The sequence below is a fragment of the Massilia sp. MS-15 genome, from assembly GCF_020176695.1.
GTDB lineage: Bacteria > Pseudomonadota > Gammaproteobacteria > Burkholderiales > Burkholderiaceae_D > Telluria > Telluria hydrophila.
In genome coordinates, this window is record NZ_JAIWIA010000007.1 from 115,344 (window position 1) to 171,109 (window position 55,766).

50 protein-coding genes and 1 tRNA gene (2 of these 51 cut by a window edge) are annotated in these 55,766 nt (G+C 70.1%); 26 read left to right on the forward strand and 25 right to left on the reverse strand.

Annotated features, from left to right (window positions below; all coding sequences use genetic code 11):
• The 4 genes from pepN to LCI23_RS04235 form a co-directional block, all read right to left on the reverse strand.
• Positions 1 to 949, reverse strand: partial view of an aminopeptidase N gene (gene pepN / locus LCI23_RS04220; RefSeq protein ID WP_224944574.1) — the start only. The gene continues 1,715 nt to the left of window position 1, outside the view; the window shows 949 of its 2,664 coding nt (coding positions 1–949); its start codon is at positions 947 to 949; its stop codon lies off the left edge, out of view.
• 140 nt (positions 950 to 1,089) lie between these two features.
• Positions 1,090 to 2,145, reverse strand: a complete 1,056-nt coding sequence (locus tag LCI23_RS04225) for an alkene reductase (RefSeq protein WP_224944577.1) — start codon at positions 2,143 to 2,145, stop codon at positions 1,090 to 1,092.
• 11 nt (positions 2,146 to 2,156) lie between these two features.
• Positions 2,157 to 2,453: a helix-turn-helix transcriptional regulator gene (locus LCI23_RS04230; RefSeq protein ID WP_224944581.1), complete on the reverse strand. Its 297-nt coding sequence runs from the start codon at positions 2,451 to 2,453 to the stop codon at positions 2,157 to 2,159.
• A 110-nt stretch (positions 2,454 to 2,563) separates the two neighbouring features.
• Complete coding sequence (locus tag LCI23_RS04235) at positions 2,564 to 3,535, reverse strand: succinylglutamate desuccinylase/aspartoacylase family protein (protein WP_224944585.1); 972 nt, start codon at positions 3,533 to 3,535, stop codon at positions 2,564 to 2,566.
• A 118-nt stretch (positions 3,536 to 3,653) separates the two neighbouring features.
• Between LCI23_RS04235 and LCI23_RS04240 the strand changes: the two genes are divergently transcribed.
• Positions 3,654 to 4,796, forward strand: a complete 1,143-nt coding sequence (locus tag LCI23_RS04240; protein ID WP_224944588.1) for an acyltransferase — start codon at positions 3,654 to 3,656, stop codon at positions 4,794 to 4,796.
• Here LCI23_RS04240 and LCI23_RS04245 read toward each other — a convergent pair.
• From LCI23_RS04245 to LCI23_RS04255, 3 genes are all read right to left on the reverse strand, one after another.
• Positions 4,777 to 5,250 (reverse strand): hypothetical protein, encoded by a 474-nt coding sequence (locus LCI23_RS04245; protein ID WP_224944590.1) that lies wholly within the window; start codon positions 5,248 to 5,250, stop codon positions 4,777 to 4,779. The two genes, LCI23_RS04240 and LCI23_RS04245, sit on opposite strands and share 20 nt — an antisense overlap.
• Before the next feature lie 51 nt (positions 5,251 to 5,301).
• A complete protein-coding gene (locus tag LCI23_RS04250) occupies positions 5,302 to 6,165 on the reverse strand; it encodes a pirin family protein (protein ID WP_224944592.1) in 864 nt (287 codons plus the stop codon).
• A gap of 82 nt (positions 6,166 to 6,247) precedes the next feature.
• Positions 6,248 to 6,844 carry an FMN-dependent NADH-azoreductase gene (locus tag LCI23_RS04255; RefSeq protein ID WP_224944594.1) on the reverse strand — a complete coding sequence of 199 codons (597 nt, stop codon included), beginning with the start codon at positions 6,842 to 6,844 and terminating at the stop codon, positions 6,248 to 6,250.
• Between the two features lie 107 nt (positions 6,845 to 6,951).
• Here LCI23_RS04255 and LCI23_RS04260 point away from each other — a divergent pair, with 107 nt between their 5' ends.
• The gene (locus LCI23_RS04260) at positions 6,952 to 7,941 is read left to right on the forward strand and encodes a LysR family transcriptional regulator (RefSeq protein WP_224944597.1); all 990 of its coding nucleotides are present in this window, start codon (positions 6,952 to 6,954) and stop codon (positions 7,939 to 7,941) included.
• Here LCI23_RS04260 and asd read toward each other — a convergent pair.
• The gene (gene asd / locus LCI23_RS04265; RefSeq protein WP_224944935.1) at positions 7,874 to 8,689 is read right to left on the reverse strand and encodes an archaetidylserine decarboxylase; all 816 of its coding nucleotides are present in this window, start codon (positions 8,687 to 8,689) and stop codon (positions 7,874 to 7,876) included. The two genes, LCI23_RS04260 and asd, sit on opposite strands and share 68 nt — an antisense overlap.
• Before the next feature lie 252 nt (positions 8,690 to 8,941).
• Between asd and LCI23_RS04270 the strand changes: the two genes are divergently transcribed.
• The gene (locus LCI23_RS04270) at positions 8,942 to 11,158 is read left to right on the forward strand and encodes a TonB-dependent siderophore receptor (protein ID WP_224944601.1); all 2,217 of its coding nucleotides are present in this window, start codon (positions 8,942 to 8,944) and stop codon (positions 11,156 to 11,158) included.
• Positions 11,159 to 11,272: 114 nt separating this feature from the next.
• Here the strand turns inward: LCI23_RS04270 and LCI23_RS04275 are convergent, their stop codons facing one another.
• From LCI23_RS04275 to LCI23_RS04290, 4 genes are all read right to left on the reverse strand, one after another.
• A complete protein-coding gene (locus tag LCI23_RS04275; RefSeq protein WP_224944606.1) occupies positions 11,273 to 11,890 on the reverse strand; it encodes a hypothetical protein in 618 nt (205 codons plus the stop codon).
• Positions 11,891 to 12,005: 115 nt separating this feature from the next.
• Entirely contained in the window at positions 12,006 to 13,283 is a 1,278-nt protein-coding gene (locus LCI23_RS04280) for an MFS transporter (protein WP_224944609.1), read from the reverse strand.
• A gap of 89 nt (positions 13,284 to 13,372) precedes the next feature.
• Positions 13,373 to 14,050 carry an HD domain-containing protein gene (locus LCI23_RS04285; RefSeq protein WP_224944611.1) on the reverse strand — a complete coding sequence of 226 codons (678 nt, stop codon included), beginning with the start codon at positions 14,048 to 14,050 and terminating at the stop codon, positions 13,373 to 13,375.
• Complete coding sequence (locus tag LCI23_RS04290; RefSeq protein WP_224944612.1) at positions 14,031 to 14,783, reverse strand: reverse transcriptase-like protein; 753 nt, start codon at positions 14,781 to 14,783, stop codon at positions 14,031 to 14,033. The genes LCI23_RS04285 and LCI23_RS04290 overlap by 20 nt, the downstream gene beginning before the upstream one ends.
• A gap of 34 nt (positions 14,784 to 14,817) precedes the next feature.
• Between LCI23_RS04290 and LCI23_RS04295 the strand changes: the two genes are divergently transcribed.
• The gene (locus LCI23_RS04295; RefSeq protein ID WP_224944614.1) at positions 14,818 to 16,755 is read left to right on the forward strand and encodes a S9 family peptidase; all 1,938 of its coding nucleotides are present in this window, start codon (positions 14,818 to 14,820) and stop codon (positions 16,753 to 16,755) included.
• A gap of 62 nt (positions 16,756 to 16,817) precedes the next feature.
• Here the strand turns inward: LCI23_RS04295 and LCI23_RS04300 are convergent, their stop codons facing one another.
• Entirely contained in the window at positions 16,818 to 17,420 is a 603-nt protein-coding gene (locus LCI23_RS04300) for a YXWGXW repeat-containing protein (RefSeq protein ID WP_224944616.1), read from the reverse strand.
• Positions 17,421 to 17,619: 199 nt separating this feature from the next.
• Positions 17,620 to 17,835 (reverse strand): hypothetical protein, encoded by a 216-nt coding sequence (locus LCI23_RS04305; protein WP_224944618.1) that lies wholly within the window; start codon positions 17,833 to 17,835, stop codon positions 17,620 to 17,622.
• Between the two features lie 216 nt (positions 17,836 to 18,051).
• Here LCI23_RS04305 and LCI23_RS04310 point away from each other — a divergent pair, with 216 nt between their 5' ends.
• The 8 genes from LCI23_RS04310 (at position 18,052) to LCI23_RS04345 (ending at position 30,395) form a co-directional block, all read left to right on the forward strand.
• Positions 18,052 to 21,165, forward strand: a complete 3,114-nt coding sequence (locus tag LCI23_RS04310; RefSeq protein ID WP_224944620.1) for a penicillin-binding transpeptidase domain-containing protein — start codon at positions 18,052 to 18,054, stop codon at positions 21,163 to 21,165.
• 90 nt (positions 21,166 to 21,255) lie between these two features.
• Positions 21,256 to 22,551, forward strand: coding sequence for a hypothetical protein (locus tag LCI23_RS04315; RefSeq protein ID WP_224944623.1), 1,296 nt, complete (start codon positions 21,256 to 21,258; stop codon positions 22,549 to 22,551).
• Complete coding sequence (locus LCI23_RS04320) at positions 22,548 to 23,108, forward strand: hypothetical protein (RefSeq protein ID WP_224944626.1); 561 nt, start codon at positions 22,548 to 22,550, stop codon at positions 23,106 to 23,108. The genes LCI23_RS04315 and LCI23_RS04320 overlap by 4 nt, the downstream gene beginning before the upstream one ends.
• Before the next feature lie 2 nt (positions 23,109 to 23,110).
• A complete protein-coding gene (locus LCI23_RS04325) occupies positions 23,111 to 24,163 on the forward strand; it encodes a hypothetical protein (RefSeq protein ID WP_224944629.1) in 1,053 nt (350 codons plus the stop codon).
• Positions 24,160 to 25,167 (forward strand): hypothetical protein, encoded by a 1,008-nt coding sequence (locus LCI23_RS04330; protein WP_224944631.1) that lies wholly within the window; start codon positions 24,160 to 24,162, stop codon positions 25,165 to 25,167. Before LCI23_RS04325 ends, LCI23_RS04330 begins: the two co-directional genes overlap by 4 nt.
• A gap of 76 nt (positions 25,168 to 25,243) precedes the next feature.
• Positions 25,244 to 27,238 (forward strand): hypothetical protein, encoded by a 1,995-nt coding sequence (locus LCI23_RS04335; RefSeq protein ID WP_224944633.1) that lies wholly within the window; start codon positions 25,244 to 25,246, stop codon positions 27,236 to 27,238.
• Between the two features lie 19 nt (positions 27,239 to 27,257).
• A complete protein-coding gene (locus LCI23_RS04340) occupies positions 27,258 to 29,480 on the forward strand; it encodes a bifunctional serine/threonine-protein kinase/formylglycine-generating enzyme family protein (protein ID WP_224944635.1) in 2,223 nt (740 codons plus the stop codon).
• A gap of 21 nt (positions 29,481 to 29,501) precedes the next feature.
• Positions 29,502 to 30,395, forward strand: coding sequence for a pirin family protein (locus LCI23_RS04345; RefSeq protein ID WP_224944637.1), 894 nt, complete (start codon positions 29,502 to 29,504; stop codon positions 30,393 to 30,395).
• 13 nt (positions 30,396 to 30,408) lie between these two features.
• Here LCI23_RS04345 and LCI23_RS04350 read toward each other — a convergent pair whose 3' ends face one another.
• The 4 genes from LCI23_RS04350 to LCI23_RS04365 form a co-directional block, all read right to left on the reverse strand.
• Positions 30,409 to 31,044, reverse strand: a complete 636-nt coding sequence (locus LCI23_RS04350; RefSeq protein WP_224944640.1) for a metalloregulator ArsR/SmtB family transcription factor — start codon at positions 31,042 to 31,044, stop codon at positions 30,409 to 30,411.
• Positions 31,041 to 32,270: an MFS transporter gene (locus LCI23_RS04355; RefSeq protein WP_224944642.1), complete on the reverse strand. Its 1,230-nt coding sequence runs from the start codon at positions 32,268 to 32,270 to the stop codon at positions 31,041 to 31,043. The genes LCI23_RS04350 and LCI23_RS04355 overlap by 4 nt, the downstream gene beginning before the upstream one ends.
• A 382-nt stretch (positions 32,271 to 32,652) precedes the next feature.
• Positions 32,653 to 34,212: an FHA domain-containing protein gene (locus tag LCI23_RS04360; RefSeq protein WP_224944646.1), complete on the reverse strand. Its 1,560-nt coding sequence runs from the start codon at positions 34,210 to 34,212 to the stop codon at positions 32,653 to 32,655.
• Positions 34,213 to 34,322: 110 nt separating this feature from the next.
• On the reverse strand, positions 34,323 to 35,324 hold the full coding sequence (locus LCI23_RS04365; protein ID WP_224944657.1) for a PP2C family serine/threonine-protein phosphatase: 1,002 nt from the start codon (positions 35,322 to 35,324) through the stop codon (positions 34,323 to 34,325).
• Positions 35,325 to 35,475: 151 nt separating this feature from the next.
• Between LCI23_RS04365 and LCI23_RS04370 the strand changes: the two genes are divergently transcribed.
• The gene (locus LCI23_RS04370; protein WP_224944659.1) at positions 35,476 to 35,943 is read left to right on the forward strand and encodes a GNAT family N-acetyltransferase; all 468 of its coding nucleotides are present in this window, start codon (positions 35,476 to 35,478) and stop codon (positions 35,941 to 35,943) included.
• On the opposite strand, the gene LCI23_RS04375 is transcribed toward LCI23_RS04370, so the two are convergent.
• The 5 genes from LCI23_RS04375 to LCI23_RS04395 all read right to left on the reverse strand — a co-directional run bounded on the left by LCI23_RS04375 (position 35,929) and on the right by LCI23_RS04395 (position 41,801).
• Positions 35,929 to 36,399, reverse strand: coding sequence for an SH3 domain-containing protein (locus LCI23_RS04375; protein WP_224944661.1), 471 nt, complete (start codon positions 36,397 to 36,399; stop codon positions 35,929 to 35,931). The two genes, LCI23_RS04370 and LCI23_RS04375, sit on opposite strands and share 15 nt — an antisense overlap.
• An 8-nt stretch (positions 36,400 to 36,407) precedes the next feature.
• Entirely contained in the window at positions 36,408 to 37,982 is a 1,575-nt protein-coding gene (locus LCI23_RS04380) for a hypothetical protein (RefSeq protein ID WP_224944664.1), read from the reverse strand.
• On the reverse strand, positions 37,943 to 40,300 hold the full coding sequence (locus LCI23_RS04385; protein WP_224944667.1) for an FtsW/RodA/SpoVE family cell cycle protein: 2,358 nt from the start codon (positions 40,298 to 40,300) through the stop codon (positions 37,943 to 37,945). Before LCI23_RS04385 ends, LCI23_RS04380 begins: the two co-directional genes overlap by 40 nt.
• The gene (locus LCI23_RS04390; protein WP_224944669.1) at positions 40,297 to 41,262 is read right to left on the reverse strand and encodes a protein kinase; all 966 of its coding nucleotides are present in this window, start codon (positions 41,260 to 41,262) and stop codon (positions 40,297 to 40,299) included. The genes LCI23_RS04385 and LCI23_RS04390 overlap by 4 nt, the downstream gene beginning before the upstream one ends.
• Positions 41,263 to 41,387: 125 nt before the next feature.
• A complete protein-coding gene (locus LCI23_RS04395) occupies positions 41,388 to 41,801 on the reverse strand; it encodes a glycine zipper domain-containing protein (RefSeq protein ID WP_224944671.1) in 414 nt (137 codons plus the stop codon).
• A gap of 329 nt (positions 41,802 to 42,130) precedes the next feature.
• Here LCI23_RS04395 and LCI23_RS04400 point away from each other — a divergent pair, with 329 nt between their 5' ends.
• Both LCI23_RS04400 and LCI23_RS04405 read left to right on the forward strand, forming a co-directional pair.
• Positions 42,131 to 43,195, forward strand: a complete 1,065-nt coding sequence (locus LCI23_RS04400; RefSeq protein WP_224944936.1) for a metallophosphoesterase — start codon at positions 42,131 to 42,133, stop codon at positions 43,193 to 43,195.
• A gap of 109 nt (positions 43,196 to 43,304) precedes the next feature.
• Positions 43,305 to 44,765: a M20/M25/M40 family metallo-hydrolase gene (locus tag LCI23_RS04405; RefSeq protein WP_374041140.1), complete on the forward strand. Its 1,461-nt coding sequence runs from the start codon at positions 43,305 to 43,307 to the stop codon at positions 44,763 to 44,765.
• A gap of 91 nt (positions 44,766 to 44,856) precedes the next feature.
• Here LCI23_RS04405 and LCI23_RS04410 read toward each other — a convergent pair whose 3' ends face one another.
• Positions 44,857 to 45,228: a DUF1566 domain-containing protein gene (locus tag LCI23_RS04410; protein ID WP_224944673.1), complete on the reverse strand. Its 372-nt coding sequence runs from the start codon at positions 45,226 to 45,228 to the stop codon at positions 44,857 to 44,859.
• 233 nt (positions 45,229 to 45,461) lie between these two features.
• On the opposite strand from LCI23_RS04410, the gene LCI23_RS04415 reads away from it, so the two are divergent.
• A complete protein-coding gene (locus LCI23_RS04415) occupies positions 45,462 to 46,916 on the forward strand; it encodes a right-handed parallel beta-helix repeat-containing protein (protein ID WP_224944675.1) in 1,455 nt (484 codons plus the stop codon).
• A gap of 195 nt (positions 46,917 to 47,111) precedes the next feature.
• Positions 47,112 to 48,506, forward strand: coding sequence for a DUF4214 domain-containing protein (locus tag LCI23_RS04420; RefSeq protein ID WP_224944676.1), 1,395 nt, complete (start codon positions 47,112 to 47,114; stop codon positions 48,504 to 48,506).
• A gap of 105 nt (positions 48,507 to 48,611) precedes the next feature.
• Here the strand turns inward: LCI23_RS04420 and LCI23_RS04425 are convergent, their stop codons facing one another.
• Complete coding sequence (locus LCI23_RS04425) at positions 48,612 to 49,283, reverse strand: SOS response-associated peptidase (protein WP_224944677.1); 672 nt, start codon at positions 49,281 to 49,283, stop codon at positions 48,612 to 48,614.
• Between the two features lie 129 nt (positions 49,284 to 49,412).
• Between LCI23_RS04425 and LCI23_RS04430 the strand changes: the two genes are divergently transcribed.
• The 9 genes from LCI23_RS04430 to LCI23_RS04470 form a co-directional block, all read left to right on the forward strand.
• On the forward strand, positions 49,413 to 49,817 hold the full coding sequence (locus tag LCI23_RS04430) for a hypothetical protein (RefSeq protein ID WP_224944678.1): 405 nt from the start codon (positions 49,413 to 49,415) through the stop codon (positions 49,815 to 49,817).
• A 10-nt stretch (positions 49,818 to 49,827) separates the two neighbouring features.
• On the forward strand, positions 49,828 to 50,028 hold the full coding sequence (locus LCI23_RS04435; protein ID WP_224944679.1) for a hypothetical protein: 201 nt from the start codon (positions 49,828 to 49,830) through the stop codon (positions 50,026 to 50,028).
• Between the two features lie 262 nt (positions 50,029 to 50,290).
• Positions 50,291 to 50,375, forward strand: a tRNA-Leu gene (locus LCI23_RS04440).
• A 123-nt stretch (positions 50,376 to 50,498) separates the two neighbouring features.
• Entirely contained in the window at positions 50,499 to 51,293 is a 795-nt protein-coding gene (locus LCI23_RS04445) for a hypothetical protein (RefSeq protein WP_224944681.1), read from the forward strand.
• 54 nt (positions 51,294 to 51,347) lie between these two features.
• Complete coding sequence (locus tag LCI23_RS04450) at positions 51,348 to 53,621, forward strand: penicillin acylase family protein (RefSeq protein ID WP_224944685.1); 2,274 nt, start codon at positions 51,348 to 51,350, stop codon at positions 53,619 to 53,621.
• A 42-nt stretch (positions 53,622 to 53,663) separates the two neighbouring features.
• Positions 53,664 to 54,218, forward strand: a complete 555-nt coding sequence (locus LCI23_RS04455; protein WP_224944687.1) for a sugar O-acetyltransferase — start codon at positions 53,664 to 53,666, stop codon at positions 54,216 to 54,218.
• Between the two features lie 96 nt (positions 54,219 to 54,314).
• Positions 54,315 to 54,866: a thymidine kinase gene (locus LCI23_RS04460; protein ID WP_224944689.1), complete on the forward strand. Its 552-nt coding sequence runs from the start codon at positions 54,315 to 54,317 to the stop codon at positions 54,864 to 54,866.
• A 39-nt stretch (positions 54,867 to 54,905) separates the two neighbouring features.
• Positions 54,906 to 55,439, forward strand: coding sequence for a hypothetical protein (locus LCI23_RS04465; protein WP_224944691.1), 534 nt, complete (start codon positions 54,906 to 54,908; stop codon positions 55,437 to 55,439).
• A 170-nt stretch (positions 55,440 to 55,609) separates the two neighbouring features.
• Positions 55,610 to 55,766, forward strand: partial view of a carboxy terminal-processing peptidase gene (locus LCI23_RS04470; RefSeq protein WP_224944700.1) — the start only. It continues 2,174 nt past the right edge of the window; the window shows 157 of its 2,331 coding nt (coding positions 1–157); its start codon is at positions 55,610 to 55,612; its stop codon lies off the right edge, out of view.

Consider the following 55,766-nt stretch of genomic DNA (forward strand, 5'->3'; position numbering starts at 1 on the left):
CCGGCGTCATGGCCGACTTGTACAGGAAGCCGCCTTCGGCGAAGGTGATCGCCGCGGCGTTTTCCATCGCGCCGTACAGGAAGTCCGGCACCAGCAGCTGGTCGTATTTCTCGAACTGGTAGGGGATGCCGAAGTAGTCGTCGAAGAAGGCCAGGCCCGCATTGGTGTAGCGGAACCAGTCGGCCGGTGTCACCTGCGCGGCCACCGACTGGCGCGCGAACAGGCGCATCGGATACTTGCCGCTCTTGTCTTCCCACACCTGGTAGGGGCCGGCGTGCAGCGAGAAGTTGTAGGGGCTGAGTTTTTTCGTGCGCGGGAAGGTCCAGCGCTTGCCGCCGGCGGCATCGGCCACGTCCGACTCGCGGGTGGTGGTGATCACGTGCCAGTCGGCGGGCGCGTTGACGGTGACGGTGTAGGTGGCCTTCAGGTCGGGCTGGTCGAACACGGCGAACATCTGGTGCGCGGCGGCCGGCTCGAAGTGCGAATACGTATAGACCCGCTTATCGACCGGGTCGACCATGCGGTGCAGGCCTTCGCCATTGGTGCTGTGCGGGCGCTCGTAGCTGATCGTGACGGTGTTGCGGCCCTTGGCCAGGTCCTGCGGCGCCAGGGTGACGAACCAGTTGTTGTAGACCGGGGTGACGGCCTGGCCGTTCACGCGCATCGACTTGATGGTGGCCTTGTCGAGGTCGATCGTGAGGGCCGTGTCGGTGTCCTTCAGGTCGAAGCTGACGGTGGTGGTGCCGGCGAAGCTTTCCTTGCCGGTGAGGGTGAAGTCGAGCACGTAGTCCACGTTCGACACGCGCGCCGAACGCGCCATGGCGTCGGCCTGCGACAGGTAGGCATGCTCGGCGCGGGCCGGTGCCGGGGCCGCCTGCGCGGTGGTGGCGGCAAGGACGAAGGCGGAAGCGATGGCGCAGGCCATCACGCGGGGGGCGAACTGTTTCACGTGGTCTCCAGGGCGGCGCAGCATCGTGCGCGATAAGAATAATCGCGCAAGAATAGCATGGCCGCGCTGTCATTTACACCACATACATATCAGTTTGTAGAAGATATGTACCTCCCCGCGCGGGGCCGCGACGCGCGGGCCTAGTGCAGTGCCGGATAGTCGGTATAGCCTTCCGCGCCGGCGCCGTAGAACAGTTCCGGCTTCGGCGCATTCAGCGGCGCGCCCTGTTCCAGCCGCTTGGGCAGGTCGGGGTTGGCGATGAACCAGACGCCGAAGGCCACCGCGTCCGCCTCGCCCGAAGCGATCAGCTGCTCGGCGCTTTCCCTGGTCAGCTTTTCGTTGGCGATGTAGACGCCGCCGAACTCCTGCTTCAGGTAGGCGCGCAGGCTGTCGTCGCCGATCGCTTCGCGCGCGCAGATGAAGGCGATGCCGCGCTTGCCCAGTTCGCGCGCCACGTAGCCGAAGGTCTCGCGCGGGTTCGAGTCGCCCATGTCGTGCGAGTCGCCGCGCGGCGCCAGGTGCATGCCGACGCGGTCGGCGCCCCACACGGCGATGCAGGCGTCCGTCACTTCCAGCATCAGGCGCGCGCGGTTCTCGACCGGGCCGCCATACTCGTCGCTGCGCTGGTTGCTGCGGTCCTGCAGGAACTGGTCGAGCAGGTAGCCGTTGGCGCCGTGGATCTCGACGCCGTCGAAGCCCGCCTTCTTCGCATTCTCGGCGCCCTTGCGGTAGGCGGCGACGATGGCCGGGATTTCATCGGTTTCCAGCGCGCGCGGCGTGGCGTAGTCGCGCATCGGGCGCAGCAGGCTGACGTGGCCCTTCGGCTGGATGGCCGACGGCGCCACCGGCGCCTGGCCGTCCAGGAAGTGCGGGTCCGAGATGCGGCCCACGTGCCACAGTTGCAGCACGATGCGTCCGCCCGCCTTGTGCACGGCCTCGGTGACGATCTTCCAGCCTTCCACCTGTTCGTCCGACCAGATGCCCGGGGTATCGGCATAGCCCACGCCCATCGGGGTCACGGCCGTGGCTTCCGACAGGATCAGGCCACTGGATGCGCGCTGCACGTAGTATTCGGCCATCAGCGCATTCGGCACGCGGTTCGGGCCGACGGCGCGCGCGCGGGTCAGCGGCGCCATGATGATGCGGTTCGGCAGCTCGAGGGCGCCTACCTTGATCGGGTCAAACATCGTCGTCATATGGGGTACTCCTAAAGTCCGTGGTTCAGTTGGTCGAGGAAGGCCTGGATGGTTTCCTCGTTACGCTGGAAGAAGATGAACTGGCCGACGCGCCGCGTGCTCACCAGCCCCGCCTTGTGCAGGGTCGCCAGGTGGGCCGAGACCGTCGATTGCGACAGCCCGGCGCGCTGGTCGATCAGCTTGCAGCACACGCCCATGTCGAGCGGGTGTTCCTGGTCGGCGAAGTAGCGCTGCGGCTCCTTCAGCCAGTGCAGGATCTGGCGCCGCACCGGGTTGGCCAGGGCCTTGTGGATCGCGTCGATGTCCATCGCTCTTCCTTCACGTACCGTGTTTATCGGGTTCTTTCGATCCGAATATCGTCATCTTACGATATATGCGGAAATCCTGCTGGCGCCGCGCAAGAACGCGGCGCCCCGCCTTATTCGCGCCCGAACGACAGGTTCGGGCGGGTCAGGTAGTACCACTCGGCGTTGGCCACCGCCTTCACGTCCGGGAACAGGATGCGGCCGCTGAACTCGGCCACCACCTTGCTGCCGTCGGCGCGCACGCCGATCTCCTCGCCTTCGGCCACCGGGTCGAAGCTGGCCCAGGCGCGCGAGAAGCGGTCATCAAGGTGCAGCTTGTCGTGCACCACGACCATCGACAGCGCCTCCATCTCCTCGAAGGGCACGGGCGCCGGGTCGGGGGCATCGATCAGCTTCAGGTGGGCCAGGGTGTTCATGATGGCGCGGTAGGCCGTTTCCGGGGCGGCCGGGTCGAGGTGCTGGCCGCATTCCAGCGTGAGCGCGTAGCCTCCGGTGCTGCGCATGTATTCGGTGGTGCCGACGCCGTAGCGCAGCACGGTTTCCAGTTCGTCGACGCTGCGGCTGCGGCGCCTGACGCCGTCGCCGTAGGCGATCATCCAGCCGTCCACGAAGCGCTTCACACCGAGGCGGCGCGCCCAGGCGCGTTCCTGCCGCGCATGCCTGAAGGGCTGCAGCGCGCCGTCGTTGTCCAGTGGCCCGACCATGACAAACGGCTCGCCGCCCACCGCGTTGAAGGAGTGCAGGTCGAGCAGGACGTCATGCCGGGCCAGCAGCGGGCACAGCCAGTTGGCGATGTGGTCCTCGAAGTCCTGCGGGTCGTCCTTGGGAAACAGGTTGCGGTTCAGGTTGCGGTCGCCGTTGCGGGTGTTCTGTTCATATGCCTTGGGGTTCACCACCGGTACGAAGGTCAGGCTGCCGGCCGCGATGTGCAGCTTGCCACTGTCGATTTCTTCCATCACGCGGCGGATCGCGATCGTGCCGCAGACTTCGTTGCCATGGGTCGCGCCCATGATGATGACGCGCGGGCCCGGCTGCAGGCCGGTGTAGTTGACGGACTTGAACTGGTACTGGCTGGGGGAAGTCATGGCGGTGCTGATCCGGGTAGAAGAATGGGTGGCGGTATTTTATCGGACAATGCGCGCCCGAGGCTGGCGCCGGGAAGGGCGGCGTGGCATGATCCGCCATTTCACGCTTCCTCATCGCATGACCGCTTCCTCCACCCGCATCCACGGCCTCGACACGCTGCGCGCGCTCGCCGTCACGCTGGTCGTGCTGCACCACTACGTGCTGTTCGTCAGCGACGCGCCCACCTTCGGCTGGGTCGGCGAGATCGGCTGGGTCGGGGTGGACCTGTTCTTCGCCCTGTCGGGCTACCTGATCGGCCGGCAGATCTTCGCGGGCTTGCGCCGCCCCGGCGGCTTCTCGCTGCGGCGCTTCTATGCCCGGCGCCTGCTGCGCACGCTGCCGAACTACTGGGTGGTGCTGGTCCTGTACTTCCTGTGGCCGGCCTTCCGCGGTACGGCGCCGCTGCTGCCGCTGTGGGAATACGCGGCATTCGTCCAGAACTTCGCGCTGGAGCCGGGCAGCGCCTTCTCGCACAGCTGGTCGCTGGCGATCGAGGAGCAGTTCTACCTGCTGCTGCCGGCGCTGGCCCTGCTCGGCACGCTTCTGGGCGGTTCGCTGGGCGGCTCGCTGCGCCTCGCCTGGGTCGCGATCGCGCTCGCCTTCCTGGCCGGGATGCTGGTGCGCGCCTGGCTGTGGCGCGAGATGGCGGCGCAAGACCATCAGCTTTACTTCTATTTCAAGTACATTTATTACTCCAGCTTATGCAGGTTCGACGAACTGCTGGCCGGCGTGGCGCTGGCCCTGCTGCGCACCCACCATGCGGGCGTTTGGGCGCGTCTCACCCGGCATGGCAACCTGGTGGGCGTACTCGGCCTGCTGGCCTGCGCGCTGGCGTTCCACTTCTATCTCGACAACCGCTACGGCTTCGGCATCACCGTGTTCGGCTTCCCGCTGATGGCGCTGGGCTTTGCGCTGCTGATCGCCTGCGCCGTGGCGCCGGGTTCGCTGCTGCGCGACCTGCGCGTGCCCGGGGCCGGGCTGCTGGCGCTGTGGTCGTATGCGATCTACCTGCTGCACAAGCCGCTGTGCGTGCTGGCGGCGGGGTGGATGCGGGAGCTGGGCTTCGGCGCCGAGCACCCGCTGACGATCGCCACGCTGCTGGCGCTGTCGGTGCTGGGCGGCTGGCTGCTGTACCGGCTGGTGGAGACGCCCTTCATGCTGCTGCGCGAGCGCTACGTGCCGGGCAACGCGGCGCCCGCGCTCAGCCCCGCGCCTCGATGACCCCGAAAGCGGCCGGCGCGTCCGCCAGGTAGGCCAGGATGGCGTTCGCCTGCACCTGCGGCTCGTAGCCGGCGGTGTCCGCGATCGCCCGGCGCAGTCCCGGCACGGTCTCGGCCGTGTGCGGGCTGCGGTAGGCCGCCACCAGGAGCTGCGCCAGGTCGACCGGCGCGCCCTGGCCGCGGCGCAGGCGCGCCTCGATGATCCCCAGCAGGGTGCGCTGCATGCGCGGGGTCGGGTTCAGGATTTCGCCGAACAGGGAAGGGGTGTTGGCGATGGCCTCGCAGATGCGCTGCTCGATGGCCTCGGGCTTCATGTCCGACGGAATGTCGAAATAGGCCTTGTTCCAGCGCGTGCGCGCGTAGGCATGGCCGGGAGGAAAGGCGTCGGCGGTCTCGAAGCCGAGCGCGCGGCTGGCCCGGGCCAGCAGTTCAAGCGCCGTATCGATCAGGGGCATAAAAAACGGGATGCACGAATGTCATCCCGCCAGTCTATCAGCTACGCAGGCTCAGGCTGCAAAGCGCCCCGCGCGGAAGTCCTCGAAGGCCTGGTACAGCTCGTCGGTGCTGTTCATCACGAACGGCCCGTGCTGGGCGATCGGCTCGTTCAGCGGGCGCCCCGCCAGCAGGATCAGGCGGGTGTCCTGCAGCGCCTTGATGCGCACGCCGTCGGCCCCTGCCGCGTTGTCCAGCAGCGCCATGCGCGCCTGCCCCACGCCCTTACCCTCGACCACCGCCTCGCCCCGGTACACGTAGAAGAAGGCGTTGTGGCCCTGCGGGATCGGCTGCTCGAAGCTGGCGCCGGCCGGGATCGTCAAGTCCAGGTAGAGCGGCTCGGTACGGGGGCGCTGCACCGCGCCGGCCACGCCGTGGGTCTCGCCGGCGATCACCTGCACCGTCACGCCCTGTGCGTCGGTAAAGCGCGGTACCTCCGCCGAGGGGATGTCGCGGTACCAGGGCGCCATCATCTTGTCCTGCGCCGGCAGGTTGAGCCACAGCTGGAAGCCTTCCATCAGGCCTTCGCTCTGTTCCGGCATCTCGGAGTGGATCACGCCACGCCCGGCCGTCATCCACTGCACGCCGCCGTCGCTCACCAGGCCTTCGTTGCCGGCACTGTCGCGATGGCGCATGCGCCCGTGGATCATGTAGGTGACGGTCTCGAAGCCGCGGTGCGGGTGCTCCGGGAAGCCGGCGATGTAGTCGCCCGCCTTGTCGCTGCCGAAGGCATCGAGCATCAGGAAGGGATCGAGGCGGCGCTGCAGGGTGCCGGTCAGCACCCGGTTGATCTTGACGCCGGCGCCGTCCATCACGAACTGGCCCTGGACCAGGCGTTCGACGCCGCGCGACCTGGTGATGGAAACTTGCTTGCTCATGCTGCTCTCCTGGTTGTGTGCTTGTCCGTGCTGCTGCCGGTGTTCGGGTGTTCGCCTCGCCGCGCCGCCCGAGGGTGCGATGTTACGCCAGCGCCGCTTCGACGGCGTCGTTGGCTGCCTGCTGGCCCCTGGCGGCCGCTTCCGGTCCCATGTTCAGGCCGGACGAATAGATGAAGCTGTGGTCGGTCAGGCCCAGGAAGTTCAGCAGCATGCGGATGTGCGGCACCTGCGGGTCGCTCTCGACCGGGTAGACGCCGCCGCGCGCCGCCGCCACGAATACCTTCTTGTCCTTCAGCAGGCCTTCCGGACCGTTCTCCGTATAGCGGAAGGTCACGCCGGAGCGGGCGATGGCATCGAACCAGTTCTTCAGCTGCACCGGCATGCCGAAGTTGTACATCGGCGCGCCGATCACGATCACGTCGGCCGCCTGCGCTTCGGCGATCAGGGCGTCGTCCAGGGCCACGCGTGCCGCCTGTTCCGGGCTGCGCTGCGCGGCCGGGGTGAACAGGGCGCCGACCGCGGCCGCGTCCAGTTCCGGATGCGGCCGGGCGCCGAGGTCGCGCCGCACGACGTGCGCGCCGGGCTGGCTGGCCAGCAGCCTGTCGACGATGCGCTGGGTGACACGGCTCGATTCGGAATCGGCGCCGCGGACGCTGGAGGTGATGTGCAGGATGTTCATGGTGGCTGTCCTTCGCTGTGGGGTTCTCGATGGACCTACTTTAATGGTTCCAAAACCTGTGCGGAAGACAGTAGAATGGATAACATTATCCCACTGGTGGAACAATCATGGATGTCGAACCGAACGACCTGCTGCTCTTTGCCCGTATCGTCGAGGCGGGCAGCTTCAGCCGCGCGGCGCTGCGCGTGCAGCAGCCGAAATCGACCGTCTCGCGCCGCATCGCCCTGCTCGAGCAGAAGCTGGGCGAGCGTCTCCTGCAGCGCACCACGCGCAAGCTGGTCGTGACGGAATTCGGCGAGATCCTGCTGGAACACGCGCGCAAGGTGGCGGAGGAAGTGGAGGCGGCCGGCGCCCTGGCCCAGCACCGCCAGGGCGAGCCGAGCGGCAAGCTGCGCATCTCGGCCCCGGGCGACTTCGCCAACAGCGGCCTGCAGGAGGTGATCGCGCGCTTCATCGCGCGCTATCCGGCGGTGTCGCTGGAACTGGACCTGTCGCCGCGCCGGGTCGACCTGATCGCCGAGAACTTCGACATCGCGATCCGCATGGGCGAGCTGCCCGACGACGCTTCGCTGAACGCGCGGCCGATCATGCTCGAGCAGTTCGGCCTGTACGCTGCGCCCGCCTACCTGGGACGGCGCGGCCTGCCCGAGCATCCGGACGACCTGCTGCGGCACGACCTGCTGTGCATCCTGAGCCGCCATGGCGGGGCCGTGCCCTGGGTGCTCCAGCGGGGCAAGCTGCGCTGGGAGCGCGCACTGCCTGCGCGCCTGAACGCCAATTCGCCCGAGCTGCTGGCGCGCATCGCGGCGCACGGCGCCGGCATCGCGGCCAGCTCGCTGACCTTCGCCGGGCCCTACGTGCACACGGGAGAACTGGTGCGGGTGCTGCCCGAGTGGGATTTGCCCAGCTCGAAAGGCTGGGCGGTATTCCCGGGACGGCGCCTGATGCCGGCCAAGACCCGGGCCTTCCTGGACATGATGGACGAGGCCTGCGTGGCGCGCGGCCACCGGCCCGCCCTCGCCGAAGCGCTCAGCGCGGACGGTTCCCCATCGTCTCGCCCAGGCGCACCGGACGCTCGGGCGCCCAGTCGGCGTTGAAGGCGATCGTCCCTTTGCGGAACAGCATGACGACGGTGGAGCCGAGCAGGAAGCGGCCCATCTCCTCGCCCTTCTTGAGGTGCACCTGCTGGTCGTCGTAGCGCCATTCGCAGATGCGCGCCATGCGCGGCGGGTTGACCACGCCATGCCAGGCGGTGGCCATGCTGCCGACGATGGTGGCGCCCACCAGGGCCATCACGAAGGGGCCGTGTTCCGGGGAGTCGAACACGCACACGACGCGCTCGTTGCGCGCGAACAGGCCTGGCACGCCGCGCGCCGTGGTCGGGTTCACCGAGAACAGCGCGCCGGGCACGTAGATCATGCGGGTCAGGCGTGCGTCACAGGGCATGTGGATGCGGTGGTAGTCCTTCGGGCTCAGGTACAGGTTGGCGAAATGGCCGTGCTGGAAGTGGGCCGCCAGCGCCGCGTCGCCGCCCACCAGTTCGGCACTGGTGAACTTGTGGCCCTTGGCCTGGAAGATGTGGTGGTCGTCGATGTCACCGAACTGGCTGATCGCGCCATCCACCGGGCACACGAAATCGCTCTGGGCCAGCGGGCGCACGCCCTCGCGCAGCGGGCGGGTGAAGAATTCGTTGAAACTGCTGTAGCTGGCGATGTCCGGATTGGCCGCCTCGTCCATGTTGACGCCGTACTTGGCCACGAACCAGCGGATCAGGCGCGTGGTCATGGCGCCGCCCTTGGCGCCGGCCACGCGGCCGGCGAAGTTGGTCAGCGCCGTCTTCGGCATCACATATTGGGGCAGGACTTTAATCCGGGACACTTGACAGGCCTCTTGCTGTGGAATCGATGACGCATTATAGCGACGATCATGTAAATCAAACATGTTTATCGCCCGCCAGCCCGGCGGCGGCCCGGCTGTCGGCGCCGGACGTATGCGGCGCGGATAAGCGCGGCATGCATATTCGATTCTTGCAGACAGTCCACATTGCTTCTGGGACAATCGGCATCCTTTTTTTGCACTCTCACTTTTGAAGTAGCCATGTCTCCAGTCCTCAGCCCGTTCCGCCTGACCGCGCTTGCCGCCGCCATCAGCCTTTCCTTGTCCAGCCATGGCGTGTCCGCGCAGGAGGCCCAGGCGCCGGTCCGCGCCGATCCGCCCAAGGCGGAACAGGGCAAGAAGATCCAGCAGGTGGAAGTGAAGGGCGCGGCCGACAGCTACGATCCGCGCCGCGACGACACCGCGACCAAGGTGGTCATCAACAGCGAGGAACTTACCAAGTACGGCGACACCAGCGTGCTCGACGTGCTCAAGCGCGTGCCGGGCATCACGGTCAACAGCGCGAACGGCCGCGGCGGCGAGATCCGCATGCGCGGCCTGGGCGCCGGCTATACCCAGATCCTGGTGAACGGCGAACGCGCCCCGGCCGGCTTCTCGATGGAGTCGCTGGCCCCGGACTCGATCGAGCGCATCGAAGTGCTGCGCGCGGCCAGCGCCGAGTTCTCGACCCAGTCGGTGGCCGGCACCATCAACGTGATCCTGAAACGTTCGGTGAAGAACCGGATGCGCGAGCTGAAGCTGGCGATGCAGGGCTCGAGCAACGGCTGGGGGCCGAACGCCAACCTGCAGCTGTCCGACCGCGACGGCGGCTTCTCGTACTCGGTCTCGGCGAATGCCGCCCAGGACCGCTTCGAGTTCGAGTCCAGCGGCGTGGAACGGGGCACGGCGCCGGACGGCAGCGTGAACATGCTGCGCACCATGGTCCTGCCACAAAAGGGCAAGTTCAGCTTCCTGAACCTGAGCCCGCGCCTGAACTGGACCCTGGGCCAGGACAACACCCTGACCTCGCAGACCTTCATCAACCTGAACCGCTTCAACAACCGCTTCTTCCAGCCGACCACCACCCTGATCGGCCCGCCGCCGCTGTACCCGAACCTGCTGACCGAGGCGGACAACGAAGGCAACTACCTGCGTTCCGACCTGATGTGGGCGCGCAAGTTCGAGGATGGCGCCAAGCTCGACCTGAAAATCGGCATCTCGGCTGGCGCCAGCGATGCGCTGTCGCACCGCGGCGCCTGGGCCGCAAACAACGCGCCCATCCTCGATACCGACATCGACATCGAGGGCAGGGAACGCGGCCTGAACTCGACCGGCAAGTACGCGCGTACGCTGCAGAAGGGCCATACCCTGGCCTTCGGCTGGGACGGCGGCGTGGACACCCGTGACGACCTGCGCACCGAACGCGACGCGCTGCGCGGCGCGGCCCCGCAGCCGGCCGACGAGCGCTCGGAAGCGCGCGTGAAGCGCTTGGCCATGTTCGCCCAGGACGAGTGGAACATCACGCCGCAATGGTCGATGTACCTGGGCGCGCGCTGGGAAGGCATCCGCACCCATGCCGAGGGCAATACCTTCGGCGTGGCCGACAACAGCTCCAGCGTGTGGAGCCCGATCATGCAGACCCTGTACAAGTTCCCGGCGGCGAAGGGCAAGGGCGGCGACCAGCTACGCCTGGCGCTGACCCGCACCTACAAGGCCCCCGGCCTGCAGTCGCTCAGCCCGCGCCGCGTCACCAACGAGAACAACAGCTCGACCGAGCCGGACTTCCAGGGCAACCCGAACCTCAAGCCGGAACTGGCCTTCGGCATCGACGCCGCCTATGAGCACTACTGGGCCGAAGGCGCCCTGGTGTCGGTGAGCGTGTCCTCGCGCCGCATCAGCGATTTCACCCGCACCCTGGTGTTCTTCGAGAACGGACGCTGGATCGCGATGCCGACCAACCAGGACAGCGCCGTCACGCGCTCGCTGGAAATCGAGACCCGCTTCCCGCTCAAGGCCATCATGGAAAACGCCCCGGCGGTCGACCTGCGCGCCAGCATCAACCGCAACTGGTCGCGCGTCGAATCGGTGCCGGGCCCGGACAACCGCCTGGACCAGCAGACGCCGCTCACCGTCAACCTCAGCGCGGACTACAAGGTGGGCCAGCTGACCACCGGCGGCAGCTTCGTGTTCCGCCAGGGCGGCGAGACGCGCGTCTCGGTCAACCAGCGCGCCTACGCCTGGGCCCGCCGCGACCTCGACCTGTACGCGCTGTGGAAGTTCGATCCCAAGCGCCAGCTGCGTTTTGCCATCAGCAATGCGCTGCGCCAGGACTTCCTGGCCGAGAACACCTACGAGGACGCCCGCTTCGGCACCCAGACCCGCAGCTTCGTGTTCCCGCAGGGGGTGCGCTACCGCGCGACCTATGAGCTGAAGTTCTGAGTTACCAGGATCCGGTGTCGGGGCTGGAGAAACGGCGCTGGATCTATCCGGAAGGGGTGAAGCTGCGTACGACGCTCGAGATGAAGTTCTAGGTCCTTGCGGCTGGCGTCGCTCCTATAGCCGTACTGCGTCCAGCGGAACGATGCCCAAGCGATGCCGCTGCTGCCTGAATCGGTCCGACCAGATTCCCTTCAGCTCGGCACGGGCCTGCGACTCGGCAGTCATCAGCTGCTTCAGGAATTTTTCGTAGCTGGTGTCGGGAACAAGCCGGCGCGCCGGTATCTGGGCTGGATTCCCTAGACGCTGCTGCGCGTCGAGCACATCGACAGACGGTAGCCCCCTGGATGACTGCAAGACCTGGCTGAAATGGGTGCCGTCCAGCATGGCGATGCCGGGATAGACCCCATTCCTGACCAGGACCAGATTGAGCGTGGCCTCGCCGTCCACCGCCCAGACATAGACGATGGGCAATCGCGATCGTTCGCCCAGAATCGATACCGGCACCAGCTTGGCACGCGGGTGTTGGCTTTTCCATTCAGCAATCAGGGCAGCCTCTTCGTCCGGACCGACGCCTGGCGGAAATCCGCGGCCGAACAAAAAATATTCCTGATTGATACCTGGCCGGTAGGCACTGGGCCCCTGGAACAGCAATTCGCTGAAGGGGACGGCTTCCTGCGCAGACGCGGTACTGCATAGCATCGCCAACAAGACACCGATCGCGGATTTGAACATGGCGGGCCAATCCAGGAGGTAAGGAAAGGACTGTCCGCCGCCGGTCGACAGCGGACAATGGGAATGGCGCAGTGTACGGGCTTGTTGCCCTTGGAACAAGCAGCAGCGCTTTTTCTCACGCCTGTACGCTGCGGGCCTCGTCCTGGCTGTCGCGCGTCCGGTGCTGCCGGAAATAGCGCCAGGCCACCAGCACCGCCAGCGCCTGCATGCCCGCGCACAGCAGGAAATGGGTCCCGAGCCGCCAGTCGCCCGCCGGCAGGTGGCTCACCCTGGCCAGGATCGCCGTACCGATGACCGGGCTGACAATCACCCCCAGGCTGTTGATCGATTGCAGCGAGCCCATCAGCTCGCCCTGGGCGCTGGCCGGCGTGCTGCGCGACACGATCGCCTGCAGCGCCGGACCGGCGGCGAAGGCCAGCACATTGGCCAGGATCAGGGCGTACATCATCCAGCCCTGGCTTGCCAGCCCGTAGCCGACATAGGTGAGGGCGCCGGACGCGATGCCCAGCAGGGCCAGGCGGCGCTCGCCGAAGCGCCGGATCAGCAGCGCCAGCAGCCCGGCCTGGACCACGGCCGAGACCAGCCCGATGCAGAACATGGCAAGACCGTTGTCGCGCGGGGTCCAGCCGAAGCGGAAGGTGGTGTACAGCACCCAGGTCGACTGCAGCATCATCTGGCACAGGCTGACCAGGCTGATGGCCAGCACCAGGCCGCGGATGTCCTCGCGCCGCGCCAGGCGCAGCAGGGCGCCGAGCGGGTTCAGGCGCGCCCACGCGAAGGGCGGGCGCTGGCCGGGCGCGAGCGATTCCGGCACCATGAAGTAGCCATAGAGGAGGTTGGCGGCGCCGAGCGCCGCGGCGACATAGAAGGGCAGGCGCAGGTCGCTGTCGCCCAGCAGGCCGCCCAGCGCCGGACCGCAGATGAAGCCGAGGCCGAAGGCGGCGCCGATCTTGCCGAAGCTCTTGGCGCGGTTGTCGGCGGTCGAGATGTCCGAGGCGTAGGCCGAGGCCACCGACATGCTGGCCGAGGACATGCCGCCGATGACGCGCCCCACGAACAGCCAGAGCAGGCTCGGTGCCCAGGCCGTGACCAGGAAGTTGATGCACATGCCGGCCATCGAATACAGCAGCACCGGGCGGCGCCCGACCCGGTCGCTGAGCGCGCCCAGCGCGGGCATGAACAGGAACTGCAGCACGCCGAAGGTCGAGGCCAGCACCCCGAACCACAGGGCCTGGTCGTCGCGTCCGGGCACGAACTGGCCGACCAGCAGCGGCATCACCGGAATGATCAGGCCGATGCCGAGCATGTCGATGAAGATGCAGACCAGGACGAAGTTCAGCTTGCCGCTGCCGGAATGGGCGGGTGCGGACCGGGGAGGGGTCGAACTTGCCATGGCGTGCCTCGAAAGATGACGAAGGTCGATCTTAACATCGTGCAAGCGCCCCGTTCCGGCTCACCGCCACGCGCGGGTGCCGGCAAGCGCTAGCGCGCAACGGAGACACCACTCTCGGCGGCGAATTCCTCGCGGAAGGCAAGCAGGCGCGCCAGCCGTTCGCCGGCCAGCGCGCGGCCGCCGTCGGTCTGCATCATGCCGGGCAGTTTTGCCAGCTTGACCATGATGTGGTCGAGCGCGTAGCGCTGGTCGTCGAAATCGCGCGCCTGGCCCAGGGGATCATCCGGGTGGGCCAGGCCGCTGCCCATCATCCCGGCGATGTAGAACATGCGCGCCAGGCCGATCGCGCCCAGGCCGTCGAGGCGGTCGGCGTCCTGCACGATCTTCGCTTCCAGCGACGCCGCCGGGATCCCGGCCGAGAAGCTGTGCGCCGTGATCGCGTGGGCGACGGCGTCCAGTTTCTCTGCAGGGAACCCCATCCAGGCCAGCTGGTGGCGCGCCAGCCGGGCCGAGCGGGCCGAGGCCTGGGCGCGCTCCGGGTCGTTCTTCGGCAGGTTCACCAGGTCGTGCAGGTAGCAGGCCGCCATCACCACCAGGGCGTCGGCCTCGGGATGGCGCGCCAGCAGGAGCTGGGCGTTGCGCCAGACCCGTTCCAGGTGGGCGCGGTCGTGGGCGCCGTCATGGACGCCGTCGCCGCCGGCAGCGCCTGCCGCCAGGGCCGCCAGGCGCGGGCGCCAGCCGGCGAGATCAGTCGTCGCTTCGTTCATGCATCGTTTCCGTTGGGATTGCTTGTTGTGCGGCGCGCTGCGACAGGGCGTCGGCGCGGCCGTTCCTGTGGCGCGGAATCCAGCGCAGCGTGGCTCCCGGCAGACGGGCAAGCAGGGCGCGCGCCCGTGCGCGCCAGGCCCGCAGCGAAGGCGCGCTGGCGCAGTCCGGGGCCTGGACGTCGTCGATCACCACCTGGCTGTCGCCATGGATGACAGGGGCGCAGGCGCCATGCTCGACGGCGGCTTCGAGCAGCGCGACCAGGGCCGCGTACTCCGCTTCGCTGCTGTTGCCGTAGCCGGCTGCGCGCGACAGCTCGACCTGCAGGCCGTCCGGCCCTTCGAGCACGGCGCCCAGCGTGCAGCGTCCCGGATTCGGATGGGCGGAGCCGTCGAACCATGCGCGCCACACGCTCCCGGACGGTGCGGCGCCACCGCCGCGCCGCGCCTGGGCGGCGCTGGCGAGGGCGCGGCGCACGTCCGCGGCCCGCGCGTCGAGCCGGCGCCGCGCGGCCCGTTCGGCCAGCAGGTGCGCGAGCCCGGCCGCGCCGGCGCGCAGCAGGAGGGTGGCGCGCAGGGCCTCGGATTCGGGGATGCCCTGGCGTTCGGCCAGCTTGCGGCTCGCCGCGCGCTCCCCCTTGGAGGCGGCAAGCACCAGTTCGTCGTACTCGATCATGGCGGCAGCATAACCGCTTTTTTCCGTGTTGACAGGCGTGGTGGCTTTTGCAACACTCATCCAGCAATCTTTCTTGATGCTAACAGGAGAAACCATGCCGTCGATCCGCACCGCTGTCCGCCTCTCCGTGCTGGCCCTGTGCCTGCATGCCGCCCACGCCCAGGCACAAGCGCCCGCTCCTGCCGCCAGGGCCCAGAAAGCCGCGCCGCCAGCCAAGGCGCCGCGGGTCCACAAGCAGTACACCATCGAACAGTTCATGGCGACCACCTCGGTGACCGGCGCCTCCTTCAGCAAGGACGAGCAGCGGATCCTGTTCAGCAGCAACGAGTCCGGCATCTTCAATGTGTACGCGATGCCGGTCACGGGCGGCGCCCCGACCCCGATGACCCGTTCGACCACCGACAGCACCTATGCGATCGGCTACTTCTACAATGACGACCGCATCCTGTTCACGCGCGACAGCGGCGGCAACGAGCGCAACCATCTCTACGTGCGCGAGCTCGACGGCAGCGAGCGCGACCTGACCCCGGGTGACAAGCACCGCGCCATGTTCGCCGGCTGGCGCCCGGACGGCAGCGGCTTCTACGTGGCGACCAACGAGCGCGACCCGAAGTTCTTCGACCTCTACTTCTACGACGCAGGCGACTACAAGCGCAGCGTGGTGTACCGGAACGACAGCGGCATGAACGTGTCCGCCATCAGCCGCGATGGCAAGTGGCTCGCCTTCGACAAGCCCAACACCACCGCCGACAGCGACGTCTACCTGTACAACGTCGCCACCCGCGAGATGAAGCACATCACGCCACACCAGGGCACGGCCAGCTATTCTGCCGCGACCTTCGACCCGGAATCGAAGCGCCTGCTGTTCACCACCAACGACGGCGGCGAATTCGCGCGCATCGCCAGCTACGACCTGGCCAGCGGCCAGGTGGCGCAGGTCGAGAAGGCCGATTGGGACCTGCTGGGAACGAGTTATTCGCGCAACGGCCAGCACCGCGTCAGCGTGGTCAACCGCGACGGCAGCATCGACGTGCGGGTGGTCGACGCGGCCGGCAAGCCGGTGGCGATGCCGAGGCTGCCGGGCGGCGAGATCCGCCAGACCACGTTCTCGCCGAGCGGCAGGCTGGTGGCCTTCTACCTGAACGGCGACCGCTCGCCGAACAACCTGTACGTACACGACTTTCGCGCCAACAAGACCACCCAGCTCACCCGCAGCCTGAACAAGGAAATCGACCTGGCCGACCTGGTCGAGGCCGAGGTGGTGCGCTTCCGTTCCTTCGACGGCATGGTGATCCCGTCGATCTACTACAAGCCGAAAGGCGCCTCGGCCACCAGCAAGGTGCCGGCCATCGTCTATGTGCACGGCGGCCCGGGCGGGCAGACCATGCGCGGCTACAATGCCCAGATCCAGTACCTGGTGAACCACGGCTACGCGGTGCTCGGCATCAACAACCGTGGCAGCTCGGGCTATGGCAAGACCTTCTTTACCGCCGACGACCGCAAGCATGGGCGCGAGCCCCTGTGGGACTGCGTCGAGGCCAAGACCTGGCTCGCCAGCCTGGGCTACGTCGATCCCGAGCGCATCGCCATCATGGGCGGCAGCTATGGCGGCTACATGACGCTGGCGGCCATGGCCTTCCGGCCGGAAGCCTTCAAGGTCGGCATCGACATCTTCGGGGTCAGCAACTGGGTGCGCACGCTGGAGAGCATCCCGCCCTACTGGGAAGCGCAGCGCAAGGCGCTGTACGACGAGATTGGCGACCCGGTGAAGGACAAGGCGTTCCTGGTCGCGACCTCGCCGCTGTTCCACGCATCGAACATCCGCAAGCCGCTGATGGTGATCCAGGGGGCGAACGACCCGCGCGTGATCAAGCCCGAAAGCGACGAGATCGTCGAAAGCGTGCGCAAGAACGGGGTGGAGGTCGAGTACATCGTGTTCCCGGACGAGGGGCACGGCTTCTCGAAGAAGAAGAACCAGATCGAGGCGAGCGCGCGGATCCTGGCCTTCCTCGACAGGCACCTCAAGAAGTGAGGAAGTGAGGAAGTGAAGAAAGGCAGCCGTGGCTGCCTTTCTTCATTCCCGGTCCGCTGCAATCAGCGGCGGTAGGGATTGTCGGGCCGGTGGTCGTAGCGGTTCGGCACGCGGTCGCCGTCACGGTCGCGGTCGCGATCGTTGCGGATGCCGTCGTTGTCGAGGTCGCGGTCGTAGCGGTTCGGAATGCCGTCGCGGTCGGTGTCGCGATAGCGGCCACGGTCGTCGCGCCGGCCGTCGCGGTAGTAGCCGTCGCGATAGCCATGACGGTTGTAGCCGTCACGGTAGGCGTAGCCGCCGCCGGCGTACACCGGCGCGTAGCCGCGCCGCTCGTAGCGGTCGGGGATGCCGTCACGGTCGCGGTCCCAGCGCCCCGGTTCCATGTACCAGCCTCCCTGGCGCTGGTGCCAGCGCGGCGGCGCATACACGTAGCCCGGTCGGGCGGCGATCCAGTAGCCGGGCACCCAGGCGTGGCGGCGGCCGCGCCATTCCCAGTAGCCGGGCGCCCAGACATGGCCGGGGCGCGCGGCCGGCACGTATTCATAGATGGGCGCGGGCGGGGCCGAGCCGATGTACAGCTGGATGTCGGTCTGCGCCATCGAGGGCAGCGGCGCGAGGGCGGCGCCAAGGGCGATCAGGGCAGAGAGGGTGAGGGTCGGTTTCATGTCGGGTCTCCAGATCCGGAAGCGGATGACCCACTATATCGCCGGCCGCCGCTGGAAGGGGGCCCTGAAGCAGATGCTTACAACTGAAACAGATCGGCCTGCGGACTGCGCAGTGGACGGATACATTTGGCGCCGCCGCAGTCGGGGCGCTGTCGCCCGGGTGCGACAGCGCAGGGGCCGGCCACGGTTGTATACATGCTCATCCACGCACCTCGGCCGCCTGTTTTTCCGCGGCCGACAGGCGCTTGGCGGTGACCTTGACGACGGCGATCCGGTCGCCGTTCGCTACCATGGCCGGGTCGGCGCTGTAGCTGCGGGCGCGGGCTTCGGGAATGGCGTCGATCAGGTAGCTGCCGGACACCGCGAGGCCCATCGCGACGACGAAGACGGCTTCCATGTGCTTGATGATGTTCATGGTGTTTCTCCTTGCAGGTGGATGGTCGATGTGTGCACTGTAGGCGCGTGGCCGGCGGTGCGCGAGCGGCGTGCGACGGGCCGCGAAAATCGCGGCATGACTTGTCGAAAACGGCGCGCGAACCCGCGCCGGGCTGGTGCGCCGCGGCCGGGCTTTTCACCCGCCCCCGGCTAGGCCCCGGAGAAGCGGCCGCCCGGCCGCGCTACGCCGCCACCCATGCAGCCACCTACGCATCCGATCAGTGCCACCCTCGCATCCCTGATGGCGTCCCTTGCCGCCGGGCGCACCGCGCGCCGGCGCGCGCGCAACCTGCGCCTGGGCATCGCCGGCGCGCCGCGCCTGCGGCTGGCCGCGCCGCCCGCTGCCTGGACCCTGCTGGGCTGCGCCGCGGCGCTGCTTGGCGCGGTGGTGCTGGCGCAGGCGGCGCGCGGCCTGCCGCCCGGGACCACGGCCGGCACCGCCGACGCCGCGCGGCTGGACCTGCTGCGGCCCCTGCTCGGCGGCGTCACGCTGCGGGTACCGCAGGAAGCGGGCATCACGGTACAGCGCCACGGCCCGACCGCGCTGGTGGTGGGTTCCGGCATGCGCCTCGCGGCGCCGCTGCGGATCGACCTGTGCGCCCAGCTTCCGTATCCGGACGCGAAACGGATCCTGCCGCTGCCGATCGGCCAGCCGTTCGGCGCGGCAAAATCGCCAGCGGCCCCGGTCCGTGCCGTCCTGCTGGCGGCGCCCGGTTCGGCGATGCCGCGCATGGAATTGTCCGGTGCGGTGGAGGGCGCACTGCGCCTGGCCTGGGATGCGGGCGCGGGCAGCGCCGCCTGGGCGGGCGATGCCGGTCCGGGGGGGAGTCCGCACGGCTCGCGCGCCACCGGCCTGCTGGGCCGCGCCGGCTGGCTGGTGTGGGAGGGCGGCGCGCTGCGCTTCTCGCGCCGCGCCACCAGCGCCTGCCCGCGGGCCGGCGAGCTCCTGCTGCAGCGGGCCCTGCCCGATCCGCAAGCCGGCGGTCTGGTGCAGGCATTCGGGCCCGGCCTGGCCTTGCCGCTGCTGCGGCTGGCGCCCGGCAGCTACGGGGTACCGGCGGCCGCACCGCGTGGCCTGGAAGACGCCCGCCTGTTCGCGCAGCTGCAGGAGCGCGGCCTGGTGCGGCTCGGAAAGGACGGCCTGGCCGAGATCGCGCCGCGCGACCTGGCGGCCTGGCAGGCCGCCGCGCCGTCCAGTCGCGCGCCGCTGCCGGGCTGGGAGCATCTGCGCCTGGACGAGCCCGGACGCCGGCTGCTCGAGCGCCTGTACTACCGTGCCGACGGCGCCTTCGTGCGCGAGCAGCTGCGTGTGTTCAACGGCGAACGGCGGCTGCTGGCCTGGCGCGTGCGTGCGGGTGGACAGGACCGCTGGCAGGCCAGCGCCGGGGCCGCGCCGGTACGCGAAGACGGTGGCCTGCCGGTGGCGGCGATGCGCCTGTTCGCGCGCCTGCCGCAAGGCTGGGAACCTTGGCGCCGGATCGGTGCCTGGGAGGGTGGGGCCGCCAGCGCGCGCCTGAGCCTGGACGATCCGCCGGCGCAGCCGGTCGAGCTGCTGGTGGCTGGACGCCTGCTGCACGCGCGCGGCGCGGTTGCCAGCGCCAGCCCGGCCTGCGACGGGCGCGCCTGCCGCGAGCGCGAGGCCGTCCAGCTGCTGCGGCTGGCGCCACTGCCGGGGGCGCGCCGCATCGAGCTCGAGCTGGCGCCGCTCGACCTGGCCGCGCTCACCGGCGGCGCCGACGCCGCCTACCGCCACGTGCGTATCGAGAACGGTCGCCTGGCCTGGCAGGCCTTGCCCGACGCGGGGACGGCGCCGCGCGCGGCCCTGGCCGAGGTCCGGCTGCAGGCGCGCGACGGCGCCGCGCTGTGGCAGGACGGTGCGCCCAGCGCCGCGGCGCAGGCGGCGGGACTGGCACCGCTGCTGGGCCTGCGGCCCGATCACAGCGCCAGCGTGGCCGGCATGCTGGGCCGCTTGCCCGGCCAGGCCCACACCGCCCGCCTCAGCCTGGACCTGGGCCTGCAGGCCGCGGCCCAGTCCGTGCTCGACTGCGTCGGCCTGCGCCAGGGACGCTGGGAGCAGGGGCGCTGCCACGGCGCCCAGGCCGCGCCGGCCGGGCGCCAGGCCGGGCTGGTGCTGCTCGACGCCGCCAGCGGCGAACTGCTGGCCGCGGCCGGCGCCGGGACCGGCGGCGCCTCGGCCGACCCGGCGCGCTGGCCGGAGCTGCGCGATTTCGACCGCGCCGAACCGGCCCGCAGCCCGCTGCGCCTGCCCGCCTTCCAGCACGACGGCGGGGCTGGGCGCGCTCCCGGTTCGACCTTCAAGGTCGTCACCGCGCTCGGGCTGGAGGCGGCCGCGCGCACCGACCGCGCGCTCGATCGCCTGCTGGACGGCCTGCCGCTGGACGAACTCGATGCCCGCGCGCGCGCGGCCGGCTATGGCTTCGCCTCCGGCGCGCCCAGTTATCCGGCGGGCGCGGCGGCGCGCATCACGAATTTCCGCGAGCAGGAAGCGGGCGTGCGCGCCGTTGGCGGGCGTCTCGGCCTGGCCCAGGCCATGACCCATAGCATCAACACCTGGTTCGCCTGGACCGCCGAGCTGGGCGACCGCAGCCTGGGCGGCGGCCCGCAGGGCGGCGTGCCCGGCGTGCGCGAGCTCGAGCCGGGCGCGCTCGACAGCCTGCGCCCGGTGGCGGGGATGGCGCGCCGGCTCGGCTTCGGCAGTCCGCTGCGCCTGGATGGCGGCCTGCTTCCGGCCGACTATTCCTGGTCGACCTGGGACGGCCTACAGGCCAGCCCCGCCCAGCTCGATCCGATCCTGACCCGCCACGAAGTGCGCCAGATGGCGATCGGCCTGCGCATGCAGGCCACCCCGTTGCAGATGGCGCTGGTGGCGGCGGCGGTGGGGCAGGGGCGCACCGTGGCGCCGCGCCTGCTGCTCGAACTGGACGGACGCGTGGCGGCCGCCCCGGCGGGCGAGGACCTGGGCGTGCGCCTGGACCGGATCCGGGCCGGGATGAAAGGCGTGGTCGAGCATGGCACGGCGGCGTCCGCCTTCCGCGGCCCCGGCTTTGATCGGGTGCGCGCCGGACTGTTCGGGAAAACCGGCACCGCGCCCACCAGCAAGGATGGCGAGGCGACGGTCTGGTTCATGGGCTGGCTGGAGCCGGGCAGCCTGCCCGGACAGGACCGGCGCCTGGCCTTCGCCGTCTTCGTGAGCGCCTCGCAGCTGACCGGCGGGGGCCATGCGGCGCCGGTGGTGGCCGCGCTGCTGCACAGCATGCCCTCCCATTCCCCCGAACAGAAGGGGAATTGAGGCTCAGCTGGGCGCCTCCGTTATGTGTTTGTATGGCATCATCTGTTGACAATCCGCTGCTTGCGGATGGCCATCGAGGATGAGGAAGGTATGCGTTTGCCGGGAACCCGGTACCAGGAGCAGGGTTGGGAGCAGGTCCGCAAGTTGCTGGGGCAATGCTCGCTGGCCGCGCTCGCCCGCATCGGCCCGGCCCGCCTGCTGGCGCCCGGCGCGGCGTTGCTGGACGACTACGTGGAGGCGATGGCGCCGGCACTGCAAGCCCATGGCGGCCGCGCCGCGCTACCCGGCAACAGCTATGGCGACACGGTGCTGGCGCTGGCCCAGGGCCTGCTGGCCGAGCTGGCGGCGCGCCCCGCCGATTGGGACGCGCTGTGCGCGGCGGTGGCCGGCGAGTACGCGCGCATGGGCGCCTTCTGGAACCTGCCCGGCGGCGAAGCCCAGCTGCGCAAGAAGTTCAACGACCTGTACGCGGTGTTGCGCGACAAGGTCGACAGCGACAACTACCAGGCCGCCTGCGGCCGCCCCTGCAGCCCGAACCGGATCTACGCCTACCGCATGCTGGACACGGCCCGGGCCGAGGTGGCGCGCCTGTTCGCGGCCTGGCGCGAGCACCGCGAGCAGGTCGGCGCGATCCTCGGCCGCGCGGTGGACGCGGAGCCGATCGAGGCGCGCATGCTGCGCGGGGCGGGCGACTGCCGGCCGGAATGGATCCTGCGCTGGAGCGCCAGCCTGGAACGCTTCGGCGGTGCGCCCGGACCTCTGCACACCCGCTCCAAGCGTTTCGCCAGCCTGAAGGACAGCCCGGACAAGATCGGCGCCATGCTGCGCGAGATCGGCGAATACGAAGCGCTGTCGGCCAACGCCGACCGTGACTGGCGCCAGGACGCGCACGATGCCGGCGCCTGGCTGGACGACTACTGGCGCGTGCTGGGCGAATCGCAGGCCCACGCCACGCCGGGCCCGGACCGGATCCTGGAGGCGCGCCAGGACGAACTGGACCTGGCTGCCGGCCTCCTTGATGAAGAAGACGGCACCGAAGCGGCCGGGCCGGCCCCGGCGCCGCTCGACGAAGCTTTGGCGCGCCAGCTTTCCCTGTCCCCCCGCTACCTGGAGATGGCGGCCGCGGCGCAGGCGTGCGGCAGCTGGGCGCTGCGGGTGATGGAAGGCGATTCGCTGCCGGTGCGGCTGGCGGTCTACTTGAAGCTGCTCGGGCCTGTCGACGACAGCTATCCGGGCGAATGGCTGGTGCCCGCCACCGGCGAGCTGCCGACGATGGCGCAACTTGCCCTGCTGGACGGGATTTCGCTGCCGACCCTGCGCAAACGGCGCGATGCCGCCATCGCCAGCCTGCGCGCGGCGGCGGGAGCACAGGAGGAGATTCGATGAGCATGACGGAACTGGACCGCAGGCTGCAGGCGCGCCTGCTGGAAACGCGGCGCGCCGAGGGTGACTGGCTGCGCCTGGACGACGCGGTGCTGCTGGCGGCGCTCGATGGCAGCCGGCCGCTGAGCGCGAGCGAGCGCGCCGCCTTGCAGGCCTCGCCGCTGACCGCGCGCCGCCTGCGCAGCCTGGCCCTGGCGCGCCGCGCGCAGGCGGGAGCCTGGCGCGGCAGTACCGGCATGCTGCGCGCCGCCGACAGTGGCGCTGCGCCCGGTGCCCTGGTGACCGACGATGGCGCCTGGCGCCTGCATTTCGTGGACGGCCCGCGCTGGCGCATCGTACTGCAGCTCGACCCGCAGTCGCCGCTGGCGCCGGCGCTGCTGCGCGCAGGGGAAGCACTGCGGGTCGTGGACGGTGCCGGCGCTGTTTTGCTGCAGGGGATGCTCGACAGCGACGGCGAGTGCGAGGGCGACTGGCCCTGCGCCGACGCACCGGCGGTTCACCTGCAGCGCTGCGGGGCGCGCTTCAGCGTGGAGCCGGCCGCGGCCGACCAGAGAGACTAGCGATGCTGAAGATGTTCACCAGGCCGTTCCGCCAGCCGCGCCCCGACCTTGCAGGCCTGGGAACGGCGTGGATCGCGCTGCCGCTGCCGGACGGCTGCAGCGTGCCGGCCGGCTGCTTCGCGGTGCTGGCCGGCGCCGATGGCCGCAGCCGGCGCCTGAGCGAAGGCGTGCGTGTCGCCATCCTGCCGGGCGAGCGCGCCTGGTGCGTGCATCCGGGCCCCTACGCCTGCGCGCTGCTGCCGTTCGCAGCCGCCCCCGAGATCGGGCTGCGGGTGGCGTTCGCGATCGACACGCCCGACCCGCGCGCGGCGCAGCAGCGCTTCGACCTGTTCCTGGCCAGCGAAGCCGGCGAACGGGTGGGCCTGGAGGCCATGGTCGCGGCCCTGGAGGCGGCCCTGCAGGACGCCCTGGCCCAGGGCGCGCTGGAGCTGCCGCCGTGTACCGGATTCGACGAATGGAATGCCTTCCGCAGCGGCTTCAACCAGTTGCTGTACACCCGCTTCGGGGTAATGGTCGACGACTGCGTCCCGGCCGACCTGGGCGCCACCCACAGCCTGGCGGGGCAGTTGTCGGCCCGGCTGGCGCAGCAGCAGGAGGCTCAGCCCGGCCTGCGGGCAGCGGCGGGCGTGCCCGCGCAGGAAGCCTTCGACCCGGCGCGTGAAGACGCGCGCGCGCTGCGCCGCCTGTTCCTGGAGCTGCCGGCGGTATTGTGCGGCCTGCGCCTGGCCGTGATGCCGGCCGACTGCGCCATCTTCCGCCGCCACCAGGACCTGCTGCGGCGCCTGGACCTGGTCAGCCTGTCGGTCGGCACCATGCCGGCGCTGGAGCTGGCCGCGCCCGGCCAGCCGCTGGATGGCGCCGGGCAGTTGCGCCGCGCGCGCCACAGCCGGCGCGCGGCCGCCGCGCTGGACGAGGCCTGGGCGCTGCTGGCCCGGCTCGAGCTGGGCGAGGCGGCCCTGCTGCCGGTGCTGCTCGGCGAGGCCGAGCGCATCGTCGCCAACCTCGCATCCGACTGCGCCGCGCGCCGCGCCGTGGACGGTGGGGAGGCGCCATGAACGCCCCGGTGGTGGTACACAGCATCGCGCCCGACGGCAGCCTGCTGGCGGTGACGGCCACCGCCCGCGCGCGCGACGGCCGGGCCGAGGTCAAGTGCAACGTGCCGGACGCGCCGCAGCTGGCCCGGCGGGTGCAGGAAGTGGTGCGCCTGGCGCGCCATACCGAAGCACGCTACGACGCGCGCACCCAGGTGGTGCTGGGCCTGGACCGCGCTCCTCCCGCGGGCTGGCGCGACTGGGAGCTGGCCTGCGTGCTGGCCGACCGCATCGTGCGCGGCGCCTGGCAGCCGGGGCGTTCTCCGGCGCCGCTGGTGGCAAACGGCTCGTCGGACGCCTGGCACCTGGGACGCATCGACGGCCACGCCCTGGGGGCGCCGCCGCCCGGCGTGCTGGTGGGCGGTGCGGACGGGCTGCCCCACCTCGGCGCCCTGAACGGGCATCCGGATCCGGCCGCCGCGGTGTCGTCGGCGCGTGCCTGGTTCCCGCTGCACAGCGGCGGCGCCGGCGACGCCCTGGCCTGGGTCGAGGTCAGCGTGCGCCCGGCCGGGACCGCGGGCATGGAAGACGAGGACAGCGCCATCGCCGCTCCTGGCGTGGACGCGGCGCTGCAGGCGCGGGTGCGCGCCGTGCTGGCCGGCGCCCGCCATTTCGACGGTCGCGGCGGTGGCGAATGGCGCACCACGGTGCGCTTCGGCGAGAGCCGCTTCCAGGGCGCTTCCTTCGAGCTGGCGCTGGTGATGGCGGACCGGATGGCGCGCGGGCGCGAATTCCTGGCGCGCGGGCGCCTGCTCGCCACCGGCCAGTCGTCGGCCTGGCATGCGGGACGGGTCGAGACGGTGGAAGGGCTGGCGCCGAAGTGCGCGCTGCTGCTGCGCGAGGCGGCCCCGGGCGACCGCATCCTGCTGCCGCGCGCCTGGGAAGCCGGCCTAGCGCCCGGCTGGCGCGAGGATATCCGGGCGCGCGGGGCCAGCGTGGCCTGCGTCGAGCGGATCGGAATCATTTGAAGCGTCCCGCTTTGCTAGAATCGGCAGGGCGGAACATGCAGGCGGGGCTGTGCAGACAGCGGAAACGGAGTCGGAAATGTTGCAGATGTTCGGAAAGGGCGGCGCCAGCTGCCCGCGCTGCGCGCGCAAGCATGGCGGCGAGGCGCGCTATTGCGCTGGCTGCGGCCTGGACCTGAATTCGGGCCAGGGCCAGGGGCAGGGCGGCGCGTCCCCAGGAAGCGAGGAGCGCCCGGCACCGGTGCTGCGCGACAACCGCTGGGTGGCCGGGCCGGACGAACTGGCCGTGTTCTTCGGCGTGCGCGCGCTGTCCGGCCTGTTCGTGAAGACCCTGCGCGTGCCGGCCACGGCGCGCGCCTACATCCTGCAGGGCGGCAAGGCGACCGAGGTGCCGCAGGGCGAGTACGAGATCGAAGGCTTCTTCACCCGCCTGAACCACCTGCTGCGCGACCAGCATGCCGAGATCCTGGTCACCCGCACCGGCGCGCTGCCGGTCGAATTCCGTTTCGACGATGTCCTGACCTGCGAACAGCTGGCGGTCAGCGTGCGCTGCACGGTCAGCCTGCGCATCGAGAACGTGCCGGCCTTCGCGCGCCACTTCATGACCGAGCCCGGGACCATCGGCGTGCGCGAATTGCGCGAACTGCTGGCGCGTCCGCTGCGCCAGCTGGCCGAGGAATTCATCGGCGCGCGCTCGATGCGCGAGATGGCCGGGGCCAGCGCCCTGCGCGACGAGTTCGACCAGCGCCTGCAGGGCGGCCTGGCGCTGCTGCTGGCCGAATACGGGCTGGCCGTGGCCAAGGTCGACACCATCGAGCTGCGCCACGACAAGTACGACGCCAACCGGGCCCGCGTCGGCAGCCTGTGGCTGGCGCTCGACGAGCGCCATGTGCAGGTCGAGCACGCGAAGCACCTGGACGAGCTGTACGATGCCGAGGAATGGCAGCGCCTGCGCCGCGCCGAAGCGGCGGCACGGGTACGCCAGCGCGAACGCGAACTGCGCCAGGACGATGCCATCGCCCGCGCCGAGCTGTCGCTGCAGGGCGCCGACCGCGCCCATGCCGTGCGCGCGCGCCAGATCGAACTGTATGCGCGCATCCTCGACGCCCGCTCGCGCCAGCAGGCGCTGGAACGCGGCGCCAGCGACGCCCTGGCCGAACTCGAGCACGACCTGGCGCGCAAGGGCGGGCAGCGTGCGGACGAAGCCCGCGCCTGGCAGCAGCTGCGCGCGCTGGCCCAGGTGCGCATGCGCGGCGAACTCGAGGTGGCGCAGCAGGAGTCGCGCCAGGCGCTGGCGATCGCGCGCCAGCGCTTTTCGCAGCAGCTGCTGCAGCAGCAGATCCGCAACAAGCTGGAACAGGCCGCGCTGATCGAGGACGGCGCGCGGCGCCAGGCCGAGCTGGAACGGCTGCGCGCCAGCGCGGCCGATGCCGCGCGCCGCGCGCGCGAGATCGACGAGGAAGAACACCTGGCGCGGCGCCAGGCGCTGGCGCTGGCCAATACCGCGCATCGGCGCGAGGCCGAGCGCCTGCAGGAGTGGCAGGACGAGGAGGTGCGCCAGCGGATCGAATCGCAGCGCACGCTCGCCCAGCAGGAAAAACTGCAGCGCACCATCGAGCTCGATGCGCGCCAGGCGCGCGCCGGGCAGGCGCTGCAGCTCGAGGGCGAGGAGCGCCGCCATGCGCTCGAATTGCGGCGCATGGAAAGCTTCGGTGCGCTGGACGACAGCGCCAAGCTGGCGCTGGCGGCCGCGCCGAATGCCGCCCTGCTGAACGACTACCTGAAGACGCGCGTGCATGCCGGCATGGACGCGGACCAGCTGGCGGCGCTGGCCGGCGTGTCCCGGGAGGGCAGCCTGGCGCCGGCCGAGGCCCTGGCCCTGGTGCGCGAAGAAGCCGCGCGCAGTGCGGCTGACGTGCAGCGAGAGCGGGAACGCGAGCGCCAGCACCAGGTGGCGCTGCTGGCGGCCGCGCAGGGCGGCCATGCCCGCGCCGCCTGCGGCTGCGCCGTGCGCGCACCGGCGACGGCGGGCGAGCGCTTCTGCGCCTCCTGCGGCGCGCCGCTGGCGCACTGAAGGGGACGCGCCGCCAGCGATGCAGACCGCCATCGACAAGATCCGTGAACTGCGTGCCCTGCACGAGGATGGCCTGCTGAGCCGGACCGAGTTCGACCTGCGCAAGAACGCCATCCTGGACGCGGCCTACCGGCCCGCCACCGACAGCGGCGCGCAGCCGGGGGACGGGGACGCTGCCGCGCAGCCGATCCGTCCCGGTACCGAGATCGGCCTGATGGCGGGCCAGGAAGTGGGACCGCCGAACCGGCGCTACCGGCTCGAACGCCTGCTCGCCCACGGCGGCATGGGACAGGTGTGGCACGCGACCGACCTGGCCACCCAGGCCGAGCTGGGCCACAGCGCCCAGGTGGCGCTGAAGATCCTGCCGCCGCAACTGACCGCGTCCAGCCTGCAGGCCAGGCTGCTGGTGCAGGAAGCGACGCGCGCACGGCGCCTGGCGCACGAGCACATCGTGCGCGTCTACGAATGGGCGCAGGATCCGGCCACGGCCAGCTACTTCATCATCATGGAATGCCTCGAGGGCGAGGACCTGGACAGCCTGCTGGCGCGCGAAGGTCGCCTGCCGCTGGAGCGGGTGCTGGCGCTGCTGGCACCGGTCGCCGAGGCGCTCGACTATGCCTGGGAGAAGCACGGCCTGGTGCACCGCGACATCAAGCCGGCCAACCTGTTCCTGACCCGGCGCGGCGAGGTCAAGCTGCTCGACTTCGGCATCGCGGCGCGTGCCCGCAGCAGCGGTTACGGCGGCGGCGCGGCGCTCGACGCCCCGGGCAGTTCCGGCACCGCCGGCTACCGCGCGCCCGAAGCCGGCCGGGGGCAGCCGGCGCCCACGCTCGACGTGTACGCGCTGGCCGTGATGGCCTGCCAGATGCTGGACGGCGCGCTGCCCGTCCAGCCGGCGCAGGCCCCGGCCGGCCTGCCGCCGCACCAGTGGGAAGTGCTGCGCAGCGGTTTCGCGCCGGACCCGGCGGCGCGACCGCCCACCGTGCGCGCGCTGCTGGCGCGCCTGGAAGCGGCGCGCGGGCCGTCGCCGGAAGCACTGGCGGCGCAGGCGGCGGCCGCGCGCGCCGAAGAGGAACGCCGCGCCCGCGAGCTGGAAGCGCGGCGCCAGGCCGAGGTAGGGGCGCGCGCCGCCGCCCGCGCCGAGCTGGAACGCCAGCGCCGCGAACAGCAGCGCCGCGAACGCGCCGCCCAGGAAGCGGCGCGCGCGGCGCGCAAGGAAGCCCTGCGCCAGCAATTGCTGGCGCGCCGCGAGGAGGAAGCCGCCAAGGCCCGCCTGGCGGAGGAAGAAGCGGCGCGCAAGGCGGAGCAGGCGCGCGCTGCGGCCGCCTACCTGGCCGAGCAGAAGCGCGCGCGCGAATTGCAGGCGGCGCGCAGCGCGGCCGAGCTGGCGCAGCTGCTGCCCGGCGCGGCCAGTCCGGTGGCCGACGGCGACGGCGTGCTGTGCGACCCGCTGCTGGACGGCGAAGGCAGCGGTCCCTCGCTGGTCCTGATCCCGACCGGGCGCTTCCAGATGGGCTCCCACGAACACGAGCGCAAGATCGCGATGGCGGCCGGGTCGCAGCAGAAATGGCTGGAGCGCGAGACCCCGCCGCACTGGGTCGGGATCGAGCGGCCCTTCGCGCTGGGACGCTATCCGGTGACGGTGGGCGAGTGGCGCGTGTTCGCGGAGGCCACCGGCTGGGAGCCGACGGGCGAGGTCGACTGGCGCGCGCCCGGCTTTCCCCAGACCGACGCGCACCCGGTGGTGGGCGTCACCTGGCACGATGCGCAGCGCTACCTGGAATGGCTGTCCGGCGTTACCGGCAAGCGCTACCGCCTGCCGAGCGAGGCCGAGTGGGAATACGCCTGCCGCGCCGGCACCCGCACCGCCTTCAGCTTCGGCGACAGCATCGGGCCGCACCAGGCCAACTACGACGCCGGCTTCAGCTACAACGGCGGCCCGCGCGGCCCCAGCCGGCGCGGCACCACCCCGAGCGGCATGTTCCCGCCCAATCCCTGGGGACTGTACGACATGCACGGCAACGTATGGGAGTGGGTGCAGGACGTGGTGCACGAGAGCTACCAGGGCGCGCCGCTGGACGGCAGCGCCTGGGACAGCGGCGGCGATCCGGCGCGCCGTATCCTGCGCGGCGGCTGCTGGCTGTACAATCCGCGCTACCTGCGTTCGGCCCTGCGCAACGGTTTTTCCAGCGTGCTGTCGAACGACATCGTCGGCTTTCGCGTCGCGCGCGAGCTGCTGTAGCTACCTAAAGGAGAGTTCGCCATGCCCATCGCGCAGCTGCTGCCATCGCACGACAAGGACCTCGGCGGCGGCTTCACGGTCCGGCGCATCCTGCCGGCCGCGAGCCGCCAGTCGGTCGGTCCGTTCCTGTTCTTCGACCACATGGGACCGGTGCAGGCCGCGCCTGGCGCGCGCCACGACGTACGGCCCCACCCGCACATCGGGCTGGCCACGGTGACCTACCTGTTCGAGGGCGCCATCATGCACCGCGACAGCCTGGGCAGCGCCCAGCGCATCGAGCCGGGCGCGGTCAACTGGATGACGGCCGGCAGCGGCATCGTGCATTCGGAGCGCACCCCGGAAGATCTGCTGGACCGTACCCGCCGCACCCACGGCCTGCAGCTGTGGGCGGCGCTCCCGCGGGAGCACGAGGAGGCCGCGCCCGCGTTCTCGCATACGCCGGCCGACGCCATTCCCGAGATCGCGTTCGAAGGCGCCGCCGTGCGGGTGCTGGTCGGCAGCGCCTTCGGCCAGGCTTCGCCGGTGCCGACCTTCAGCGACACCCTGTACCTCGACGTGCAGCTGGCCCCCGGCGCTTTCCTCGACCTGGACGGCCTGCCCGAGGAAAGCGCGGTCTATGCGCCGATCGGCGCGATCGCGGTGGATGGCGAAGCGGTGCCGCCGAACACGATGGCGCTGCTGGCGCCGGGCGCGCAGGCGCGGGTGTCGTCGGCCGCCGGCGCGCGCTTCGTGCTGGTGGGCGGGGCGCCGCTGGACGGGCGCCGCTACATCTTCTGGAACTTCGTCTCGTCCAGCCGCGAGCGCATCGAGCAGGCCGCGCGCGACTGGGAGGCGGATGCCTTCGCGCCGGTGCCGGGCGAGCACGAACGGATCCCGCTGCCGGCCTTGCCGGCGGCCTGGCGCCGCGGCGGCTGAGGCATATCGCGTCCTAGGCTGCGGCTGGCGCCAGCGGCACGATGCGGTAGGCGCAGCGGCGCGCGCCGGCCAGCTGGTGCTCGACCCGGTCCACCTGCACGTCCGGTCCCAGCACGCGCCGGAACACGTCCAGCTCGGAGCGGCAGAAGTTCTGGCAGCTGCGCGCGGCGGCGCAGATCGGACAGTGGTTCTCCACCAGCAGCACGCTGCCGTCGGCCTGCGGCGCGGCTTCGGCCATGTAGCCTTCGGCATCGCGCAGCAGTGCCAGGCTGGCGGCGCGCTGCGGCAGGGTCGCGGCCGGGTCGACCGCGGCGCGGTAGGCCGCTTCGCTGGCCGCTTCGCGGGCGTCGATCAGGCGGTCGATGGCGGCTTCGCCGAACAGGGCCTGCACCTGGCCGAGCAGCTCGACCGTGAGCGCGGCGTGGCGGTCCGGGTAGCGCGCGTGTCCTAGGGCGGTGAGCTGCCACAGGCGCACCGGGCGTCCCACCTTGCCCGGGCGGTCGACGTGGGCCACCAGGCCCTTGTCCTCGGCCGCCTCGAGCTGGCGCCGCACCCCCATCGAACTCAGGTGCAGCACGTCGGCCAGCGCCTGGGCGGTCTGGGCGCCGCGGGTCTTCAGCAGCAGCAGGATCTGTTCAGCGGTATTCATGCGGCCTCGTTCATGTGCTTGTCGAGCAAGTGCTCCTCGCTGCGGCCCCAGCGCCGCAGCGACAGCGCGGCCCAGCCCGCCAACAGGCTGCCGCCTACCAGCACCAGCCGGGTATCGGCCAGGGCCAGCAGCGCGCCGCCAAGGGCCATCAGGATGTGGGCCAGGCAGAAGGTGGTGGACAACAGTCCCATCACGGCGCCCTGGCCGTGGCCGGCGAAGCGTTCGGCGGCCCAGGCCTGCAGCGTCGCATTATAGAAGGCATGGGGCAGGCCGAACAGGATGATGGCGGCGATGCCGGTCCAGAGCGAGCCCAGCCCCACGCCCAGCACCGCCAGCGCCACCGCGGCCGCCTGCCGTGACAGGCGCGCGCGCGCCTCGCCGCCATGGGCGCGGCCGGCGAACAGGGCGGTGCAGGTCATCACCGCGCACATCGCCATGTTGACGAAGGCGATGCCGCGCGCGTCGTAGCCACCGTTCTCCACCAGCCACAGTGGGAAGAACTCGTAGAAACCGGCCACGCAGCAGGCGTAGGCCAGGTGGATCAGGAACAGGGTCTGCAGCGGGCGGTGGCGCAACAACACGAAGGTATGCCGCTCGCGCAGCAGCGACCGCCAGCCGCGCGCAGCGCCCGCCTGGGCCGGCGGCGCACCCGCATCCAGCACCAGTCCCGCCAGCAGGCCGCCCAGCAGCAGGCCGCCGGCCGCGATCTCGAAAGGCAGGGTGATGCTGTAGCTGGCGCTGAGCCCGGACAGCAGCGGTCCGGCCAGCCATCCAAGGTTGAAGGCGCCGTTCAGCCAGGACAGCGCGTGCTGGCGCAGGCCGCCCGCCAGGCGCTCGGCCAGCAGGGCGCGCAGGATCGCGCCATTGCCTTCCAGGACGCCGGTGACGAAGCGCGCCGCCACCAGCAGCGGACAGGACTGGGCCAGCAGCGCGTAGGCGGTCAGGAGGTGGCCGGCGGCGGCGCCTACGGTGGTCAGGAGCAGCAGGCGGCGCCGGCCGAGCGCATCGGACCAGGAACCCAGCACGGCATTCCCGAGCAGCATGCCGAGCGGATTCGCCATCAGCGCGACGCCGAACAGCAGCTTGGGCGGCAGGCCGAGGAAGGCGGCCAGGCCGTTGTCTCCAGCCGCGAACAGCGGCGGCAGCAGCGGATAGGCGAGCGAAGCCCCGATGGTCGAGAGCAGTCCCAGCAGGCAGGCGCTGGCGATGAGCAGGGCGTTCTTCATGCACTTCCTCGTCTGGCAATCCGCAGGAACCCTGAGTGTAGGCGTGCATTCTGAATAAGTAAACGGATCAGTTTATTTATTCTGGAATCTCCTACCAAAGGGAGAGTCTCCTGTGCGCCACCTGGCCGGCGCCGGGCCTGCCGGCGTGAACGAGGCGGCGCTGGCGTGGCGCCTGCGATGGGCGTAGACTGGACTATCCCCGAAGGGATCGTCGCCAGGTCCTGCCGGTTTTCTTGCTCATGCAAGGAAGGGAAACGCCATGAAAATTCCAGACCACCTGAGGATTCCGTTCATCGTCTTCGCGCTGCAGGCGGCGCTGCTGGCCGGAACCACGCTGATCTTCCTGGTGCTGCGACCGCCAGGCGGCTGAACCCTGGTTGCCTCAGGCGCCCAGCCAGGAAGGAGAGCGGGCAGGGGTGCGCAGGTCCCGAACGGACGGCGCAGGGGAGAGGGCGCGCCTGTCGCGGCCGCGGTCCTGTTCCGGGTAGGGCCGGGCGGTGAAGCGCAGGGCCGCGCCCAGGCCGCGCAGCCGCTCCAGCGCCATGCCGGGAGCCAGCGGGGTATCGATGCCGGTGGCCGGATCGCGGTGCCAGAAGCCGCCGCCGCGGTGGAACAGCGGCGGCAGGGCGGCCGCGCGCGGCTGCACGCCGGCCTGTACGCCGTCGCCGCTGCCCGGATCGGTCTCTGGCGCCAGCAGGCAGAATGCCTCGGCGCGCGCGCCCGCGTCCACGCGGTGCAGCACCAGCCCGTGCGGCCACAGGGCCGTGACCTCGAGCTCGGCCACGCCACGGATGCTGGCCGTCAGCGCGATGCGCATGCCCAGGCGCAGCGGCACCGGCGCATGCTTGCCCGGCCACACGCCGTCCAGCAGCAGGCCATAGCGCGACACGTCCTCGATCTCGAAGCCATGCCGGCCCTGGCGGATCAGGGCGTGGCGGCCCGACAGGCGACGCGTGAGTCCGCCCGTCTCCAGGCCGTGCTCGCCATGGTGGGCCAGCAGCAGGTCGGCGTCCGGCTCGATGTCCTCGTAGCGGCCGAGCACGCACTCGTCGAGGGCGAACAGGCGCAGGTGGCGCTGGGCCGCCGAATCCGGTTCCACGTGCACCAGGCAGGCGCGCTCCGCCGGGCAGGGATGGGGCGCCGCGGCCAGCGGCACGTCGATCTCGATCAGGTCCTCGTCCCAGGCGATGCTGGAAAAGGCGAGGTCGAGCCGGCCGCCCTGTTCGCGCGGGTCGCGCAGGTCGAGCTGGGCGATCGAGGCATTGCTCGCATGCACCTCGATGTCGAGCCGTCCGCCGCCCGGCGCCTGGACCCGCGCGATGCCGGCGTCGTCGGCCGTCACGCGCACGTTCTTGTGGGTGGCGAGGAAGGTCTGGTGGATCTCGCCCAGGCTGGCGTCGGGGCGCGGCACCAGGATCACCGGGGAGCAGCTCCAGGTGCGGGCCGAACCAGGATGTCCCGGCTGCCGGCTGTGCAGTTCGATGTCGATGCGGTACTGACCGTGCTCCAGGCCGCGCGAGGAAAATTCCAGGAACACGGGGCGCCAGTCGCCGCGCGAGGTGCGCTGGAAGGCATGGTGCTCGGCGTTCAGGCGCAGGCCGGAGCGCACCAGCATGCGCAGTTCGGCCGCGCAGTCGGCCGGCATGCCGCGCAGGTCGAGCCGGATCGCCTGGCGTCCGCCGGCGGCGCGCGGGTCGAAGCCGCTGATGTGCAGCTGTGGACGTGCCGGCAGCGTTTCCGTGGCCCGCAGGGTGGTGGCGCCACGCCCGGCGCGCAGCGCGCTGATCGCTTCGAAGCCCGACGGCAGGCCTTGCGCGGCCGCGGGGCCGCCGGCCACGGGCGGCCCGGATGGCGGCTGGGCATGTCCGTGCGCGCAGCAGTCCGCGCCTGGCATGACCCAGACGGTGCAGTGCGGATGCGCGGGATGGCGGCAGCGGTTCATCGGTCAGGCGGACAGGTGCGGAATCGTCGACAGCGCAAGCTTACGCTGTTTTCGACCTCAGCGGCGCGCCCGCCGAATTGATTGGCAACATTATTTTCTTTTAGGAATGCTCAGGAGCGGGCGCCGTCCGGCAGCGCCGTCTCATCCGCTTCCAGAGCGGCCGGCGCCAGCGGACGCAGCACGAGCGCGGTGAGATTGTCGGGATGCAGGCCCGGTGGCGGGGCTTCGTCCAGGCTGCCGAACAGGCGCGCCAGCATGGCCCGGGCGTCGGCAGCGCCGTGCAGCAGTGCCGGCCAGCCCGACACGAACCGGTCCGGCGCGGCACAGGACCAGAAGCCGTCGGTAGCCAGCAGGTAGACGGCGTCCTGGCGCAGGCGCAGCACGCGCCGGTCCGGCAGGTGGCACAGCCAGGACGGGAGGTTCAGCGGGGTCAGTGCGAGCAGCGGATCGGACAGCCGGCCCGGGTCGCCGAAGGCATTGCCGAGGATGAATGCCTGGGCGATCTGCGGCGCATGGCGGCCATGCACCTGGCGCCACCAGCCGCGCTCGTCGATGCGGCCAGCCATGGCCTCGGCCGTGGCCGGCACGTGGTCGACCGTGAGCGGGTGTGCATCTTCGGGACCGATCTCGTACAGGCGCGAGTCGCCCACATGGTAGAGCAGGGGCGGGGCGCCCGGCGGCAGTTCGACCAGGGTCAGCGTCGTACCCGGACGGGCCCCCGGATCGTGGGCGAAGTGGCGCTGCAGCTCGGCGTGCAGCACATCCAGCCGGCGTCCCAGTTCGGCCGTGCCATGGCAGGCTGGCAGCGTGAGCAGGCTAGAAACAAGCGCCTCGGCCGCTTCGCGTCCGTGGCCGTGTCCGCCCATCCCGTCCAGTACCGCCACGCGGCCGTGTCCGGCCGGCCAGCCGGGCAGCCGGCAGTGCCGGGGCAGCTGGTCGAGCAGGTGGCAGGCCTGTCCCCGGCCATCGATGACGAGGAAGTTATCCTGGTTCTCGGGACGCTGGACCGGGCCGCTGCCGCGCAGGCTGGCGGCCGCCACGTCATACATGGCGCCGAAGTCGAAGTCGGCCTGGATAGTGGGTGGGGCGGTCGGCATGGGAAAGCTTGTCATGGCAATGTTGCTACTGTACACCCTGGACTGGCCGGCAAGAGCGATCCGGCTGGCGGAGCCGGGCCAAACCATCCGTGCAGCGCCAGAAAATTGCCGCACAGAAATTATCTTGTGTGCTAAGGTGCGCTTTCCTGTTCAATCCCGTACCGACATGCTGATCCGTTCCCTGGTGGCCAGCGACATCCCGGCGGTGGCCACCCTGCTGCACACGCTGGCACGCGACTATATCGTGCACGAGTCGCCGCCCGAGGGCGCGGCCACCTTTCTTGCCGAGAACGACGAGATGGGCGTGCGCGGCTTCCTGGCGCGCGGGCATGTCTACCATGTGGCCGTGATCGACGGCGAGCTGGCCGGTTTCGTCGCGGTGCGCGATTGCAGCCACCTGTTCCACCTGTTCGTCGGCGAGCGCTGGCACCGGCGCGGAGTGGCGCGCGCGCTGTGGGAAACCGCGCGCGCGGCGGCGCTCGCCGGCGGCGGCGATGGCAGCTTCACGGTGAACTCGTCCAACTTCGCGGTGCCGGTGTACGAGTCCTTCGGTTTCGTGCGGGTCGGCCCGACCCAGTGCGCCAAGGGCCTGTACTTCAATCCGATGCGCCTTTCCGCGTCAGAAGCGGGCTAGCTGCTCGTCGGCGCGCCGCAGCCACAGGCTGCTGGCCCAGCCTTCCAGGCGCTGTCCGCCAAGCTCGACGCTGAGCTGCCACCAGTCGCCCTGGCGCCGCCCGGTGGCGACCACCCGGGTCCCGGCTGGCACCACGGCCAGCCGGCGCGCGCCGACGCCGGTGCCGGCGCGCAGGTTCAGGTGTTCGCGCACGTGGTAGCGCGCGCCCGCCACCGGCGCCACGGTCTTGCCTGGGCTGCGTGCGCTGGCGAGCACCGGTGCGCGCGCCGGTCCGGCGCGCTCCGGTCCCCACATCATGCCCAGCAGTCCTCCCAGCAGCGCCGTGCCGCCAGCCAGTACCGCGAGCGCGCGCAGGTTCGGCCGGCGCCACCAGGCGCGCGGGGTGAGCCAGGCCGCCAGGCACAGGGTCAGCAGCAGCCCGGCGGCATGCGCGGCGATGCTGGTCGCGGAAGGCATGGCGGGCCTCAGGCGTCGTAGCGCAGCACGTAGTGGCCGGCCACGAGATGGTGTCCGGACGGGATCAGGTAGGGCCGGTCCTCGCCCGCCTCCTGAATCTGCTCCACCAGCTGCAGTGCGGGGTCGAGGTGGTACAGGGCCTGGCTGTCCGACAGGCGCACCACGCGCAGGCCCTCCGCCGTGGCCTCCCAGGCGAAGGCGCTGCGCGACAGGCCGAGCCGGTCGGCGCTGGGGGCGGCACTGCCATCGGTCTGGCGCAGGCAGTGCGGGGCGTCCAGTACGCGCAGGCCGGCCAGCGCCGGGGCGCCGCGTCCGAAGACCTGGCGCGTGCCGGCCAGCGCGGTCTGGACCGGACCTTGCGGCAGCGCCAGCAGGGCCGCATAGCGCTCCGCCATCGGCGGCGGCGCGGCATGCAGCTGCACGCTGGCCCCGTCGAGCGGATCGAAGCGCGCCGGCGCCTGCACCCGCTGGCGGCCGGCGGCGCTGAGCGCATGCAGCTGGTCGGCGTCGTCGACGGCGAAGCGCAGCACGCTGTCCTGGCCGGGCGCGGCCGGTGCCAGGGCGGCGTCCAGGCCGACCTCGAGCGACTGCGCGCCGGTATCGCGGTAGCGGCTCAGGCGCGGCAGCGCCAGCGCGGCCAGGGTGATGCGGTGGCGCGCCACCGGGGCATAGGTGGCGTCGCTTTCCGGGCCGGGCGCGGGCGCGGCGTGCGGCTGCGCGGCGGCCAGCGGCATCGCGGTCAGGTCGGCGCCGCTGGCCTCGAACGCGGCCTCGCGCGGCTTCCAGACGGCGGGGGCGCGCAGTGGCGCCGATCCCGCGGCGGGTCCGATAGCGGTCGCAGGCGCAGGCGCCTGCAGGGGCGCGCCATCGGCGCGGCTGACCCGCAACAGCAGGCGCTGGCCGCCTGGCTGCTTGGCGCGGATCACGTAATACCCCTTGGCGGCGTCGAAGCGGCATTCCAGGCTGTCCTTCGGACGTACCTGCACCTCGATCGCGGCGTCCGGGCCGTCGTTGACCAGCAGGATGCCGCTGTCCAGCCCGAAAGGCCAGCCGGGCACCGCGAAGGTGGCGTGGGCCTCGTCCTGCCCGACCAGGGTCAGGCGCTGGTTCGGATAGACCGCGCACACCGGCTGCCAGACCGCGCTGTCGCGCGACGCGCTGACCGTGTACAGCAGCTGCTCCGCCGGCGCGGGCAGGTAGACCGCGTGGCCGAACTTGACCTTGACCTCGCCCGGCGCCACCGCCTCCGTGCCGACCACGTGGTAGCGCACCTCGTCGTCGCCGAGCAGGTCGGCGAAATCCTTCTGGTGCAGCGCGGCCAGGGACTGGGCCAGGTCGCGCACGCGGGCGCCGCGGGTCAGGTGGCGGTCGTCGTCCACCTCGTCCTGCGGCAGCATCAGGGTGACGTGCGAGAAGCAGCGGGTGGCGGCGCGCCCGCGCTGTTCGCGCGGCGCGCGCTCCAGCAGGTCGCGCAGCAGCGGGCGGCGCGCGAACAGTGCCAGGCCGGGCGCCTGCCACAGCGCCTCGGCGTTGAAGACATCGCCTACCTTGGCCAGGACTTCGTGTTGCACATAGACCGGCATGATGGATTCTCCTCGAAAGATTGGATGCTCGCCATGCCGAACGCTAGCAGGGGGCAGATGAAAAACAGCAGGTGCGAGCCGCCGCTCGACAGGAAGCTCATGGGCTGGCCCATGATCGGGAACAGCGCCAGGTTGGTGCCCCAGGACAGCAGGAAGTGCCCGCCCAGGAAGGCCGCGCCGCCGCACAGCAGGAAGCACTGGAAGCGCCTGAACCAGGCGCGCCGGAAGTCGCCGGCCGCGGCGCCCGCGCGCCAGGCGGTGGCCGCCGCATGCAGCAGGGCCGCCAGCAGCGCCGCCTGCAGGCACCACAACAGCAGCGCCGTGGCCAGGCCGTGCCGGTGGATCAGGAAGGAAGGGGCGAAGTCGTCCTGTACCGCCGGGATGGCGAGCGCCTCGCCGGCCGGGCCGCCCAGCGCGCCCGCGCCCAGCCAGCCATCGCTGCCGAACCAGCCGCCGGCGCGTATCGCGCGCGCGCCCAGCAGCATCTGCTGGCCGGTGTGCGGATGGGCAGCGGGGTCGGCCCAGACCTGGAAGCGCTCCGTATAGAAACCGGCGGTGCTCAGGCCCGGTCCGGCCGACTGCAGCGCGCCCGCCCCCAGCAGCAGCGCCACGCACAGGCCGCCGGCCAGGGCCGCCTGCCGGCGCCGGCCGCTGGCCAGGCACCAGGCCAGCAGGCTGGCGCCGGCCCATGCCAGCAGCAGGACCAACGGCGAATAGTCGTCCACCTGCACCAGGGCCACTGCAAGCAGAAGCACGAACAGCAGGACCGGGGCCAGCACGCGCAGCCAGTCGCGCCAGCCGCGCCGCGTAGCCAATGCCCCCTGCGCGCCGTGCGCGCCGCCACTGGCCAGCGCCAGGCAGTGCGCGCCCAGCGCGGCCAGGGCCAGCTTGGCGAATTCCACCGGCTGCACCTCGAACACCCCGGTCTCGTCGCCGAGGGCCACCTGCAGCAGCAGCCCGGCCAGCGCGGCCAGCGCCAGCGCCACCAGCAGCCATTCCGCGCGCGCCCGTGCCAGCGTGCCGCGTGCAACTTCGCCGCACAGCAGCAGGCAGCCCGGCAGGCCGGCGCCCAGCAGGATGCCGGTGGTGGTCGCGTGACGCAGCCAGGAGGTGTCGCGCGCCCCTAGCCCGAGTTCCAGCTGCAGCAGCAGTCCGGCGCCCAGCAGCAGCACGGCAGCGAGGCCGAGCAGGCTGACCCGGCGCGGCCATAACAGCGCATGCCAGAGCGTGGCCCAGGCCAGCAGCAGCGGCCAGCCGGGTCCGGGCGGCAGGCCGCCGCGCTGCATGGCGAGCAGCACGGCGGCGGCGGCGGGCAGCGCGGCGCCGAACAGCAGGCGCGCGCTTGCGGCGGCGCCGCGCACCGGGGCGCCAAGGGCCAGGCCGGCGCTGGCGGCCAGCAGGAAGACGACCAGGCCGGCTGCGCAGGCGCCTGGCGACGGCGGCGAGAAGCCCCATGGCGCGTGTCCGGTCCAGGTCCAGTGCACGCCGTCCGGCAGCGTGGCCTCCGGTTCCGGGTACAGCGCCACCTGGCGCGCGGGACGCAGCCGCAGCACGCCATCCTCCTGCGCCACGGCGAAGCGGGTGCGGCCGATCGCGATCGCCTCCACGCCCGCCAGCGGGTGTTCGCGCCGGGCCGCGTCTTCCCACCGGGGGCCGTCCTGCACCAGCACCGGCTGCGGCCCGCGCACCGTGAGCACGATGGCGCCGGACGGGGCGCGCTCCAGCAGCGCCTCGCCGCGCTCCACGCCCGGCGCCGCCAGCCGGTTGCCGCATACCAGGTGTCCGCCCAGCAGCAGCGGACGGCGCAGCGCCAGGGCGCCGGGGACGATGCGGTTCCAGGCGCCGGCCAGGCGCGCGCCGCTACCGGCATCGGGACAGGCGTCCAGGACGGCGTCGTCGCGCCGCAGGACGGCGCCGTCATAGGCCCAGGCATGGCGTCCGTCATGCAGCAGCACCTTGCCGGGGCCGGCCGCGGTCACCGCCAGCAGGCTGGCGCCCAGCTGCAGCCGCTGGCCGGCGGCGAGTGCCGTGCTGGCGGCGCGCTGGCCCTGTCCGCCGCGCACCAGCACCACGGGCTGGAGCGGATCGAGCTGGCGCAGCCACCAGTGTCCGGCGCCGTCGCGCCGGATGGTGAGCTGGCGCGCGGATGCACGCGGTGCCGCCAGTTCGGCGCTGCCGAGCGCGATGGATGCTCCCGGCGCCAGCCGCAGCGTGATCTCGGCTGGCAGGTAGCGCGCCGGCACCAGGAGTAGCGCCAGCAGCTGGAGGGCGCACAGCACCGACAGCGCCAGCGCGCCAGCGGCCAGGCGCGGCTTCATGCGGCCCTCCGCAGCGCCGGCCCGGCATAGTCGGCGCGCAGCGCGTCCAGCATGCGGCTGATTTCCAGCGCGTGGCGCGGGCGGCCGGCGGGGAGCGGAGCGAGCAGGGTACGCAGCAGGTCCTGGGCCTGCGCACCGGCCGCGCCGAAGGCCTGGGCAAACGCCGCCGCCTCGTCGGCGCCCAGGGTGGGCGGCAGGGCGCCATGGACGCGCAGCAGGATGCCGGCACCGGCGCGGCCATGGCTGGCATAGGCATCGGCGCAGGCGCTGCCGTAGCGCAGCTTGCGTCCGCAAGCCATCCAGTAGAGCAGGGCGCCGAGTGCGAAATAGTCGCTGCGCGGATCGGTGCGGTACAGGCCGTCGGCGTGCGGGAAGAACTGCTCCGGCGCCTGCCAGCCGGGGGTGCCGCCATAGTCGTGGGGCGCGCCACCGCGTAGCGGACGGCTGCTGCCGAAGTCGGCCAGCCTGAGCGTCCCGCTACGGCGCTCGAGCAGCAGGTTGCCGGGCTTCAGGTCGAGGTAGCGCAAGCCCGCCGCGTGTACCTTGGCCAGGGCCTGGTTGACCTGGCTCGCCCACGCGAGCGCCTGCGGCGCGGATGGCGCGCGGCCGGCGGCGCGTTCCGCGGTCAGGTGAGCTCCGAGGTCGCCATCGAGCAGCTCCAGCGCCATGGCGGGCAGGCCGGCATGGCTGCCGCTGTCGAGCAGGCGTACGATATGGCGCCCATCCCAAGGCGCTAGCCCGGCCAGGAATGCCTGCTCGGCGCGCGCGCTGTCGATCCAGTGATGGCGCAGCCCGGCCGGCGCGCGCGCCATCTGGGTAGTATTGACCAGCTTGATCGCGACCGCGCCGCCCGCGAGCGGCCCATCGGCGCGCCACACCGCGCCATAGGCGGAACCACCGAGCGGCGCACGCAGCCGGTACTGGCCGCGCGCCAATGAAACGATCGTGCCTTGCTGGACCATGCCTGCTTCTCCCCGGACGGCGCGTGGCGCCTACGTCCATGCCAAGCGGAGGGCGGCAGAAACGTCGGTGAACGGGGGGCGAAAAAAAGCCGCGCTGGGCGCGGCTTGGGGGGAAGATGAAGCGATCAGCGGCCGTGGCGATCCCAGCGGTCCCCGCGGTCCCAGTCACGGCGGTCGCGGCGGTCATGACGGTCATAGCGGTCATGACGATCATAGTGGTCATGACGGTCCCAGTCGCGGCCGGCGTAGACCGGGCGTGGCTGGACATACACCGGACGCGGCTGCACATACACGGGGCGCGGCTGCACATAGACCGGACGGGGCTGGACATAGCCATGGCCGTAGCCGCTATTGTAGTAACCGCTGTTGTAGTAACGGTTGTCATAGTGGCGGCGGTCGTCGCGGGTCGAGATCGAATTGCCCAGGGCCGCGCCCAGCACGCCGCCCACCAGGGCCCCGCTCGAGCCACCGGCGCTATGGCCGATCGCCGCGCCGACCACGGCGCCGAGGGCGGTATTCACGCCACGGTCGTCTGCCATTGCCGCCGGGGAGACGGCAACCGCGGCCAGGACCACCGCACCAACAATTTTAGATTTCCACATGGCTTTTCCTTTTTGCCTTGACGGAGATCGGGTTGATCAGAACGGCGCCAGGCATGGAATGCACTATAGTCCCCCGCATCGATGCTGCCATCCGTTAATACAGATTCTTACAATCAGCATTCCAGCCGTAACATCGACGCGCGCACTTGCAGAGGGGGCGGACCGCCCCATCTAACAATTGTTACGTTTTCCGTCGAAGGCACCGTGTGAATCGTTCATTTGCCACCGTCCTGTCCTTGCTGGTCTTGTTGCAAGTTTATATCGGGATGCGTCTGCTGCCCGACCTGGCCCTCGGGCTGGGCATCAACATCGTGGCCATCTTCCTGCTGGTTATGCTTACCGTGCTGGTGCCGGTGGGGCTGCTCTCGGCCGCCCTGCGCCGGCAACGCTGGTCGGCCCTGGTTTCCTGGCTGGGACTGCTGGCGATGGGCTTCTTTTCCTCGCTGCTCGTCTGTACGCTGGCGCGCGACCTGGTCTTGCTGGCCCTGCGCCTGGTGGGCGGCCTGGCGCCCGGGCTGATCCGTGGCAGCGCCGTCGCCGTCCCGCTGGTGGCGCTGGGCGTCACCATGCTCGGCTTCGTCAATGCGCGCAGGCTGGCGCGCGTGAAGCGGGTGGACGTGCCGATCGCGGACCTGCCGGCGCCCCTGCACGGCTATGCGATCGCCCAGGTGTCGGACATCCACGTCGGCCCGACCATCAAGCGGTCCTACCTGAACGCCATTGTCAACCGGGTCAACCGGCTCGGCGCGGATGCGATCGCGATCACCGGCGACCTGGTGGACGGCAGCGTGCACCGCCTGAGCCTCCATACCCAGCCGCTGGCGCGCCTGGCCGCCCCGGACGGGGTGTTTTTCGTCACCGGCAACCATGAATACTACTCGGGGGCGGAAGAGTGGATCGCCGAAGTCAGGCGCCTGGGTGTGACGGTGCTGCTGAACCAGCATGTGATCCGGCGCCGCGCCAGTGCCACCGTGATGATCGCCGGGGTGGCCGACTACGGCGCCCACCATTTCCAGCCCGCGCACAAGAGCGATCCACAGGCCGCTGCCGGGCGCGCCGCGGCGGACGTGAAGGTGCTGCTGGCGCACCAGCCGCGCAGTGCGCCGGAGGCGGCCGCCGCCGGCTTCCACCTGCAGCTGTCCGGCCATACCCACGGCGGCCAGTTCTTCCCGTGGAACCTGTTCGTGCCGCTGCAACAGCCCTTCGTGGCGGGACTGCACCGCGTGCGCGACATGTGGGTCTACATCAGCCGCGGTACCGGCTACTGGGGGCCGCCCAAGCGCTTCGGCGCGCCGTCCGAAATCACGCTGGTGCGCCTGGTACCGGCCTGAATACGGTCCAGGCACGGACATCACCTGTCAATACGCCAACATTTCACTGCGAAAAGTTGCTGGATACGCTATCGTACGAATCCCCTGCAACAGCCAAGAGGATTCCCGCATGATCGCCAGTCCGGCCCGCCGCCGTCTTCCCCTCCTTGCCCTTCCTTCCGCCTCTGCCGGCCTGATGGCCGCGCTGCTGGCGGTGCCAGCCCTGGCAGCCAGCCCCGGCAACGATCCGGTGGCCCTGGCCAGGATCCGCGATGCCGCCATGGCCAGCGATTATGCCTGGGAACGTACGGCGGACATGACCGACCTGATCGGCCCGCGCCTGTCCGGTTCGCCGGGCGCGGCGGCGGCCGTGGCCCAGGTGGCGGAGGCGATGCGCAAGCTCGGCGCGCGCGTGACGCTGCAGCCGGTCAAGGTGCCGCACTGGGTGCGTGGCGCCGAGAGCGGCGAGCTGGTCGAGTACAGCGGGCGTCCGGCCGGCATCACCCAGCGCGTCGTCTTGAGCGCGCTCGGCGGTTCCGGGGCGACCCCGGCCGCGGGCCTGACGGCGCCGGTGATGGTGGTCGGCAGTTTCGACGAGCTGAAGGCGCGCGCCTCCGAAGCCAAGGGCAAGATCGTCCTGTTCGATGCCGCCTTCGACCAGCCGATGGCCGAGCGCGGCCTGGCCGGGGCCGCCTATGGACAGGCTTCGGCCTTCCGCCGCGATGGCCCGCGCCAGGCGGCGGCGCTGGGTGCGGTTGCGGCACTGGTGCGCTCGGCGGGTGGCGCCAATTTCCGTATTCCCCACACCGGCAATACCGCGCTGCAGGATTACCCACGCTTCCCGGCTGCCGCCGTCAGCGCCGAGGACGCCATGCTGATGCGCCGCCTCGCGCAGCGTGGCCCGGTCGCCATGAAACTGGTGCTGACGCCGCAGACGCTGCCGGACGCCGACAGCTACAATGTGATCGCCGACCTGCCGGGCACCGACAAACCCGACGAGATCGTCATTGTCTCGGGTCACCTGGACTCGTGGGACCTGGCCACCGGCGCCCACGACGACGCCGCCGGCGTCGCCAGCGCCATGGCGGTGCTGGAGACGCTCAGGAAGCTCGACTACCGCCCACGCCGCACCATCCGCATGATCGCCTGGATGAACGAGGAGAACGGCACCCGTGGCGCGCGCGGCTACCTGGCAGCCGAGCAGGCCAATGCCGACAAGCACTTTGGCGCGATTGAAAGCGATAACGGCGTTGGCCGTCCCTTCGGTCTGCGCGCCAGCGTGCCGGCCACCTCGAGCAAGCTGTTCGCGCCGCTGCAGGCGGTGCTGCAGTCGATCGGGGCCGGGGTATTCCAGCGCCTCGATGCGCTCTCGACCGGCGACCTGTCGGGCCTGGAGCGTGCCGGCGTGCCGAGTTTCGCGCCGCTGGTCGACACTTCCAGCTATTTCAGCTATCACCACACGGCTGCGGACACGCTCGACAAGGTCGACCCCGACCACCTGCGCCGCAACGTCGCGCTCATGGCCACCACCGCCTGGTACCTGGCCAATATCGAGGGAGCGATCGGCCGCGCAAGCGTGCCCGAGCGCTGAACCGGCGCCTGCCCCTTCGGTTGCTGCCCTGGCCGCGCGGCCTGCCCGCGCCGCCGCTGGCGGCGGACGGTGCGCGGCAGCGGCAGCGGGGTCAAGGCACGGTGATGCGCCGCACGGCGCGTGCGTGCCCGCGGTAGGGCCGGCCATAGATGGTCTGGATACCGCTGGCAAAATTCTGCCCCCAGACCAGTTGGGATCGCGTCGCATGCGCCTCGCTCGACCAGTACCAGTCGCGTTCGAACCCCTCGCGCAGGTTGGCGAACAACAGTGCCAGTTCGCGCCGCGTTGGCAGTTCACCCCCCTGGCCCTTTGCCCAGTCGAGCGCGGCAGGCCAGCTGACATCGATGGCCTCGTCCGGCAAAAGGACCAGGTGGTAATCCGGCGCCTGGTCCTTGCCGAGAATGAGGCCGGCATATGCCTCGCCCTCTTGCAGCATCCCGCGTACTTGCATGTACTCGCCCATTTAACTGTTCCTCAGTTTGGTAGCTGTCAGTTAAGACCATGCAACGTCCGCTTTGGTTGCGTGACATTGTTTGATCTGGCTCATGCTCGACATGGTGGAAGTATCTGATTTCCATGAGGAAAATTCTCTTGAAGGATTAATACTCACAGAAAATTTTTTTCGGAAAACGTTGAACTTAGGCAGTTTCCCTCGCTCAAAGCTTCACCTTTACTTGATCGAGATCAGGAAACTTCATGAAACAAGTTACTGCTTTTGCCTCGCATTTCCGGCTCAACGCCTTGTTGTGCTGCAGCGCCGCAGTCCTGCTGAGCGCTTGCGGTGGCACCGTCACCGAATCCCAGCAATCCGCTACGGCCGCCCAGGTGAGCAGCGATAGCGGGGCCGTCGTTCCGGCGCCGGCCCCCGGGGATAGCGCCGGCTTGCCCGATACCGCTGCCGGCACCGCCAGCACCGCCGCCACCGCCGCCACCGCCACCGGCGCGGCGGCAGACGTGAGGACACAGGCATTCGAACTGAACGGCTACGACAGCAACCCGCTGGAATCGCGCGCCGGACAGGAGGAAGAGGGCACCAGCGCTCCGGCTTCCACGGCCGATGGCGCAACCCGCCTGCTGGCTGCCAGCGTCGCGACGCCTGCCACCACCTACAACTATTACGTGTCGCCGACCGGTTCGGACACGGCCGCCGGCACCAAGGCGGCGCCTTTCAAGACCCTGGCGCGCGCCGCCAAGGCCGCCACCCGCGCCAGCACCACCGTGTGGGTGGCGCCGGGCACCTATGCCGGCGGTATCAAGACCACGGCCAATGGCACCGCCTCCGGCCGGATCTACTGGGTCTCGACCACCAAGTGGGGCGCGAAGATCGTGCCGCCGGCCCAATCGGCCAACAACAGCGCCTGGGACAACCGTGGCCACTACGTGAGCATCATCGGCTTCGACGTCGACGGCAGCAAGCTGGGTAGCGGCACCAAGTGGGTGCACGGCATCTATACGGGTGGTTCGTACAACGTGATCCAGGGCAACCGCGTGCACCACCTGGCCACCACCATCCCGTGCAACAGCGCGGGCGGCTCGGCGATCGGCGTGGACAGCTACTACAAGGGCGTGATGGGCGACGTCATCGGCAACGTCGTGCACGACATCGGCCCGGCCGGCTGCACCTATGTGCAGGGCATCTACCACTCGACCTCGGGCAGCATCAAGAACAACCTGGTCTACCGCGTCGGCTCGGCCGCGATCCACCTGTGGCATGACGCGACCAACATCAAGATCATCAACAACACGGTGACCTCGTCGGTGTTCGGCATCATCGTCGGTGGCGGCGACTTCCATTTCACCTCGGCCGGCGCGAATAACGTATTTGTTTACAACAACATTGTGTACGACAACAAATACGGCATCTCGGAGCAGGGCAAGACCGGCACCGCCAACAGGTACGCGAACAACCTGGTGTTCCAGAACAGCACCTACAACATCTCGCTGCGCAACGGCTTGAAGGCCACCAATACCGTGTCCTCGAATCCGCTGTTTGCCGGCTATTCGCGCACTGCCGCGCTCCCGGATTACAGGCTGGGCAACAGCTCGCCGGCCATCGGCCGCGGCATCGCGACCTATGCGCCGGCGACCGACATCGACGGCCGTCCACGCAACACCTCCACCGGCTACGACCTGGGCGCCTACCAGCACTAGGCCGTGTCCATCGGTTCCCGCGCGGGCGGCTCGCACCGTCCGCGCACCCCGAGGGCGTGCCACGTGCGCGCCTGATCAAGCAACCAGGAGCCCACCGCCTTTTCTGGTGGCCGCCGTACCGGTCGTTCCGGTGCGCGGGACAGCTGTTGCCGTCGCTCCGCGCCCATTCATTTCGGGCAAACAGGAAAACACCACATGAAGAAGACTTTTGCCATCGCATCGCAGTTCCGCCGCCACGCTGTTCTCTGCACCGCCGCCGCCGCGCTGTTCACCGCCCTCGGCGCCAGCCACGCCGCTGCCGCCACGCTCGCACCGGTCGTGGCCAATGCGACCACCGCACAGAAAGAACAGATCCGCCAGCTCTACCTGCAAGTACTGGGCCGCGAGCCGGATGCCGCGGGTTGGGCCTGGTGGGCCCAGACCCTCGATAACGGTACCAGCATGGACTACATCGCCGCCCAGCTGAAGGCCAGCGAGGAGTACGCGCGCAAGAATGGCGGCGGCAGCGGCCCGGCCGCCAGCGGCGGCCTGCCGGCGATCCCGGCGACCACCTACAACTATTATGTGTCGCCGACCGGCTCGGACACGGCCGCCGGCACCAAGGCGGCGCCTTTCAAGACCCTGGCGCGCGCCGCCAAGGCCGTTACCCGCGCCAGCACCACCGTGTGGGTGGCGCCGGGCACCTATGCCGGTGGCATCAAGACCACGGCCAGTGGCACCGCCTCCAGCCGCATCTACTGGGTCTCGACCACGAAGTGGGGGGCGAAGATCGTGCCGCCGGCCAGCTCCACCAATAAGAGCGCCTGGGACAACCGTGGCCATTACGTGAGCATCATCGGCTTCGACGTCGATGGCAGCAAGATCGGTTCGGGCACCAAGTGGACAACCGGCCTCTACACCGGCGGTTCGTACAACGTGATCCAGGCCAACCGCGTGCACCACCTGGCCACCACCATCCCGTGCAACAGCGAGGGCGGCTCGGCGATCGGCGTGGACAGCTACTACAAGGGCGTCAAGGGCGACGTGGTCGGCAACGTCGTGCACGACATCGGCCCGGCCGGCTGCACCTACGTGCAGGGCATCTACCACTCGACCTCGGGCTCGATCGTGAACAACGTGGTCTACCGGGTCGGTTCGGCCGCGATCCACCTGTGGCACGATGCGACCGACATCAAGATCATCAACAACACGGTAAGCTCGTCGGTGTTCGGCATCATCGTCGGCGGCGGTAATTTCTACTTCACCTCGGCCGGCGCCAACAATGTCCACGTCCACAACAACATCGTGTACGACAACCAGTACGGCATCTCGGAGCAGGGCAAGACCGGCAAGGGCAACACCTACAAGAACAACCTGGTGTTCCAGAATCCGAAATACAACTTCCGTCTGTTGAATGGGCTGAGCCATACCAACACCATCAGCTCGAACCCGATGTTCGCCGGCTACTCGCGTACGGCGGCGCTGCCCAACTACAAGCTGAGCACGAGTTCGCCAGCGCTCGGCCGCGGCATCGCGACCTATGCGCCGTCGACCGATATCGATGGCCGCGCACGCGGGGCCAGCATCGACCTGGGCGCCTACCAGCAATAAGCGCAGTAGGGGGCGCGGCGACACAGGCCTTCCGCGGCCGGCCCCGCGCATGACCCGCAGGACCCGCACGCCAGAGCGTACGGGTTTTTTACGTTCGGCAAACAATCACTCCGCCAGGGGCAGGGCCATCTGCGGATCCTGGGCCCCGGCCCGGTTCACTGCGGTCGTCACCTTGTACCATTCGAAGGCGTCGCAGGGCAGGGCGGCGCGGCGTGCCAGGTCGAGCGCTTGCTCGGGTGACAGCGTGGGATCGAGCCACAGTTCGGCATCGGCCGCTTCCAGCACGACGGGGCGCCGGTCGTGGATGTCAAGCATGCCTTCGTCGGCGGCATCGGTGACCAGGACGAAACCGGCCTCGGCGCGGTTCTCGGTGAAGCCGCCGAAGTTCGCCAGCGCCAGCAGGAACAGCGGCGCCCTGTCCTTGCGGTGGATGTGCCACGGCTGCTTCTTGCCTTTTTCACCGGTCCATTCGTACCAGCCCTGGGCCGGCACGATGGCACGGCCCTTCTTGAGCAGTGGCTTCCAGTAGCGGTTGGTGAGCTTGTCCAGGCGGGCGTTGACCATGACCGGCAGCTTGCCCTCGGCCCAGCGCGCGCGGTAGCTCCAGAACACGTCGTCGATGCGGCGCTCGCCGTCCTCCAGGTGCATGACCGGGCGGTAGCTGCCGGGAGACACATTCCAGGCGGGCGTGGAGGCGCTGTCGTAGACCGCGTCGGTCCAGCCGAATACGCTGGCGTAGTAGCGAGCCGTCTGGCTCTGGTCGAATCGTCCGCACATGGCGCCATGGTAGCGCAGCTGCAGCAGGGGCGCGGCACGCCAGGGTGGCGTAGGCTGGCGTGCCGCCCGGCGCGTGCCGGGTGAGGCAGTGGTATGCTCGCAGGCAAACGACCAATTGGGAGAACGGGTATGGCAACTGGCTGGTGGAGCGTCCTGAAAACGGTGCCCTGGAGCGAAGTGATCAATGCAGCGCCGCAAGTGGCCAGCGGTGCGCGCCGCCTGTGGGATAGCGTGGCGCGCAAGCCGGGTACGGGCGCCGGCATGGCGGCGGAGCCGATGGTGGACGACGTGGCGGAAGAAGACGTGTTTGGCAGCCTGGTGCTGCGCGTCGACAGGAACGAGGCGACGCTGAACGACCTGCACAAGCAGATGCTCCAGGCCTCGGAAATCATCGCCAACCTGGCCGACCAGAATGCCCAGATGATCGCCAAGATGGAGCTGGCCCGCACCCGCGTGCTGTGGATGGGCGTGGCGACGGCGGTCTCGTCGATCCTGGCCCTGGTGGCGCTGGCGATTGTCATGGCGCGCACCTAGCCCGGTCCGCATGAAACTCGTCCTGATCCTCGCGACCCTGTTTGTGTTCGTCTCGATGCTGCTGAACGGCGCCCGCCGCCGCGGCAAGCTCGACAGTAAGGCGAACCGGGCGGTGGCCGAACTGGCCACGTCGATGCGCATCTTCGTCTACGGCCTGCTGTTTTTCGTGGCAGTGGTGTGCCTGGCCGTGGCCTGGCAGTCGCTCCATTAGGTCCGGCGCCTGCCGCGTTGCCGAAAGGCTGTCCGATCAGGCTGACAAACACGCGGGAAAATCCGACGCTTGCGGGAGCGCGCGGCGGGTCTATCTTGGAGATGTTCTCTGGTGGATAGTTCCACCTCTCCGCGTGTCTCCAACTCAGTGTTGACTGAGTACTTGCCGCTGCCGGGTCACCGGCGGCGGCTTTTTTCGTGCGCATCCGTGTAGCGCAAGCACTAACACCGCCGCTGCCGCACGTAGTACAATCCCCGCCGGCGCGGGCATGGCGAAATTGGTAGACGCATCAGACTTAAAATCTGCCGCCGCAAGGCGTGCCGGTTCGATTCCGGCTGCCCGCACCATCTTTCCGCACCGATTTCCCCCTCCAGGCGGCCGGCCTGCTCCTGCTTTGGTCCTCCCGGCAGGATGGTGTAGCATGCCGGACGGCGGCCCACCCCATTGCCGCCGCAGCAAGAGGACACCAATTGAACATCACCATCAACGACGAATTGCGGGCCTTCGTCGACCCGCTCACCGACATCGAATACGCCGCGCTCGAACGCAGCCTGCTGGCCGAAGGCTGCCGCGATGCGCTGGTCCTGTGGCGCGACACCCTGATCGACGGCCATAACCGCTACGAGATCTGCCAGAAGCACGGCATTCCCTTCCGCACTGTCCACAACAACAACTTCGCCTCGATCGACGAAGTGATGCTGTGGATGATCGACAACCACCTGGCGCGGCGCAGCGTGTCGGACTTCCAGCGCGGCGTGCTGGCGCTCAAGAAGAAGGAAATCGTCACCGCGCGCATGGCCGAGCAGCTGGCCAAGGAACCGCCCAAGCCGGAAGCGGACGATCTCGATGCGCGTCCGCCCCCGCCCTGGAACACCCGGGAAGAAGTGGCGAAGGCCGCGCGCGTGTCGGCCAATACGATCAGCCAGATCGAACGCATCCAGAAGGCGGCCACGCCCGAGTTGCGCGAGGCGGTGCGCGCTGGCACCATCTCGATCAATGCCGCCGCCAACGTGGCCCAGCTGCCGGAAGACGTGCAGAAGGCGGCCGTGGCCGGCGGACGCAAGGAATTGCAGCAGGCCGCGCGCCAGGTGCGCGAGCAGAAGATGGCGACCCGTCCCAGGAAAGAAGTGCCGGCCGGCGACCCGGCCGACGAGCTGGCCGCCGCGCGCGCCGAGATCGCGAACCTGAAGGACCGCGTCGCGACCCTGCTGACCGAGAACGAGGTCCTCAGGCAGCGCCTGGTGCACGCGGGCGCCGCGCAGTAGTACGGCAGGCGGGCCGAACCGCAGCAGCACGACAACAAACACAAGGAGACATGCATGCACACCCGCCGGATCCCGCCACGCTTCTTCCCGTCCCTGCTGCCGGCAGTCCTCGCCTGCGCCTTCGGCGCCGCCGCACCCGCTGCCCTGGCGGCGCCTGCGGGCCCGGCGGCCGCGGCTTCCGGCCAGAAGGCCAGCGCGGCCGACCTGGCACGCTGGAAGCAGACGGCGGCGCGGGTGAGCATCCTGCGCGACAAGTGGGGCATTCCGCACGTGTTCGGCAAGCGCGACGCGGACGCGGTGTTTGGCCTGCTGTACGCCCAGGCCGAGGACGATTTCAATCGTATCGAGCTCAACTACATCAATGCGATGGGCCGCCTGGCCGAGGTCGAGGGAGAGAAGGAAATCTGGCGCGACCTGCGCATGAAGCTCTACATCCAGCCCGCCGCGCTGCAGGCGCAATACGCCGCCAGCCCGGCCTGGCTGAAGGAGCTGATGCATGCCTTCGCCGACGGCCTGAACTACTACCTGCATACCCACCCGGAAGTGAGGCCCAAGCTGATCACCCGCTTCGAGCCCTGGATGGCCCTGAGCTTCAGCGAGGGCAGCATCGGCGGCGACATCGAGTCGATCGACCTGAAGGAACTGGAGCGCTTCTACGGCAAGCGGCCGCAGGCGACCATCGCCGCGCAGCCAGCCACGGTGGCGGCACGGGACAAGGGCTTCGACAGCGAACCGCGCGGCTCGAACGGCTTCGCGATCGCGCCCAGGCTGTCCCGCTCCGGCCATGCGCTGCTCCTGATCAACCCGCACACCTCCTTCTACTTCCGCCCGGAAGTGCACATGGTCAGTGAAGAAGGCCTGAACGCTTATGGTGCCGTCACCTGGGGCCAGTTCTTCATCTACCAGGGCTTCAACGACAAGACCGGCTGGATGCATACCTCGGGTGGCGGCGACGTCATCGACGAGTACCTGGAAACCGTGGTCGAGCGGAACGGCCGCTTCTTCTACAAGTACGGAGACGGCGAGCGGGCGCTGCGCGCGGTGCCGGTGACGCTGCCCTACAGGACCGCATCCGGCGCGCTGGCAAGCCGCACGCTCACGGCCTACTTCAGCCACCACGGCCCGGTGGTACGGGAAGAGGGCGGCCGCTGGGTGGCCGTCAAGATGATGGATGAGCCGCTCAAGGCGCTCACCCAGTCGTATACCCGTACCAAGGCACGCGACTACGACAGCTTCTACAGGGCGATGCAGCTGCGCACCAATTCCTCGAACAACACGGTGTACGCGGACGCGCAGGGCAATATCGCCTACTTCCACGGCAATTTCATCCCGAAGCGCGACCCCCGCTTCGACTGGAGCAAGCCGGTCGACGGCAGCAGCCCGGCCACCGAATGGCAGGGACTGCACGAGATCAAGGACACCATTACCCTGTTCAATCCGGCCAGTGGGTATATCTCGAACACGAACAACTGGCCCTTCAGCGCCTCCGGCGCCAGCAGCCCGAAGCGCCAGGACTATCCTGACTACATGTGGTCGCTGCCCGAGAACGCCCGCGGCCGCCATGCCGAGCGCGTGCTGCGCAATGCCGCCGGCTTCACCCTCGACAGCCTGGTGGCGGCCGCCTATGACAGCTACCTGAGCGCCTTCGAACCCCTGGTGCCGCAGCTGCTGAAGGACTACGACGCGCTCGCGGCCGGCGACCCGCGCAGGGCGCGGCTGGGCCAGCAGGTGGCGGCGCTGCGCGGCTGGGACCTGCGCTTCGGCGTCGCCTCGGTGCCGACCTCCCTGGCGGTATACTGGGGCCAGGACATGGTCGCCCAGCACGCGCCGCGCGCCCGCGCCGCCGGCACGCCGGTGGTCGACTACATCGCCAGCGGCCTGAACGCGGAGGAGCGACTGGCCTCGCTCGAGCGCGCGTCGGACCGGCTCACGGCCGACTTCGGCACCTGGCGCACGCCCTGGGGCGAGATCAACCGCTTCCAGCGGCTGAGCGGCGACATCGAGCAGCAGTACGACGACAGCAAGCCGAGCTGGCCGGTCGGCTTTACCTCGGCCAACTGGGGCTCGCTGGCCTCGTTCGGCATGGTCGCCAAGCAAAAAACCAAGCGCATCTACGGCGACCGTGGCAACAGCTTCGTGGCCGTGGTGGAGTTCGGACCGCGGGTGCGCGCCCGGAGTATCCTGGCGGGCGGCAACAGCAACAACCCGGCCTCGAAGCACTTCGCCGACCAGGCCGGGATGTACAGCCGTGGCGAGTTCAAGGAGGTGCTGTTCTACAAGGAAGACATCGAGAAGCACCTCGAGCGCCGCTACCACCCCGGCGAGTAGGATGGAGGCGCAACGCTGCTGCACCCACCAGGAGAAACCGGTATGCGCATGAGCGAGCGGCACAAGATGTTGGCGGAGGAAGCTTACGATGCCGGCGACCCCGAGCTGGTGGCCGAGCAGGCCTTGACCGCCGCCTGGCTGGCGCGCTACAACGCCGCGCTCGGCCAGCCGGTCGCGGTCTGGCGCACGCTGCTGGCCGAGCGCCTGGCCGGCATCGGGGAGGGCAGTATCGTGCGCCCGCCCTTTCATTGCGACTATGGCTGGAACATCCGGCTCGGTAGCCGCGTCTTTCTCAACTTCAATTGCGTCATCCTCGACGTGCTCCCGGTCACCATCGGCGACGACACGCGTATCGGCCCGGCGGTGCAGATCTACACCGCCGCGCATCCGCTCGATGCGCGCATGCGCCGTGACGGCCGCGAATCGGGCCGTCCGGTGACGATCGGCAGCAACGTCTGGATCGGCGGTGGCGCCATCATCCTGCCCGGCCTGCGCATCGGCGACGATGCCGTGATCGGGGCCGGCAGCGTCGTCACCCGCGACGTGCCGGTGGGCGCGCGCGTGGCCGGCAACCCGGCCCGTTTTCTCACCGGCTGAGCTCTCCCGAGGCCCCTGGAAGCGCTGGTGCCGGGCCCGGGCCGCTTGTTATAATCGAGCAATTCGCAACATCCATCCGCAGTCCAGGGCAGCCCCGTGGCAAAACTCTATTTCAGGTATTCGGCGATGAACGCCGGCAAATCGACCGCCCTGTTGCAGGTCGCGCACAACTACGAAGAGCAGGGCCAGCAGGTCAAGCTGTACACGGCGGCGATCGACAACCGCTACGGCGTCGGCCTGATCACGTCGCGCCTCGGTCCCCAGCGCCAGGTCGACCTGTTCGACGGCGAGACCGATTTCCTGGCCAGTGCCCCGCCGGTGGCCTGCATCCTGGTCGACGAAGCCCAGTTCCTCAGTACCGGCCAGGTGCAGCAGCTGCACCAGGTGGCGCAGGTGCGTGGCATTCCCGTCATCTGCTATGGCCTGCGCAGCGACTTCCGCGGCGAGCCCTTTCCCGGCTCGGCCTACCTGCTGGCGCTGGCCGACGACATCGAGGAAATCAAGAACATCTGCACCTGCGGCAAGAAGGCGACCATGAACATCCGCGTCGACGCGCAAGGGCGCCGCATCCGCGAAGGCGAGCAGGTCAGCATCGGCGGCAACGAAAGCTACCGCCAGGCCTGCGGCCGCTGCTTCTACGCGCGCTAGGATTTCCCGGCCGGGCCCCGGCCGCATGGCGCACACGCGATGACCGACATCCTGCTCTACCTGCTGCCTTCGGCCGCGCTGGCCCTGCTGCTCTGGATCGGCTCGGGCGCGCATCCGGTGTTCTTCGTGTTCACCGCGGCCGGCACCCTGTGCCACGAGCTGGCGCATTTCTCGGTGGGCCTGCTGACCAATGCCGAGCCGGTCGGCCTGAGCGTGCTGCCGCGCCGCATCAAGGCCGCGCGCGGGGCAGGGGGCAAGGCACACAACTGGGAGCTCGGTTCGGTCACCTTCGCCAACCTGCGCTGGTACAACGCGGCCCCGAGCGCGCTGGCGCCGCTCCTGGTGCTGGCCCTGCCTTTCCTGGTGGCCTGGTGGCGTACCCGCCATGGCTGGACCTTCGAGGCGCTCGACCTCGCCCTGACCCTGCTGCTGGCGCCGCAATTTCTGTCGTTCTGGCCTTCGCCGGTCGACTGGCGCCTGGCGGCGCGGTCCTGGCCCTGGATTCCCGTGCTCGCCCTTGCCGGCCTGGCCACGCTATATGGCGCGGACCTGCTCCGGCTTGTCAAAGCGTGAACGCCTGGCTTATGGGATCCTTAATTACCCGGCGCAAATGAACAAATGGCGGCTCTGCCTCGGGCTGGCTTCCTGTAGAATGGGCCGCAAAAGGCGTATTGACCGGCCGGCTCCATGCCCGCTGTCCCGGATGCGCCGAGCACCGTAATTTCGTTTCGGAGAGACGACGAATGAAGAAGCACCACCTGTTCATGGCCGCCATGGCCTTCGCGATGTCCGCCCATGTGGTGACTGCCCAGCCCGAGAAGGCCGCAGCAGTGGCCGCGCTCGCTCCAGCCAAGGCGCCTGCCGGCGCTCCGGGCGTCACGGCCGCGGCCGGCGCCGGGT

Coding starts and splice junctions, on each gene's coding strand:
- LCI23_RS04225 (WP_224944577.1), bottom strand. CDS start 2,145: ATGACGACGATGTTTGACCCGATCAAGGTAGGCGCCCTCGAGCTGCCG.
- LCI23_RS04230 (WP_224944581.1), bottom strand. CDS start 2,453: ATGGACATCGACGCGATCCACAAGGCCCTGGCCAACCCGGTGCGGCGC.
- LCI23_RS04235 (WP_224944585.1), bottom strand. CDS start 3,535: ATGACTTCCCCCAGCCAGTACCAGTTCAAGTCCGTCAACTACACCGGC.
- LCI23_RS04240 (WP_224944588.1), top strand. CDS start 3,654: ATGACCGCTTCCTCCACCCGCATCCACGGCCTCGACACGCTGCGCGCG.
- LCI23_RS04245 (WP_224944590.1), bottom strand. CDS start 5,250: ATGCCCCTGATCGATACGGCGCTTGAACTGCTGGCCCGGGCCAGCCGC.
- LCI23_RS04250 (WP_224944592.1), bottom strand. CDS start 6,165: ATGAGCAAGCAAGTTTCCATCACCAGGTCGCGCGGCGTCGAACGCCTG.
- LCI23_RS04255 (WP_224944594.1), bottom strand. CDS start 6,844: ATGAACATCCTGCACATCACCTCCAGCGTCCGCGGCGCCGATTCCGAA.
- LCI23_RS04260 (WP_224944597.1), top strand. CDS start 6,952: ATGGATGTCGAACCGAACGACCTGCTGCTCTTTGCCCGTATCGTCGAG.
- asd (WP_224944935.1), bottom strand. CDS start 8,689: ATGCCGAAGACGGCGCTGACCAACTTCGCCGGCCGCGTGGCCGGCGCC.
- LCI23_RS04270 (WP_224944601.1), top strand. CDS start 8,942: ATGTCTCCAGTCCTCAGCCCGTTCCGCCTGACCGCGCTTGCCGCCGCC.
- LCI23_RS04275 (WP_224944606.1), bottom strand. CDS start 11,890: ATGTTCAAATCCGCGATCGGTGTCTTGTTGGCGATGCTATGCAGTACC.
- LCI23_RS04280 (WP_224944609.1), bottom strand. CDS start 13,283: ATGGCAAGTTCGACCCCTCCCCGGTCCGCACCCGCCCATTCCGGCAGC.
- LCI23_RS04285 (WP_224944611.1), bottom strand. CDS start 14,050: ATGAACGAAGCGACGACTGATCTCGCCGGCTGGCGCCCGCGCCTGGCG.
- LCI23_RS04290 (WP_224944612.1), bottom strand. CDS start 14,783: ATGAGTGTTGCAAAAGCCACCACGCCTGTCAACACGGAAAAAAGCGGT.
- LCI23_RS04295 (WP_224944614.1), top strand. CDS start 14,818: ATGCCGTCGATCCGCACCGCTGTCCGCCTCTCCGTGCTGGCCCTGTGC.
- LCI23_RS04300 (WP_224944616.1), bottom strand. CDS start 17,420: ATGAAACCGACCCTCACCCTCTCTGCCCTGATCGCCCTTGGCGCCGCC.
- LCI23_RS04305 (WP_224944618.1), bottom strand. CDS start 17,835: ATGAACATCATCAAGCACATGGAAGCCGTCTTCGTCGTCGCGATGGGC.
- LCI23_RS04310 (WP_224944620.1), top strand. CDS start 18,052: ATGCAGCCACCTACGCATCCGATCAGTGCCACCCTCGCATCCCTGATG.
- LCI23_RS04315 (WP_224944623.1), top strand. CDS start 21,256: ATGCGTTTGCCGGGAACCCGGTACCAGGAGCAGGGTTGGGAGCAGGTC.
- LCI23_RS04320 (WP_224944626.1), top strand. CDS start 22,548: ATGAGCATGACGGAACTGGACCGCAGGCTGCAGGCGCGCCTGCTGGAA.
- LCI23_RS04325 (WP_224944629.1), top strand. CDS start 23,111: ATGCTGAAGATGTTCACCAGGCCGTTCCGCCAGCCGCGCCCCGACCTT.
- LCI23_RS04330 (WP_224944631.1), top strand. CDS start 24,160: ATGAACGCCCCGGTGGTGGTACACAGCATCGCGCCCGACGGCAGCCTG.
- LCI23_RS04335 (WP_224944633.1), top strand. CDS start 25,244: ATGTTGCAGATGTTCGGAAAGGGCGGCGCCAGCTGCCCGCGCTGCGCG.
- LCI23_RS04340 (WP_224944635.1), top strand. CDS start 27,258: ATGCAGACCGCCATCGACAAGATCCGTGAACTGCGTGCCCTGCACGAG.
- LCI23_RS04345 (WP_224944637.1), top strand. CDS start 29,502: ATGCCCATCGCGCAGCTGCTGCCATCGCACGACAAGGACCTCGGCGGC.
- LCI23_RS04350 (WP_224944640.1), bottom strand. CDS start 31,044: ATGAATACCGCTGAACAGATCCTGCTGCTGCTGAAGACCCGCGGCGCC.
- LCI23_RS04355 (WP_224944642.1), bottom strand. CDS start 32,270: ATGAAGAACGCCCTGCTCATCGCCAGCGCCTGCCTGCTGGGACTGCTC.
- LCI23_RS04360 (WP_224944646.1), bottom strand. CDS start 34,212: ATGAACCGCTGCCGCCATCCCGCGCATCCGCACTGCACCGTCTGGGTC.
- LCI23_RS04365 (WP_224944657.1), bottom strand. CDS start 35,324: ATGACAAGCTTTCCCATGCCGACCGCCCCACCCACTATCCAGGCCGAC.
- LCI23_RS04370 (WP_224944659.1), top strand. CDS start 35,476: ATGCTGATCCGTTCCCTGGTGGCCAGCGACATCCCGGCGGTGGCCACC.
- LCI23_RS04375 (WP_224944661.1), bottom strand. CDS start 36,399: ATGCCTTCCGCGACCAGCATCGCCGCGCATGCCGCCGGGCTGCTGCTG.
- LCI23_RS04380 (WP_224944664.1), bottom strand. CDS start 37,982: ATGCCGGTCTATGTGCAACACGAAGTCCTGGCCAAGGTAGGCGATGTC.
- LCI23_RS04385 (WP_224944667.1), bottom strand. CDS start 40,300: ATGAAGCCGCGCCTGGCCGCTGGCGCGCTGGCGCTGTCGGTGCTGTGC.
- LCI23_RS04390 (WP_224944669.1), bottom strand. CDS start 41,262: ATGGTCCAGCAAGGCACGATCGTTTCATTGGCGCGCGGCCAGTACCGG.
- LCI23_RS04395 (WP_224944671.1), bottom strand. CDS start 41,801: ATGGCAGACGACCGTGGCGTGAATACCGCCCTCGGCGCCGTGGTCGGC.
- LCI23_RS04400 (WP_224944936.1), top strand. CDS start 42,131: ATGCGTCTGCTGCCCGACCTGGCCCTCGGGCTGGGCATCAACATCGTG.
- LCI23_RS04405 (WP_374041140.1), top strand. CDS start 43,305: ATGATCGCCAGTCCGGCCCGCCGCCGTCTTCCCCTCCTTGCCCTTCCT.
- LCI23_RS04410 (WP_224944673.1), bottom strand. CDS start 45,228: ATGGGCGAGTACATGCAAGTACGCGGGATGCTGCAAGAGGGCGAGGCA.
- LCI23_RS04415 (WP_224944675.1), top strand. CDS start 45,462: ATGAAACAAGTTACTGCTTTTGCCTCGCATTTCCGGCTCAACGCCTTG.
- LCI23_RS04420 (WP_224944676.1), top strand. CDS start 47,112: ATGAAGAAGACTTTTGCCATCGCATCGCAGTTCCGCCGCCACGCTGTT.
- LCI23_RS04425 (WP_224944677.1), bottom strand. CDS start 49,283: ATGTGCGGACGATTCGACCAGAGCCAGACGGCTCGCTACTACGCCAGC.
- LCI23_RS04430 (WP_224944678.1), top strand. CDS start 49,413: ATGGCAACTGGCTGGTGGAGCGTCCTGAAAACGGTGCCCTGGAGCGAA.
- LCI23_RS04435 (WP_224944679.1), top strand. CDS start 49,828: ATGAAACTCGTCCTGATCCTCGCGACCCTGTTTGTGTTCGTCTCGATG.
- LCI23_RS04450 (WP_224944685.1), top strand. CDS start 51,348: ATGCACACCCGCCGGATCCCGCCACGCTTCTTCCCGTCCCTGCTGCCG.
- LCI23_RS04455 (WP_224944687.1), top strand. CDS start 53,664: ATGCGCATGAGCGAGCGGCACAAGATGTTGGCGGAGGAAGCTTACGAT.
- LCI23_RS04465 (WP_224944691.1), top strand. CDS start 54,906: ATGACCGACATCCTGCTCTACCTGCTGCCTTCGGCCGCGCTGGCCCTG.